Genomic DNA, 41,020 nt, shown 5'->3' with positions numbered 1-41,020 from the left:
CCGCGACGACGATCTTCGCGGAGGTGGTGGCGCGGGTGGAGGCGGCAGCGTTAGAGCTTGCGAAGTCCACTGAGGACCCTTTCGAGCAGCGTGACATCGGGCGTTCCGCCCGACTCGCCCGCGGCGGCGGGCTGGTGGATGGCGACGAGACCGGCCTCGGCCAGGTCGGCGACGAGGATGCGCGCCACACCGAGCGGCACGCCGGCCAGGGCGGAGATCTCCGCGATGGACTTGACCTCACGGCAGAGGTTCACGATCCGGGCGTGCTCGGGCAGCAGCCCACCCGTCCGGTCGGCCGAACCGACGGTCGAGATCAGGGCCTCGATGGCGAGCTGGTACCGCGGACGGGTGCGGCCACCGGTCATCGCGTACGGGCGGACCAGCGGCTGCTGCTCGTAGCCGTCGGACTGCCCGCCGTAGCCGCTGCCGTACCCGTTGCCGTACGGGCCGCCGGGTGTCGAGGGCGGGGTCATGGATCCTCCTTGTGCTGCAGCCTGGGGCAGCCGGTTCCAGCTGGGGCGATGCCAGCTGAGGCGGGATCAGCTGCCTGAGGGTAGCTGAGGGTGAGGCGCCGGGCTCGGTCGGGTCGGGCCCGGCGTCGGGTGGGGCGGGGTGGTACGGCCGCGCGGAGCCGGATCAGTGCAGGAGACTGCCCTGGAGTTCCGCGCGGAGTGCGGGGGTGAGGACGGCTCCTGCGCGGTCGACGAGCAGGGCCATCTCGTAGCCGACGAGGCCGATGTCGGAGTCGGGGGCGGCGAGGACGGCGAGGGCGGAGCCGTCGCTGACGGCCATGAGGAAGAGGAAGCCCCGTTCCATCTCGACGACGGTCTGGTTGACCTCGCCCCCCTCGAAGATCCGGCTGGCGCCGGAGGTGAGGGAGGTGAGGCCGGAGGCGACGGCGGCGAGCTGGTCGGCGCGGTCCCGGGGGAAGCCCTCGGACATGCACAGCAGGAGGCCGTCCGCGGAGACCACCACGGTGTGGGACACCCCGGGGGTGTTGTCCACGAAATTGGTGATCAGCCAGTTCAGGTTCTGTGCGGCCTGGCTCATCTGAATCAACTCAACGCTCCTGGTGATCTGCGCCGTTGCCGTCGCTCCGGCCACCGAAACTATCGAATCCGCCCTGCTGGGCACCATGCTGAACACCCGGCTGACCCGCGGCCTGCTCGGCCCCGGCCCGGCGGCCCTGCTGGATGCCGCGGCGCAGGTTGGTCAGGCGGCCGCGCACCTCCTCGGGGGCGCGGGAGACCTGGGGGCCGGTCATCGGCGAGGCCTCGGCGGTGCCGGAGACCAGGTTGGCCTGCGGCGTGCGCCGGGGGAGACCGGACAGCGTGACGCCGCTGGTCGAGGGCTCGCGCACCTGCTCCGCGCGGCGCCAGCGCTCGTCGTTGGCGGACGGACGCCAGGGAGCGTCGTCGGGGCCCGGCTGCTGGAACTCCTGCGGCGCGGCGGGCTGCTGGGCCTGCTGCTGCGGTGCCTGCTGCTGGGGTGCCTGCTGCTGGGCCTGCGGCGCCTGGGGCTGGGGCCGGCGCTGCTGCTGCGGGGCCTGCGGCGCCTGGTCCGGCTGGAACGCCGGGGAGGAGGTGCCGGGCCGGCGCGGCTGGTACGGGCGGGGCCGTGCCTGCTCCGGCTGCCAGGGCTGCTCGCCGGTGCCCTCGGAGGGCCCGGTCGGCAGCGCCATCGGCTCCTGGCGGCGGTACTGCTCAGGGTTGGGCTGCTGCGGGGCGGGCTGCTGGACCTGCTCCGGGCGCACCGGCTCCGGACGGCCCGGGTGCGGGACGTTCGGCAGCACCGGCTCCACCAGGCCGAGGCCCAGCGGGTCGCGCGGGTCGATCTGGCTGGCCTCGAAGCGCGGACGGGCGAACTGCTGGGTGCTCTCCACCGGCGCCGGCTCGGCCGGCGGCAGCGGCTGGGCCTGCTGCTGCGGCAGCTGGGGCTGACGGTCGCGCTGCGGCGCGTCCGGGCCGGGGCGCTGCGGTCGGCGCGGGCCCTGGGGACCCTGCGGGCCCTGCGGACCGGGACGGCCGGGGGCGCCGGGGCCCTGCTGGGCCGGGCCCTGGGCGCCGGGGCGGCGCTGCGGCAGACCCTCCTGCGGGCGCTCGCCCGGGCGGGCACCCTGCTGCGGCGCGCCGGGGCGGCCGTGCTGGGGCTGCTCGCCGGTGCGCGGGCCCTGACCGGGCTGCTGCGGGCCGGGGCGCTGGCCGGGCTGGCCGGGCTGGCCGTTCTGCTGCGGGCCGTTGGGCTGGGCACCGCGGCGGGGCAGGCCGTTCGGGCCGGCCTGCGGAGCCTGCTGCGGGGACTGCTGGGGCGGGCCCTGGCGGCCGGGACCGCGCTGCGGCGCCGGGCGTCCCTGCGGGGGACGGCCCTGGCCCTGGGGCTGGCCCTGACGGCCCGGACCCTGCTGGCCCTGCTGGCCCTGCGACGCGGGGGTCTCGCGCAGCGACTGGCCGACCTGCCGGGTCGGCAGCCCGCCGGGACGGCCGCCCGGAGCACCCGGAGCACCCGGACCGCCGGGAGCACCCGGAGCCGCCGGAGCGGCGGGGCCGCCCTGGCCGAGCTGCGGACGCCCGTTCTGCGGGGCGTTGCCGGCCGGGCCCTGCGCCAGCGCGGCCGGGCCGCCCTGGCCGGGGCTCATCTGGCGCTGCTGGCGCGGCGTCGGGGCGATCCCGCGCTGCTGCTTGGCCTGTGCGTCGCCGGGGCGGCCGGCGCCGCGGCGCTCGGCGGAGTTGGTGACGTCCACCGGGAGCATGACCAGCGCGGTGGTGCCGCCGGAGTCGCTCGGGCGCAGCTGGATGCGGATGCCGTGTCGCAGGGACAGGCGGCCGACCACGAAGAGGCCCATGCGGCGGGAGACGGAGACGTCGACCGTCGGCGGGTTGGCGAGGCGCTCGTTGATCTCGGCGAGGTCGTCGGGGCTCAGGCCGATGCCGGTGTCGTGGATCTCGACGAGCACGCGGCCGTCGGGCAGCGCGTGGCCGGTGACGCGGACGCGGGTCTGCGGGCTGGAGAACGAGGTGGCGTTCTCGAGCAGCTCGGCGAGGAGGTGGACGAGGTCGTTGACGACGCGGCCGGCGACCTCGGCGGAGGGCACCGAGGCGAGCTCGATGCGCTCGTACTGCTCCACCTCGGAGGCGGCGGCGCGGAGCACGTCGACCAGCGGGACGGGCCTGGTCCAGCGGCGGCCCGGGTCCTCACCGGCGAGGACGAGGAGGTTTTCGCCGTTGCGGCGCATGCGGGTGGCGAGGTGGTCCAGCTTGAAGAGGTTGGCCAGCTGGTCCGGGTCGGCCTCGCGGCTCTCGAGCTCGGAGATGAGCGACAGCTGGCGCTGGATGAGGCCCTGGCTGCGGCGTGAGAGGTTGGTGAACATCGCGTTGATGTTGCCTCGCAGGAGGGCCTGCTCGGCGGCGAGGCGGACGGCCTCGCTGTGCACCATGTCGAAGGCGTGGGCCACGTGGCCGATCTCGTCGGTGGAGTCGACGGCCACGGGTTCGACGGTGGTGTCGACGTCGTGGGGGTCGCTCTCGGAGAGCGTCTTGACGAGTTCGGGCAGTCGCCGCTCGGCGACGTCCTCGGCCGCGGCCTGCAGCCTGGTCAGCGAGCGCACCATCGAGCGGGCGATCAGACCGGCGCCACCGAGGGCGACGAGCAGCACCAGGGCGACGGCGGCGGCGATGATCAGCGCGTCGGTGTCGGCCTGGGCCTGGAGGTCCTGGGCCTTGCCGTCGAGGTTCTCCAGGAGCTTGGACTCGATCCGGCGCTCGGCGGTGATCTTGGCGCTGGCCTTCTCGTACCACTCCTTGAACGTCACCGGGTCGGTCTGGTGGATGCCGTTGACCTGGAGGATCGAGCGCGCGTAGCGGTCGGCGTCGGCGACGACGTTGTTGTAGCTCAGCTGCCCGCGCAGGTTGTCGAGGTCGTGCGCGGTGTAGATGTTGTTGAACCCGATGAGCGCGTTGTCGTAGGACGTGCGCAGGCGGATGCCGAAGGACTCGTCGCTCGCGCTGAGGTCGGGGCCCTTGGGGTTGGCGAGCGCGGCGCTGACGAGGGCGCGCTGCTGCGAGGTGACGTTCTTGGCGAGCGAGAACTGCTGGAGCGCACGGGTCGCGACGACCAGGTCCTTGTTGTTGGACGCGAGCGCGATGTCCTGGGTGAGGCCCAGCAGGTCTCGGATGATCACGTCGTACGCGGTGATCGTCGACTGGATGTTCTGGTTGTTCTGGTACGGCGTGTTGCGCGCCTCGGAGATGGAGTTCAGGTCCCTGCGGATCTGGAACAGCAGGGCCTTGCCACCGGAGAGCTCGAGGTTCTCGAACTTGTCGGAGGAGGCGGTGAAGGCGCGGTTGAGGTCGTCGGTGGCCTTGCGGGCCGTGACGATGTCGTCGTCCAGCGGGGCGCTGGGGTCGCGGGTGATCGGGCCGGCGCTGATGTCGCGCTCGGTCTGCAGGGCGTCCGCGAGGTTGGTCGCCTTCTTGGCCAGGTCGGAGAGGTTGGCCATCTGGGCGAGCTGCTGCGAGTTCTGCATCGAGCTCTGGATGCGCAGGCCACCGAGGACCAGCGAGACCAGGACGGGCAGCGCGAGCAGCGCGATCAGGCGGGTGCGGATGCGCCAGTTGCGCATCGCGAGCCGGTTGATACCGGTGGCGCGGCGCCTGGTCAGAGTGGTGCGGAGCTTGTCGCGAGTGCGCTCGCGGCCCTCGCCCTCCGGCTTGCCGGGCGCCTCGGGCACGGTCGGCCCGTCCGGGCCTCCGGGGGCCGCCGCCTGCTGAGGGGCAGCCACGGGCTCGTGCGACTCCGGGTTGCCCGCGGCGCCCCTACCCCTTTTGAAACGTCCCTGCACTGGCGTCGCAACCTCTGGACCGGGCGTCCCGCCGCGTCGCCACGGCCTGGACGGTGTCGAGTTTCCATCCGCGTCCCGGCCGGTCCGGGCGTGCGGGTCACCGGGGTGGACTTCTCCCTACCCACGGTCCGTGGCATTCCAGCACAGCCGGGGAATCCCAACAAGGGCCGCCGGAACTCGGCGGCCGGCACTACCGACCGCGTGCGACGTTTCACAGACTGTGCGGTAACCGGACCGGAATACCGCCTTTTTCGGACACTCGCCTGATACATGCCAAGCGGGCGGGAGATCGAAAAGATTCATAGACCTGTGGAGATGTCCGGAATGCGAAGTTCGCCGGGAATTTCCGTTGCGACGAAATGTCTGGAATCCGGCTTTTGCGGACGAATTTGTGAGCAAACTCACAGACTAATGTGTAGCTTTGGTCACGGTCTCTGTGGAATGAGATCTCGTACCCTGGCTGTCTCCGGCGCACGGCCTCGATCAGCCTGCCCAGAACCCCTCCGAACCATTCGGAACCTTTCGGAATCACTCAGGCCGGTGCCGAGATCCCCGCGATCCGTCCGGCCGCGACCACCGAGGTGCACTCGATGTCCCTGGCGAAGAAGGCCACCACGTCCACGCTGTCCAGCCGCCCCACGGCGAACCCGCGCCGGACGACCCTGGCCTCGGTCGAGGACTTCGCCTCGATCCCGGGCGCCCGCAAGCCCGAGGACGTCCTCACCTACGCGACGGAGCTGCCGGCCAACACCGCCAACCCGCGCCGCGTCCAGCTGATGGTCGCCCCGGTCGTGACCCCGCGCGACTGACGCTCGTACGGCCCGAGGGCGCCGCCGCCACGACAACCGGCGACGGCGCCCTCGCGCATGTCCGGACGTGGCCGCCGAACAGGGGCAAAGCGGTCGGCCCAGGCCCGGCGCGATAGCCTGGACGACGATTGACGGGGCCGCGCCCACCTCGGGCGGGGCGCCCACCAGCGCCCGGGAGCGCTCCGGGCGGCCGAACGAAGCTAGGGGTGTCCCAGCCGTGCGCATTGCCAGGTTCTCCGTTCGGGAAGGAAGCCCTGCCGCCGGCAGCGTCTCCTTCGGCGTGGTGGAGGGCGATCCCTCCCAGCCCGAGTCGCTGGTCGTCCACGCGCTGGCGGGCCACCCGTTCGGCCAGCCCCAGCCCACCGGCGAGAGCTACCGCTTCCAGGACGTCCGGCTGCTGAGCCCGATGCTCCCCAACAAGATCGTGGCGGTCGGCCGCAACTACGCGGCGCACGCGGCCGAGCTGGGCAACGACGTCCCCGACGTCCCGCTGACCTTCTTCAAGCCCTCCACCTCCGTGATCGGCCCGACCGAGAGCATCGCGTACCCGCCGTTCTCCTCGGACGTCCAGTTCGAGGGCGAACTCGCCGTGGTGATCGGCCGGATGTGCCGCGAGGTGCCGCTGGACCGGGTGCCCGAGGTGATCCTCGGCTACACCTGCGCCAACGACGTCACCGCGCGCGACGTCCAGAAGCGCGAGGGCCAGTGGGCCCGGGCCAAGGGCTTCGACACCGCCTGCCCGCTGGGCCCGTGGATCGAGACCGACGTGGACCCGGCCGACCTCGCCCTCACCACCACGGTCAACGGGGAGCTGCGCCAGAGCGGCCGCACCTCCCGGATGGTCCGCTCGGTCGCCGAGCTGATCGTCCACATCTCCGAGGCCATGACGCTGCTGCCCGGCGACGTCATCCTCACCGGCACGCCCGAAGGGGTGGGCCCGCTCAACGTCGGCGACGAGGTCGCCGTCTCCATCGAAGGCATCGGCACTCTCACCAACAAGGTGATCAAGCGTGGCTAACACTGACCCGGACGTCCGGGTTCGCTTCTGTCCCTCCCCGACCGGCAATCCCCACGTGGGGATGGTCCGCACGGCCCTGTTCAACTGGGCCTACGCCCGCCACACCGGCGGCAAGCTGGTCTTCCGGATCGAGGACACCGACTCCGCCCGCGACTCCGAGGAGTCGTACCACCAGCTGCTCGACGCCATGAGCTGGCTCGGCCTGGACTGGGACGAGGGCCCGGAGGTCGGCGGCCCGCACGCGCCGTACCGCCAGTCGCAGCGGATGGACATCTACGCCGACGTCGCCAGGCGCCTGCACGAGGCCGGCCACGCCTACCACTGCTACTGCAGCACCGAGGAGCTGGACGCCCGCCGCGAGGCCGCCCGCGCCGCCGGCAAGCCCTCCGGCTACGACGGCCACTGCCGGGACCTGAGCGAGGACCAGGTCGCGGTCTACAAGCTGGAGAAGCGCGAGCCGATCCTGCGCTTCCGGATGCCCGACAAGACCATCTCCTTCGACGACCTGGTCCGCGGCACGCTCACCTTCGAGCCGGAGAACGTGCCGGACTACGGCATCGTCCGCGCCAACGGCGCCCCGCTGTACACCCTGGTCAACCCGGTGGACGACGCCCTGATGGGCATCACCCACGTGCTGCGCGGCGAGGACCTGCTCTCCTCCACCCCGCGGCAGATCGCGCTGTACGAGGCCCTGGCCGGGATCGGCGTCGGCGCGGGCACCACCCCGCACTTCGGCCACCTGCCGTACGTGATGGGCGAGGGCAACAAGAAGCTCTCCAAGCGCGACCCGCAGGCGTCGCTCAACATGTACCGCGAGGCCGGCTTCATCCGCGAGGGCCTGCTCAACTACCTGTCCCTGCTGGGCTGGTCGCTCGCCGAGGACCGCGACCTGTTCGACATGGACGAGCTGGTCGCCGCCTTCGACATCGCCAAGGTGAACTCCAACCCGGCGCGCTTCGACCTGAAGAAGTGCGAGGCCATCAACGCCGAGCACGTCCGCCGGCTGGCCCCGGAGGACTTCGTCCGGCGCCTGGTGCCGTTCCTCCAGGCCCCCGGCCTGCTGCCGGCCGAGCCGAGCGCCGAGCAGCTCGACCTGCTCGCCAAGGTGGCGCCGCTCACCCAGGAGCGGATGGTCGTGCTGAGCGAGATCGTCAACATGGCCGGCTTCCTGTTCGTCGCGCCCGAGGACTTCGCCGTCGACCCCGACGACGCGGCCAAGGCCCTGACGGCCGACGCCCGCCCCGTCCTGGAGGCCAGCGTCAAGGCACTGGAGGAGCTCGGGGACTTCACCCCGGAGCCGATCCAGGCCGCGCTGCGCGAGGCGCTGGTGGAGGGCCTGGGCATCAAGCCCAAGTTCGCCTTCACGCCGCTGCGGGTGGCCGTCACCGGCCGCCGGGTCTCGCCGCCGCTGTTCGAGTCGATGGAGCTGCTGGGCCGCCCCGAGACGCTGCGCCGCCTGCGCTCCGCCCTGGACGCCCTGCCGGCGGCCTGAACCGCCTCCCGGAGCGCGTCCGGGCGCGTCCGAGCGCGCCCGAGTACGCCCGAGGGCCCGGCCAGGTGCCGGGCCCTCGGCGCACCCGGAGGCCATCTTCCGGCCTCCGGGCCGCTGCCTGGGGTTATCGATTTTGGAGCCAGGGCAGACGTCGGGTAATGTTCTTTCTGCGCCGCCCGGGAGGGAACGGACGAGGGAACGAAAGCCCCTCGGAAGGGACCGAACGAGAGGCGCAACGCTCGAGAAGGGCCCGCAGGGGTTCAACTCTGGTGGGGTATGGTGTAATTGGCAGCACGAGTGATTCTGGTTCATTTAGTCTAGGTTCGAGTCCTGGTACCCCAGCGCAGTACGGTCGGTGACGGCCGGACGGCAACAACTGAAGATCAAGCCCCCGTTGTGTAGCGGCCTAGCACGCTGCCCTCTCACGGCAGTAGCGCCGGTTCGAATCCGGTCGGGGGTACTGGTCCCGCAAGGGATCGCCTGGAAAGCCCCCGTTGTGTAGCGGCCTAGCACGCTGCCCTCTCACGGCAGTAGCGCCGGTTCGAATCCGGTCGGGGGTACTGGTTCCGCGAGGAACCGACAGGAAGCCCCCGTTGTGTAGCGGCCTAGCACGCTGCCCTCTCACGGCAGTAGCGCCGGTTCGAATCCGGTCGGGGGTACTCCAGAGCATGAAGCCGGTGGGCGGTTCCCATCGGCCCTTGCTTTGTGTTGGGGTATGGTGTAATTGGCAGCACGAGTGATTCTGGTTCATTTAGTCTAGGTTCGAGTCCTGGTACCCCAGCCAGAAATTGGAAAGGCCCCGGTTCGGGGCCTTTTTGCTTTTCCCGCACCCCCTGTACGTACTCTCCGCGCGGACGCGTGGAAGCACCGCGAAAGGCCCCGCTCGCATCCGAGCGGGGCCTTCTCCGTGGGGGAGGGGGTGGGTGGGGGAGAGTTCGCCGCTCAGCTGCGGCGCAGCGCCTCGGTGAGCCGGTTCGCGGCCTCGATGATGGCCTGGGCGTGCAGCCGGCCCGGGTGGCGGGTCAGGCGCTCGATCGGGCCGGAGACGGAGACGGCGGCCACCACGCGGTTGGAGGGGCCGCGCACGGGCGCGGAGACGGACGCGACGCCCGGCTCCCGCTCGCCGATCGACTGGGCCCAGCCGCGCCGCCGTACGCCGCTGAGCGCGGTGGCGGTGAACCGGGCGCCCTGGAGGCCGCGGTGGAGCCGCTCGGGCTCCTCCCAGGCCAGCAGGACCTGGGCGGCCGAGCCGGCCTTCATCGGCAGGGTGCTGCCGACCGGGACGGTGTCCCGCAGGCCGGAGAGCCGCTCGGCGGCGGCTACGCAGATCCGCATCTCGCCCTGCCGGCGGTAGAGCTGTGCGCTCTCGCCGGTGACGTCGCGCAGGTGGGTCAGGACCGGGCCCGCGGTGGCGAGCAGCCGGTCCTCGCCCGCCGCGGCGGAGAGTTCGGACAGGCGGGGGCCGAGGATGAAGCGCCCCTGCATGTCCCTGGTGACGAGACGGTGGTGTTCGAGTGCGACGGCGAGTCTGTGGGCGGTGGGGCGCGCCAGACCGGTGGCGGCGACCAGCCCCGCCAGCGTGGCGGGGCCCGACTCCAGTGCGCTGAGCACCAGAGCGGCCTTGTCGAGAACGCCGACGCCGCTAGAGTTGTCCATGCGCTAAGACTGCAGTCTCAGTCCGCGAGACGCAAGTTCAATCTTCCGGGAAAAGCGCCACTCTGGATGCAGCAGCCCGGGAGACATCCAGGATGGGACCTCTTCGGAGTGTCCGCATCGTGGACAGGGCCCGACGACACGAGAAGGCCGGCAACGCGGCCGGCTGGAGGGATTCCGATGGGACGGACACTCGCTGAGAAGGTCTGGGACGACCACGTCGTACGGCGGGCGGAGGGCGAGCCCGACCTCCTCTACATCGACCTGCACCTGCTCCACGAGGTCACCAGCCCGCAGGCGTTCGACGGGCTGCGCCTGGCCGGTCGCCCGGTGCGCCGCACCGACCTGACCATCGCCACCGAGGACCACAACACCCCCACCCTCGACATCGACAAGCCGATCGCCGACCCGGTGTCCAGGGTCCAGCTGGAGACCCTGCGCCGCAACGCCGCCGAGTTCGGCGTGCGCATCCACTCCCTCGGCGACGTCGAGCAGGGCGTGGTGCACGTGGTCGGCCCGCAGCTGGGCCTGACCCAGCCCGGTATGACCGTGGTCTGCGGCGACTCCCACACCTCCACCCACGGCGCCTTCGGCGCACTGGCGTTCGGCATCGGCACCAGCCAGGTCGAACACGTGCTGGCCACCCAGACCCTGCCGCTGGCGCCGTTCCGGACGATGGCGATCACCGTCGAGGGCGATCTGCCCGAGGGCGTCACCGCCAAGGACCTGATCCTCGCGGTCATCACGAAGATCGGCACCGGCGGCGGTCAGGGCTATGTCCTGGAGTACCGCGGTTCGGCGATCCGGAGCCTGTCCATGGAGGCCCGGATGACCGTCTGCAACATGTCCATCGAGGCGGGCGCCCGGGCCGGCATGATCGCCCCGGACGAGACCACCTTCGCCTACCTCGAGGGCCGTCCGCACGCCCCGCAGGGCGAGGAGTGGGACGCCGCCGTCGCGTACTGGAAGACCCTCGCCACCGACGAGGACGCCGTCTTCGACCACGAGATCTTCATCGACGCGAACGAGCTGACCCCGTTCGTCACCTGGGGCACCAACCCCGGCCAGGGCGCCCCGCTCGGCGCGGACGTCCCGAACCCGGAGGACTTCGCCGACCCGCAGGAGCGCCTGGCCGCCGAGAACGCCCTGGCGTACATGGGCCTGACGGCCGGCACCCCGCTGCGCGAGGTCGCCGTCGACGCCGTCTTCGTCGGATCGTGCACCAACGGCCGGATCGAGGACCTGCGGGCCGCCGCCGCCGTCATCGAGGGCCGCAAGGTCGCGGACGGCGTGCGGATGCTGGTCGTCCCCGGCTCGGTGCGGGTCGCCCTGCAGGCCGTCGAGGAGGGCCTCGACAAGGTGTTCACCGCCGCCGGGGCCGAATGGCGCCACGCCGGCTGCTCGATGTGCCTGGGCATGAACCCCGACCAGCTGGCCCCCGGCGAGCGCTGCGCCTCCACCTCGAACCGCAACTTCGAGGGCCGGCAGGGCAAGGGCGGCCGCACCCACCTGGTCTCCCCGCAGGTCGCCGCCGCGACCGCCGTCCTGGGCCGACTGGCCGCCCCGGTCGACCTGACCGCCGACATCGCCGTGGAGGCATGAGCCATGGAGAAGTTCACCACCCACACCGGCCGGGCCGTGCCGCTGCGCCGCAGCAACGTCGACACCGACCAGATCATCCCCGCCCACTGGCTCAAGAAGGTCACCCGATCCGGTTTCGAGGGCGGTCTGTTCGAAGCCTGGCGCAAGGACGAGTCGTTCATCCTGAACCGGCCCGAGCGCCAGGGCGCCACCGTCCTGGTCGCCGGACCGGAGTTCGGCACCGGCTCCTCCCGGGAACACGCCGTCTGGGCGCTGCAGAACTACGGCTTCCACGCGGTGATCTCCTCGCGCTTCGCGGACATCTTCCGGGGCAACTCCCTCAAGAACGGTCTGCTGACCGTCGTGCTGCCCCAGGAGACCGTGGAACGACTCTGGTCGCTCACCGAGAGTGACCCTTCGGCCGAGATCACCGTTGATCTGGAGAAGCGCGAAGTCCGGGCCGAAGGCGTCGTCGCGCCCTTCGAACTGGACGACAACGTGCGGTGGCGGCTGCTCAACGGCCTGGACGACATCAGCATCACCCTGCAGAACGAGGCCGACATCGCCACGTTCGAGACGCGCCGTCCGGCGTTCAAGCCCCGTACGCTGCCCGTCGCCTGAGTTCCCCTCAGAACAAGCATTCTGACGATCGACCGGATGGCCCGCGCTCCCCTTCGGGGGGGCCGGGCCATCCGGCGTTGCGGAGTACGAGTTAGCGCCGGTGCCTCCCCGGATTGCCCATTCGGCTTTGCGGAAGAGGGCCCCGCGCAAGTACAACTGCGGGTAGATGGCACAATCAGTACATGCACCGGCGCCATGAACCTCCGTACGCGGGCGGCGAACCCGCGTCCGAGGAGTCCAGGGGCCGGCGATCCGAACGGCGAATTGACGATCGGCCGGACGTCACCTCCGCGCAAGCCGAGGGGCCGGACGACCAGGAAGTCGCAGCGCTCCACGCGCTCGTGGCCGAGCGGTTGAAGCAAGCTCACGCCCGCGTGCATGCGCTGAACGTGTCAGCCGAAGCAAAGTCCGCTCTCACCCGTCAACTGCTGATCGTCACCGAGACCGCCAAGCGCGATCTTCCGGGGGCGGCACGGCGGTTGGGTCGCTTTGTACATGACCTCGACGAGGGGCACCCGCCGCTCGACTGAGGTCGCCGACGCGCAAATCCATTGCGACACTAGGGTGATTCGCGCGTTTGGTAATTGAAAGTCCGCAGATACATACCTAACGTGCGAAAAGAACGGATGGAATCATCCGGCGCCCGTTTCCGAAGGGGAAGACGTGAACAAGGCTCAGCTTGTCGAAGCGGTGGCCGAGCAGCTGGGTGGTCGCAAGGCTGCCGCAGAGGCCGTCGACGCAGTGCTCGACACCATGGTGCGTGCCGTCGTGGCGGGTGACCGGGTCTCGGTCACCGGGTTCGGCACCTTCGAGAAGGTGGAGCGCTCCGCGCGCTTCGCCCGCAACCCGCAGACCGGCGAGCGGGTCAAGGTCAAGAAGACCGCCGTCCCGCGCTTCCGCCCGGGCCAGGGCTTCAAGGACCTGGTCAGCGGCAGCAAGAAGCTGCCGAAGGAAGGCCCCTCGGTGAAGAAGGCCCCCAAGGGCTCCCTCACCCCGGGCAAGACCGGCGTCGCCGCCACGCCGGCCGCCAAGCGCGCCGCCACCAAGCGTTCCGCCGCTGCCGCCGCCCCGGCCGCGACCAAGAAGACCGCGGCGAAGAAGACGGCCACCACGGCCGCCGCCAAGAAGACCACGGCCACGGCGACCAAGAAGACCGCCGCCGCCGCGAAGAAGGCGACCACCACGGCCGCCGCCAAGAAGACCACGGCCACCGCCAAGAAGGCGACCGCCACGGCCAAGAAGACGGCTCCGGCGAAGAAGACCGCCACCCGCAAGACCACCGCGCGCAAGACCTCCGCCAAGTAAGTCCCGCGCGGCCGTCCTCGGACGGTCTTCGGCTCGAAGAGCCGCGGCGACCCCCTTCCGCGAATAGCGGAGACCGGGCGCCGCGGCTCTTTCGATTTCCGGGCGCTTAGTCAGGATTACGCGGCGTGTGGATGCCAGGGGCATGTGCCGGGTACGGGACCGCGGCGCCGAATGGGTGGGAACGCGAAAGGCGTCAGCGATCGGCCGGGTCGGGGAAGGTCTGGAGCGTCACGAAGACCACCCGGCGGGCCTCGCCCTCGCCCTCGGTACGGATGCGCACGCGCTGGCCCGGCCTCAGCAGCCGCAGGCCCCCGGCGTCGAAGGCGGCCGCGTCGAACGGCACCGGGGTCCCGTCGTCGAGCAGCACGGAGCCGGCCCGGGTGGCGGGGTCGAAGGTGAACGCGGTGGCCTGCATGCGAGCAGCATAGCGAGCCGGTTTCCCCGGTCCCCTGACGTCCGGTCCCCTTACACGCGGCCCCCGGCCAGCCGGGCGAAGAGCGGGCGGGTGTGGGGGCCCAGGCCGAGGGTGGCCGCCTCGCCCAGGTCCGTCCCGGTGTCGACGTCGCGGCGCACCGACTCCACGTCCGCCAAACGGAGTTCGACCGCGCCGCCGGCCGCGTGCCGGGCCCGTGAGCCGTCCCCGAAGGCGGGGGAGAGCGGGTGGCCGGGGGAGCAGGCGAGCAGGGTGGTGCCCAGGCCCGGGGAGTCGGGCAGGAAGGCCCGGCCCTGCGGCGGCACCGCGCCCAGCACCCGGGCGAGTTCGGCCGGGCGCAGCGCCGGGAGGTCCGCCGAGAGGACGGCCAGCGGCGCGTCGGGGGCGAGCGCCCTGGCGGCCGTGGCGCCGTGCGTCAGCGCGCTGTTGAGGCCGCCGCCCGGCTCGTCCGCGACGACCACCGCGCCGAGCCCGGCCAGCCGCTCACCGGCGCGCGCGTCGGTGGTCACCACCAGGACGCGGCCGACGCCCGGGGTCGCCAGCGCGGCGGAGACGGTGTCGAGGGCGAACGACAGGGCCAGGCCGGCCCGGTGCGGCCCGGCGTACGGGGCGAGTCTGCTCTTGGCCAGTGCCAGGGGCTTGAGCGGCAGCACCAGCGACCATCCGGCGGTGGGTGCGGCGGGCGCGACGGGCTCGCTGGGGCGTACGGTGTCCTGGGTCATCGGCGTCATTGTGACGCCGGTCCCGGAGCCCTCGCCAGGCCGTCCGAGCTGTGCGGACGTGCGTTTGATCACGCCCGCCACGCGGGTTGGCGCGGTCGCTCGACAGCCGGTGATCGTGCGGGCGACACTGTTCCGCACCCGTGACGTGGGCACCGGCCGCACCGGTGCCCGGTGTCGGCGCCGGGAGGCTATGACCGCGGTGCCCCCTGTGTGCCGCATGTGATGAGAAGGAGCCTGGGGTGGTCCGCCGCTCGTACGCCAAGTTCGGCAACGCCGACTACGGCATCTGGTACCGCTTCGCGGCCGTGCTGGTGAAGCCGGTGACGACCGCGCTGGTGAAGCCCGACTGGCGGGGCTGGGAGAACCTTCCGAAGGAAGGCGGCTTCATCGCCGCGGTGAACCACAATTCGATCATCGACCCGGTGATCTACGCGCACTGGCAGTACAACAGTGGCCGCCCGCCCCGGATTCTCGCGAAGTCCTCGCTGTTCTCGATTCCGTTCATCGGATTCATGCTGCGCAAGACCGGCCAGATTCCGGTGTTCCGCGAGTCCACCGACGCCGCGCAGGCTTTCCGGGCCGCGATCGAGGCCGTCGACAACGGGCAGTGCGTGCAGTTCTACCCGGAGGGCACCCTCACCCGGGACCCGGACCTGTGGCCGATGACCGGCAAGAGCGGCGTCGCCCGCGTCGCGCTGATGACCGGCGCCCCCGTCATCCCCGTCGCCCACTGGGGCGCGCACGAGATCATCCCGCCGTACGGCCACCCGGGCTTCGGCAAGGGCAGGTTCAACCTCTTCCCCCGGCACACGGTCGTCGTCGCGGCCGGGCCCCCGGTGGACCTCGCCAAGTACCAGGGCCAGGAGCTCACCGCCCAGGTGCTGAACGACGCCACCGAGGACATCATGGCCGCCATCACCGCCGTCCTGGCCGAGGTCCGCGGCGAGGAGCCGCCCGCCGAGCGCTTCGACATGCGCAAGGCCGCCCGCCGCCGGGCCGCCGCTGCGCTCGCCGAACGGCGCCGCGCCAAGGGCGAGGCCAGGGACGCGGCCAGGCGTGATGTCGAGGGCGAGGCCAAGGGCGACAAGGCCACCCGTACCGAAGAAGGGGAGGCCGGCCGATGACCCGCTGCGCCGTGATGGGGACCGGCTCCTGGGGCACCGCCTTCGCGATGGTGCTCGCCGACGCCGGCAGCGAGGTGACGCTGTGGGCCCGCCGCCAGGAACTGGCCGACGCCGTCAACACCACGCACGAGAACCCGGACTACCTGCCCGGCGTCCGGCTGCCCGACTCGGTGCGGGCCACCACCGACGCCGCCGAGGCGCTGGCGGGGGCCGACTTCGCCGTCCTGGTGGTGCCCTCGCAGACGCTGCGCGACAACCTGGCCGCCTGGGCGCCGCTGATCGAGCCCCAGACCGTGCTGGTGAGCCTGATGAAGGGCATCGAGCTCGGCACCGCCAAGCGGATGAGCGAGGTGATCGACGAGGTCACCAAGGTCGGCCCGGACCGGGTCGCGGTGGTCAGCGGGCCCAACCTGGCCAAGGAGATCGCCAACCGGCAGCCCGCCGCCAGCGTCGTCGCCTGCGCGGACGAGGCCGTCGCCAAGCGGCTCCAGGCGGCCTGCCACACGCCGTACTTCCGGCCGTACACCAACACCGACGTGGTCGGCTGCGAACTCGGCGGCGCCGTCAAGAACGTGATCGGCCTGGCGGTCGGCATGGCCGCCGGCATGGGGCTGGGCGACAACACCAAGGCGACGCTGATCACCCGGGGGCTCGCCGAGACCACCCGCCTCGGCGAGGTGCTGGGCGCCGACCCGCACACCTTCGCCGGGCTCGCCGGGATGGGCGACCTGGTGGCCACCTGCTCCTCGCCGCTGTCGCGCAACAACACCTTCGGCATGAACCTCGGCCGGGGCATGTCGCTGGCCGAGACCATCGCGGCCACCCGGCAGACCGCGGAGGGCGTCAAGTCCTGCGAGTCGGTGCTGGACCTGGCCCGGCGCAACGGCGTCGACATGCCGATCGTGGAGGCCGTGGTGGACGTGGTGCACAACGGGCGGCCCACCCAGGAGGCGCTGCGGGCGCTGATGTCGCGCTCGGCGAAGGCGGAGCGCCGCTGACTTTCGGCAAACCCGTCGCACGGTAGTCTCAAACCCGATATGAGCATCGAACAGACCTCCACGAACCCGTCCGCCCGCAAGCCGCGCGTCGCGCTGGTCTTCGGGGGGCGCAGCTCCGAGCACGGCGTCTCGGTGGTCACCGCCGGCAGCGTGCTCAAGGCGATCGACCGCGACAAGTACGAGGTGCTCCCGATCGGGATCACCCCCGAGGGCCGCTGGGCGCTGGTCAGCGACGAGCCGGCCCGGATGGCCATCACCGAGGGCCGGATGCCGGACGTCCAGGGCGTCGCCGAGGCCGTGGGCGGCCAGGTCGTGCTGCCCGCCGCCCCGGGCGACCGGGAAGTGGTCCTCAGCGAGCCGGGCAGCGCGCCCAAGGCGCTCGGCGAGGTCGACGTGGTGTTCCCGCTGCTGCACGGCCCCTGGGGCGAGGACGGCACCCTCCAGGGCCTGCTGGAGCTCTCCGGCGTCCCGTACGTCGGCAACGGCGTGCTGGCCAGCGCGGCCGGCATGGACAAGGAGTTCGCCAAGCGCATCCTGGCCTCGCACGGCCTGGGCGTCGGCCACTACACGATCGTGCGCCCGCGCGACTGGGAGACCGAGGCGGGCCGCGCGGACGTGCGCGAGCGGGCCGCCGCGCTGGGGCTGCCGCTGTTCGTCAAGCCCTGCCGGGCCGGCTCCAGCATCGGCATCACCAAGGTCAAGGACCTGGCCGACCTGGACGCGGCGATCGAGGAGGCCCGCCGCCACGACCCGAAGCTGATCATCGAGGCCGGGGTGTCCGGCCGCGAGATCGAGTGCGGCGTCCTGGAGTTCGAGGACGGCCCGCGGGCCAGCGTGCCGGCCGAGGTGCTGGTCGGTGAGGGCTTCGACTTCTACGACTTCGAGGCCAAGTACATCGACTCCTCCGAGGTGAGGATCCCGGCGGCGCTCACCGCCGAGGAGACCGCGGAGATCCAGCGGCAGGCCGTGGCCGCGTTCGAGGCGTTCGGCTGCGAGGGCCTGGCCCGGGTGGACTTCTTCCTGCTGGAGGACGGCTCCTGGATGATCAACGAGATCAACACGATGCCCGGCTTCACCCCGATCTCGGCGTACCCGAAGATGTGGGAGGCCAGCGGGGTCGCGTACCCGGAGCTGATCGACCGGCTGCTCGCGACGGCGCTGCGGCGCTCGACGGGCCTGCGGTAGCCGTACGGACGCGGAAGGGGCGGGCCGTCGGGCCCGCCCCTCCTCCGTTCGTCCGTGCGCCGGCCCCGTCAGCCGGGGAAGCCCTGTCAGCCGGGGATGTGGGCCTTGACCAGCGGGGTGAGCGCCGCGGCCGGGTCCAGCGGGCTGCTGTAGACGCCGGCCGGGGAGATCACCTCGACATAGGCGCGGCGCATGGTCGCCACCAGGCGGTAGCTTCCGTCGTCGCGCTTCTGCGACCACCAGGTGACGTCGTCCACGGTGGGCGAGAGGTCCTTGGCGTGCGGGCCGTTCAGCTCCTCCGGGCGCTCGATGCCGCAGCGCATCACCGTCCGGGGCGAGCTGCCCCAGACGGCGACGTACGGCGAGGCCGGCGAGCTCTCCTCGCGCGGGTGCCCGAGCAGCTCCTGCGGCAGCGCGGCGGCCAGCGCCTTGCAGTACCCGGCCTCCCTGGGCGTGGGGTTCGGCACCTCGATCCGCGAGGCGGCCGAGCTCCAACTGCCGATCAGCACCACGGTCGTGCAGGTCAGGGCGAGCGGCAGCGCCAGCCAGCGCACCGGTGCGGGCAGCGCCCGCAGCGCCTTGGGGATACGGAGGTCTCGGGCCACCCGCCGATCGTATCCGGGGCCGGGGGCCTGTCTTCACGCCCCTACAGGTGCACCACCGGACAGGTGAGGGTGCGGGTGATGCCCTCCACCTTCTGGACCTTGGCGACCACCATGCGGCCCAGGTCGTCCACGGTGTCGGCCTCGGCCTTGACGATCACGTCGTAGGGGCCGGTCACGTCCTCGGCGGCGATCACGCCGGGGATCTTGGCGATCGTCTCGGCCACGGAGGTGGCCTTTCCGACCTCGGTCTGGATCAGGATGTATGCCTGTACCACGGGTGCCTCCCGGCGGCCGGTTGCGGGAATCGACGCGGTGTTCGCCCGGCCTGTCGTCGGGGTGGGAACGGGCTCACCGGCAGTCCGATCACCACGCTACCCCGCGTCAGGCGTGGGAGGGGAGACCTCGGGGGTCCGTCTTCGCGGCGCACCCGGGGTCCGGGAAGGGCGTACGCTGCGCGCGGGGGAGCGCGACGGGGGCCGGCAGTGTGGACGAGAACGCGAGACGTGAACGCGAGAGGACGGCAGATGCAGGGGACCGTGGGCGAGCTGGGCGAGTTCGGGCTCATCAGGGAGCTGACCGCCCGGGTACCGCTCACCGACGTGGTCGACCTCGGCCCCGGTGACGACGCCGCGGTGGTGAAGGCCCCGGACGGCCGGGTGGTGGCCACCACCGACGTCCTGATCGAGAACCGGCACTTCCGCCGGGACTGGTCCACCGCCTACGACGTGGGCCGCAAGGCCGCCGCGCAGAACCTCGCCGACGTGGCCGCGATGGGTGCGGTGCCCACCGCGATCCTGCTCGGGCTGGTCGCCCCCGCCGACCTGCCGATCACCTGGGCCACCGAACTCATGGACGGGCTGCGCGACGAGTGCCAGGTCGCCGGGGCCACCGTGGTCGGCGGCGACGTGGTGCGCGGAGACACCGTCACGCTGGCCATCACGGCGCTCGGCGACCTCCAGGGGCGCGCGGCCGTGACGCGCTCCGGCGCGCAGGTCGGCGACGTGGTCGCGGTGTGCGGCTGGCTCGGCTGGTCCGCGGCCGGACTCACCGTGCTGCAGCGCGGGTTCCGCTCCCCGCGCGCCTTCGTCGAGGCGCACCGCCGGCCCGAGCCGCCGTACCACGCGGGCCCGGCCGGGGCCGAGCTGGGCGCGACCTCGATGATCGACGTGAGCGACGGGCTGGTCGCCGACCTCGGCCACGTGGCCCGGGCCAGCGCGGTGGACATCGACCTCAGGGTCGCCGACTTCGACGTCCCGGCGCAGATGGCCGACATCGGGCAGGCGGTCGGGGTGGACCCGCTGGTGTGGGTGCTCTCCGGCGGGGAGGACCACGCGATCGTGGCGACCTTCCCGCGCGGGGTCCAACTCCCCTCCCGCTGGCGGGTGGTGGGCGAGGTGACCGGCCGTCCGGCGGGCTCGCGCAGCGGCCGGGTGACGGTGGACGGCGCGCCCTGGGACCGGGTCGGCGGCTGGGACCACTTCGCGGAGTGACGCCCCGGACGGGTGAGGGGCGGGCTTCGGGGATCCGTTGTGCGTAGGCTTGGGCCGTCCGAGCCAGCCCGCCCCCCGGCGCGGGTGGTCCGAACCACTGCGAGCGGAGCACGCCACACATGCGCATCGGTGTCCTGACCAGCGGCGGCGACTGCCCCGGCCTCAACGCCGTCATCCGGTCGGTGGTGCACCGGGGCACGGACGTCCACGGCGACGAGATCGTGGGCATCGAGGACGGCTTCCTCGGCCTGATCGAAGGCCGCACCCGGCCCGTCTCGCACGACGACGTCACGGGCCTGCTCACCCTGGGCGGCACCATCCTCGGCTCGGCCCGGGTGCAGCGCGAGCGCATCGCCTGGGCGGTGGAGAACGCCAAGACCCTCGCCCGCGACCTCGGCATCGACGCGCTGATCGCCATCGGCGGCGAGGGCACGCTGACGGCCGCCAAGCAGTTCAGCGAGGCCGGGCTGCCGGTGGTCGGGGTGCCCAAGACTATCGACAACGACATCGACGCCACCGACGTCACCTTCGGCTTCGACACCGCGGTGCACGTCGCCACCGAGGCGATCGACCGGCTCAAGACCACCGCAGAGTCCCACCAGCGCGTCATGGTCGTGGAGTTGATGGGCCGTCACACCGGCTGGATCACCCTCACCGCGGGCATGGCCGGCGGCGCGCACGGCATCCTCATCCCGGAGAAGCCCTTCGACATCGAGGCGGTGGCCCGGATAATCGAGGACCGCTTCGCGCGCGGCAAGAAGTTCGCCATCATCGCCGTCGCCGAGGGCGCCTGCCCGGTGCCCGGCACCATGCGCTTCGACCACGGCGAGGTCGACCGGTTCGGGCACCGCACCTTCGGCGGGATCGGCAACCGCCTCGCCCACGAGCTGGAGGACCTGCTCGGCAAGGAGGCCAGGCCCGTCATCCTCGGGCACGTCCAGCGCGGCGGCACCCCCACCGCCCGGGACCGGGTGCTCGCCACCCGCTTCGGCTGGCACGCCGTGGAGGCCGTCCACCAGGGGGCCTTCGGGCACTTCACCGCGCTGCGCCGCAACGAGATCCGGCTGCTGCCGATCGGCGACGCGGTGACCAGGCTCAAGACCGTCCCCGAGGACCGCTGGGCGGAGTCCGAGGCCGTCCTCTGAGGCCGTCCTCCGGCCCCGTCCTCTGACCCCGCGGGCGCGGGTAGGTTGGGGCGCATGACTGCTGCTCCTCCCCGCGTGCTGACCGTCGCCGGCTCCGACTCCGGCGGCGGCGCCGGCATCCAGGCCGACCTCAAGGCGATGCTCGCCCTCGGCGTTCACGGCATGAGCGTGATCACCGCCGTCACCGCGCAGAACTCGCTCGGCGTCCAGGGCTACTGGGAACTGCCCGCCGAAGCCGTCCGGGCGCAGTTCCGCAGTGTGGTGGACGACATCGGCGTGCAGGCCGTGAAGACCGGCATGCTCGCCTCGATCGAACTCGTCGAGACCGTCTCGGAGCTGCTCACCGGGCTGGACGCCCCGGTCGTGGTCGACCCCGTCGGCGTCTCCAAGCACGGCGACGCGCTGCTGGCCGCCGAGGCGGTGGCCACCGTACGGGAGAGGCTGCTGCCGGTCGCCACCCTGGCCACCCCCAACCTGCACGAGGTGACGCAGCTCACCGGCCGCACCGTCGAGGACGAGTCGCAGATGCTGGACGCCGCCAAGGCGCTGCTGGACCTCGGGCCGCGCTGGGTGCTGGTCAAGGGCGGGCACCTGGAGGGCGAGGCCGCGGACCTGCTCTACGGCGGGCCGGGGGAGGAGCACTGGTACCGGGCGCCGCGTCACGACAACCGGCACACCCACGGGACGGGCTGCACCCTGGCCTCCTCGATCGCGGCGGGCCTGGCCAAGGGGGAGCCGCTGCCGCAGGCCGTCGCCTCGGCCAAGGAGTACATCACCGGCGCGATCGCCGCCGGGTTCGCGCTGGGCGGCGGGATCGGGCCCGTCGACCACGCCTGGCGCTGGCGCTGAGAGCTCCGCCGGAACCTCTGCCGGAACCTCTGCCGAAGCCTCCGCCGAAACCGCTGACGGGCGGACATCCCTGAGGATGCCCGCCCGTCAGCGGTCACGGTCGGTCGGCGTCGCCGGAAACAGCGAAGCCGGCTCATCCGAGGATGAACCGGCTCACTGGAGGACCGGCATGCCGGTCTGCGCGTCAGCGCGAGACCTTACCGGCCTTGATGCACGAGGTGCAGACGTTGAGCCGCTTCGGCGTCCGCCCAATCACAGCGCGCACCGTCTGGATGTTGGGGTTCCAACGACGGGGGGTACGGCGGTGAGAGTGGGAGATGCTGTTGCCGAAGCCCGGCCCCTTGCCGCAGACGTCGCAGTTGGCAGCCACAGGAGTCACTCCAAGACTTCAGATCAGTTACTTTCGAAAACCCCGCCCACCCACCGGAGCACTCACGTGAACCAGACCGGACAAGGGGGTGAGCCTGGACGGTTCCAGGCAACCGGAAGAGCATACAACGCTTGCTTCCGTCCCACGAAACTACCATGACCTGCCGGGTGATCGCCCCGGTCGTCGGCCGGGGCGGCCCTCCCCGGCCCCCGATAACCTGCCGGTACCACCCCTCGCCGCCGCCCTGACGGTGCCCGCGCCCCTCAGGCCGCCCGCGGCGTCCCACCCGGAGGAGACACTCGGTGCTGCACACGCTCGACGCCCCGGCCGTGCGCACGTGGTGCCAGCTCGCCCTGCGCGCGCTCGGCCAGGCACGCGAGGAGATCGACGCGCTCAACGTCTATCCCGTCCCGGACGGCGACACCGGCACCAACCTCTACCTGACCGTCGAGTCCGCCGCCGCCGAGGTGGAGAGCCGCTTCGCCGACCCCGCCGCCGACCCGGCCCCCGGACTCGCCGACGCCGCGCGGGCGATGGCCCGCGGCGCGCTGGTCGGCGCCCGCGGCAACTCCGGGGTGATCCTCGCCCAGTGGCTGCGCGGCACCGCCGAGACGCTCGCCGAGGGCGGCGGCGCCGAGCAGCTGCGCGCCGCGCTGCAGCGGGCCTCCGACTCCGCCTACCAGGCCGTCGCGGAGCCCGTCGAGGGCACCCTGCTGACCGTGGCCCGGGTCGCCGCCCGCGAGGCCGTACGGGCCGGGGACGGGCTCGCGCAGGTCGCCGACACCGCGTACCGGGCCGCGAGGGACGCGCTGCGGCACACCCCCGAGCAGCTGGCCGTCCTCGCCGAGAACGGGGTCGTGGACGCCGGCGGGCGCGGCCTGGTCGCCGTCCTCGGCGCGCTCGCCGACGCCGTCGCCGGGCAGCAGCCGATGGGGCCCGTCGCCCTGCGCGGGGACGTACGGGCCGTGGAGAGCTGCGAGGGCCACGTACGGCCGCCCGGCCCCGGCCACCCCGCCTTCGAGGTCATCTACCTGCTGGACGCCCCCGACGCCGCCCTGCCCGCGCTGCGCGAGCGGCTCGGCGCGCTGGGCGACTCCCTGGTCATCGGCGGCGGCGACGGCCTCTGGAACGTCCACGTGCACGTGGACGACGCGGGCGCCGCCGTGGAGGCCGGCGTCGGGGCCGGGCGGCCGCACCAGATCCGGATCACCCACTTCGCGGAGGCCGCAGCCCGGGCCGGGGCCGCCGACGCCGAGCGCGGGGAGCGCGAGGAGCGGGCCCGCGCGGTGCTCTCCGTGGTCTCCGGCGAGGGGCTGGCGGAGCTGTGCGAACAGGCCGGGGCCGTCGTCCTGCACGCCGACCCGGACCGGGCCCCGGCCAGCGCCGAGCTCGCCGACGCCGTACGCCGCTCGGCCGCCCGGGAGGTCGTGCTGCTGCTCAACGACCCCGAACTGCGCGCCGCCGCCGGTGCCGCCGCCGACCAGCTACGGGAGGAGGGCGTGCGCATCGCCGTCCTGCCCACCCGCTCGCCGGTGCAGGGGCTCGCCGCGCTCGCCGTGCACGAGGGCGGGCGGCGCTTCGACGAGGACGTGGTCGCCATGACCTCCGCCGCCGGCGCCACCCGCTACGCCGAACTCGCCGTCGCCGAGGGGGAGTCCTGGACGATGGCCGGGGTCTGCCAGGCCGGGGACGTGCTCGGGCTGATCGACGGGGACGTCGCGGTGATCGGCGCCGGACTGCCCGAGGTCGGCGAGAGCGTCCTGGACCGGATGCTCGGCGCGGGCGGCGAACTCGTCACCCTGATCCTCGGCGAGGGCGCCGACGCGACCCTCGCCGACCGCCTGGTCGCCCACGTGCGCCAGCAGCGGCCCGAGGTCGACGCGGTGGTCTTCCACGGCGGTCAGGAGTCGGCGCCGCTGCTCATCGGGGTGGAGTGAGCGGTTCTCTGTCGGTGCGGTGGTGTAAACAGGGGCGTTGATGGGCGCTCTCGATGAACCACTGACCAAGCTCGTCGGCGACCGCACCGCGAAGGTGCTCGCCGACAGCCTCAAGCTGCGCACGGTCGGGGACCTGGTGCACCACTACCCGCGCCGCTACGTCGAGCGCGGGCAGCTCACCAGCCTGGACGAGCTGGAGATCGACGAGCACGTCACCGTGCTGGCCCGGATCGAGAAGGTCACCCTGATCCCCTTCCGGGGCCGCAAGGGCGACCGGCTGGAGGTCGTCGTCACCGACGGCCGCAGCCGGCTCTCGCTGGTGTTCTTCAACCAGGGCTGGCGGCAGAAGGACCTCAGGGCCGGTGCCCAGGGCCTGTTCGCGGGCAAGGTCGGCGTCTTCAACCGCAGTCGGCAGCTGGTCTCGCCCGACTACCAGCTCCTCGACGAGGAGGCCGGCTCGGAGGCCGCCGAGCAGTTCGCCGGCCGCCTCATCCCGGTGTACGGCGCCAGCGCCCAGATGCCCAGCTGGAAGATCTCGCTCTGCGTCGACATGGCGCTGGAGTCGCTGGAGAAGACCGGCTGGGAGGGCGTCGGCGAACCCCTGCCCGCCGAGCTGCGCGAGCGCCACGAGCTGATCCCGCTGCCCGAGGCGCTGGAGCTGATCCACCGCCCCCGCAGCCAGGCCGACCGCGAGCGCGCCCAGAGCCGCCTGCGCTGGGACGAGGCCTTCGTCCTCCAGGTCGCCCTCGCCCAGCGCCGGGCCGCCGACTCCGCCCTGCCCGCCAAGCCGCGCCGGGCCCGCGAGGGCGGCCTGCTGGACGCCTTCGACGCCCGGCTGCCGTTCACCCTCACCGAGGGCCAGCGGAAGGTCTCCGAAGAGATCGCCGCCGACCTCGCCACCGAACACCCCATGCACCGCCTCCTCCAGGGCGAGGTCGGATCGGGCAAGACGCTGGTCGCGCTGCGGGCCATGCTCGCCGTGGTGGACGCGGGCGGGCAGGCCGTGCTGCTCGCACCCACCGAGGTGCTGGCGCAGCAGCACCACCGCTCGATCGTGGAGATGATGGGCGACCTCGCCGAGGGCGGGATGCTCGGGGGCTCCGACCTCGGCACCCGGGTGGTGCTCCTCACCGGCTCGATGGGCGTTCCCGCCCGCCGCCAGGCGATGCTGGACATGGCCTGCGGGGACGCCGGGATCGCGATCGGCACCCACGCCCTGATCGAGGACAAGGTCCAGTTCCAGGACCTCGGCCTGGTCGTGGTCGACGAGCAGCACCGCTTCGGCGTCGAGCAGCGGGACGCGCTGCGCGCCAAGGGCGAGCAGCCGCCGCACCTGCTGGTGATGACGGCCACCCCGATCCCGCGCACCGTCGCGATGACGGTCTTCGGGGACTTGGAGACCTCCGTCCTCGACCAGCTGCCCGCCGGGCGCTCGCCGATCTCCACCCACGTCGTCCCGGCGGTGGAGAAGCCCAACTTCCTCACCCGGGCCTGGGAGCGGGTGCGCGAGGAGGTCGGCAAGGGCCACCAGGCGTACGTGGTCTGCCCCCGGATCGGGGACGAGGAGCCGGAGGCCGCCGGAGCGTCGTCGAGCGCGTCGAAGAAGAAGCGCAAGGCCCCCGAGGACGCCTTCGAGGAGGTCGCCGACGCGGGCGCGGCCTCCGACGAACGCCGGCCCCCGCTGTCGGTGGTGGAGACGGCCGGAATGCTCGTCAAGGGCCCGCTGAGCGGCCTGCGGGTGGAGATCCTGCACGGCCGGCTCGCCCCCGAGGCCAAGGACGAGGTGATGCGCCGCTTCTCCGCCGGGGAGGTGGACGTGCTGGTCGCCACCACCGTCATCGAGGTCGGCGTCAACGTCCCCAACTCCACCGCGATGGTCATCATGGACGCCGACCGCTTCGGCGTCTCCCAACTCCACCAGCTGCGCGGCCGGGTGGGCCGGGGCAGCGCGCCGGGCCTGTGCCTGCTGGTCAGCGACATGCCCGCCGCCAGCGCCGCCCGGGCCCGGCTGGACGCGGTGGCCGGGACGCTGGACGGCTTCGAGCTGTCCCGCATCGACCTCGAACAGCGCCGCGAGGGGGACGTGCTGGGCCAGGCGCAGTCCGGGGTGAAGTCCTCCCTCAAGGTGCTCTCCGTCCTGGAGGACGAGGAGGTCATCCTGACCGCCCGTACGGAGGCCACCCGGCTCGTCGCCGAGGACCCGGAACTCGGCGCCCACCCGGACCTGCGCACCGCGCTGGCCGCCCTGCTCGACGAGGACCGCGCGGCCTACATGGAGAAGGGCTGACGGCCCTTCCGGGCAGGCCCGATCGCCAGGCCCGATTGTCAGACCCCCGGGAGAGAATGAAGGTGTTCAGGGCGCACCTGCAAGGTGCGTACCGGGCACGACACTTGGGGGTCCTGCCATGGCATTCCGTCATCTCAACGAGCTCCCGCTGGGCGACAAGGTCTTCCGGATCGAACTGGCCAGCGACGACGACCGCGAGGTCACCCTCACCCTGACCGGCTGGCGCGAGGGCGAGGCCTCGTCCCCGCTCGCCTCGGGCCGGCTTCGCCTGCCGGTCGAGGACGTCGCCTCGCTGCGCATCGCGCTCAACCGCGCGCTGCGGGCGCTGGCGATCGTCGCCGACGTCTCCGAGCCCATCCCCGACCGCGACGTGCTGCGCGAGCTGTACCCCGGCCACGGCGCCCCCTGGGTGCCGCAGCACGAGGAGGAGCTGGTCCGGCGCTTCCACGACGGCGAGACCATCGCCCGGATCGCCGCCCGCTTCGGCCGCACGCCCGACTCCGTCCGCACCAAGCTGCGCGAGCTCGGCCACGACCCGCGCCGCCCCGAGTTCTGCCCGCCCGACGGCTGCCTGTCCTGGTCCCGCTACGCCTCGCCGGCCCTGCTCGGCGCCTCGATCCCCAACCAGCCGGCGGGCTCCGAGGCCAGCTGACGACCTGAACGCGCCCGTGGCCCGGTGGGGGTTCCCCGCCGGGCCACGGGCGTTCGGTACGGGTGCCCGCCCGCTCGCCCGCTCGCCTCCGGGGCGCTCCTGACCCGGCGCCGACGGTCGGCGCTCCCTCGCTCCTCCGTCGCTCCCTCGCTTCTCCCTTTCGGCACCGGCGCGCCCCTTCGGCTCGGGGCGGGATAGCGTGGTCGGGCAGCGACGAAAGGACCCTTCCCCACCATGACCCGCGTGATCGCCGGGGCGGCCGGTGGCCGCCGGCTGGCCGTACCGCCCGGCCGGGGCACCCGGCCGACCTCCGACAAGGCCCGCGAGGCGATGTTCTCCACCCTGGAGGCGCTGCGCGGCACCCTGCACGGGGCCCGGATGCTGGACCTGTTCGGCGGATCGGGCGCGGTCGGCCTGGAGGCGCTCTCGCGCGGCGCGGAGCACGTGCTGCTGGTCGAGGCCGACGCCCAGGCGGCCCGGGTGATCCGGGAGAACGTCCGGGAGATCGGCCTGCCGGGCGCGCTGGTGAAGGCCGCCAAGGCGGAGAAGGTGATCGCCGGGCCCGCCCCGGAGGCGCCGTACGACCTGGTGTTCCTCGACCCGCCGTACGCGGTGACGGACGCGGAGCTGCGCGAGATGTTGACCACACTGTCGGCCGGGGGCTGGCTCGCGGAGGAGGTACTCGTCACCGTGGAGCGCAGCACCCGGGGCGGCGAGTTCGGCTGGCCCGAGGGTTTCGAGGGGCTGCGCTCCCGCCGCTACGGCGAGGGCACGCTCTGGTACGGTCGCGCCGCCGCCGCGACCGGCGATCACGACTAGCGGTCCGCGGCCCGCAGTAGCCGTCACCCCACGAGGGAGCACACACGCCATGCGCCGAGCCGTCTGCCCCGGTTCGTTCGACCCGATCCACAACGGCCACCTCGACATCATCGAGCGCGCCTCGAAGCTGTACGACGTGGTGCATGTCGCGGTCCTGGTGAACCGGAGCAAGCAGGGCATGTTCACCATCGACGAGCGGATCGAGCTGATCGAGGAGGTCACCGCGCAGTTCGGCAACGTGGTGGTCGAGTCGCACCAGGGCCTGCTGGTGGACTTCTGCCGCGAGCGGGACATCCCGGCGATCGTCAAGGGCCTGCGCGCGGTCAGCGACTTCGACTACGAGCTGCAGATGGCGCACATGAACAACGGCCTGACCGGCGTGGAGACGCTGTTCCTGCCGACCTCGCCGACGTACAGCTTCCTCTCCTCGACGCTGGCCAAGGAGGTCGCCTCCTACGGCGGGGACGTCTCGCACCTGCTGCCGGAGCTGGTCCACCGCCGTCTGGTGGACCGGATCGCGCAGCGCCGGGCCGAGCAGTAGCCCGCGGTCCGCAGCCCGCAGTACGCACCGACCGTCCCGGTCCTGCCGGTTCGTCACGGTTTGTCCCGCGCCCACCGGGTGGGCCGGGTCCGGGAGGTGTGACCTCGCCGCGCGGTGGCCGTACAGTCTGTATTCCTGCCCTGCGGTGAGGTCCACCGCGCCGGGCCTGCCTCCGCCGGAGTCGGCGGCACACGGAAAGACGAAGACCCGTGGACGTGCAGAACAAGGTCGACGAGATCGTGGCGGCGATCGAGAACGCGCGCTCGATGCCCATGTCGGCCTCCTGCGTGGTGAACCGGGCCGAGCTGATCGGCCTGCTCAACGACCTCAGGGCGGCCCTGCCCGCCGAACTCGCCCAGGCGCAGTCGGTGATGGCCGACCACGAGCAGGTGGTGGCCGGCGCCCAGGCCGAGGCGGACCGGATCATCCAGGGCGCGCACACCGAGCGCGGCTCGCTGATCTCGGACACCGAGGTGGTGCGGCGGGCCCAGGCCGAGTCCGACCGGATCCTCGCCGAGGCCCGTTCCGAGGTGGAGACCAAGCGCGCCGAGGCCGACGACTACGTCGACAGCAAGCTGGCCAACTTCGAGGTCGTGCTCACCAAGACCCTCGGCGCGGTCGGCCGCGGCCGGACGAAGCTGCGCGGCGACTCCAGCGTCTTCGAGACCGAGTACGAGGGCGAGACGGACGGCGAGGAGTTCCAGCCGCAGCGGATGAGCCCGAGCCCCGAGGTCGACGAGTACGTCGACGTGAAGCTCGCCACCCTGGAGAACGTGCTCAGCGCGACCCTGGAGGCGGTCGGCAAGGGCCGCGACAAGCTGCTCGGCAAGAAGCCGATCGACGAGCTGGGCGCCTACCTGGCCGCCGCCGACGAGGCGCAGCAGGCCAAGGAGCGGGCCGAGGCGGTGGCCGCCGGTTTCGCCGAGGACGCGGACGGCGCCGACATCGCCTGGTACCGCGAGGACGTGCCGCAGCAGCAGACCTGGCCGGAGCAGACCCCGGCCGCGGCCGGCTGGCAGAACCCGGGCACCGACCAGTACGCGGCCACCGCGCAGCAGGGCCAGTACGCCGAGGTGTACGGCGGCGGCTACGACCCGGCGGCCCAGGGTGACCCGTACCACACCCAGTGGGGCCAGCAGCAGGGGTACCCGCAGCAGCAGGAGTACCAGGGGCAGCAGCACGACGGCTACGCCTATCCCCAGCAGCACGGCCAGCAGCACTCCCAGCAACAGCCCGTCCAGCAGCAGGGCGGCTACGGCGCCCAGCCCTACGACGGCTACGCCTACCCCCAGCAGCCCGCCCAGCCGCCGGCCCTGCCCCCGGCGCTGCCGCACCAGCAGCAGCAGGGGCTGGACGAGACCAGCTTCTTCGACACCAGCATGATCGACATGACCCGGCTCCGGGAGCTGGGCGGCCGCTGAGCGGCCCGCACGAGGCCCCCCGCCAGGGCCGGAGTTGGGCCTGGCGGGAGACTCGGGTAGTCTGACCACTCCGGCATCCCCATGTCCGGCTGTCGGCTTGCCCTCGCGGCGCCGAGCCGAACGGGGAGGCTCTCGATCGAATCCCATGGAAGTCAGGACACCTTGAACCGCCTCGACCACCGCAACCCCCTCGTGTTCGACACGCACGAGCTGGGACGGCGTCCGGGTGCCATGCGCAAGGTGAGCCGGACCCTGGAGGCCCCCGAGGGCCTGGGGATCATCGACGTGATCGCGGTTCCCGAGAAGAGCCCGATCGAGCTGGAGCTGCGCCTGGAGTCCGTGGTCGAGGGCGTGCTGGTCACCGGCACCGCCGAGGCCCAGGTCGAGGGCGAGTGCGTCCGGTGCCTGGAGCCCGTCGAGTTCGACATCGACGTCGACTTCCAGGAGCTGTACTACTACCCGGAGTCCGAGGAGCGACTGGCCCGGACCCCCGGTGCCGAGGACCTCGACGAGGACTCGGAAGAAGAGACTTACCGCTTGGAGGGCGATTTCTTCGACCTCCAGCCGGTGCTGCGTGACGCGGTGGTGCTCGCACTGCCGTTGCAGCCGGTGTGCCAGGACGACTGCCTGGGCCTGTGCTCCGAGTGCGGAGCGCGCCTGAGCGACGACCCGACGCACCACCACGATGCCGCCGACCCCCGGTGGGCGGCTCTGCAGGGACTCTCCGCCGCCCCCGGCGACGAGGGTGACGGGATCAAGAACAGCGACACCCGTGAGGGTCTCGCCGAGAACCAGGAGAAGTAGCCGTGGCTGTTCCGAAGCGGAAGATGTCGCGCAGCAACACGCGCCACCGTCGGTCCAACTGGAAGGCCGTCGTTCCGGCCCTCGTGGCGTGCGACCGCTGCCACGAGCCGAAGCTGGGCCACATCGCGTGCCCGAGCTGCGGCACGTACAACCGTCGCCAGGTCCTCTCGGTCTGATCGGCGGGGTGCACGGATCGATGTCGGACGGTAACTCCACCCGCAAGGCACCCGCTGCCCCGAAGGGTATTTCGGGCAACGGAAAGGCCGGCGGGCCGGCTTCGACCGAATACGACGTCCTGGAAGGGCGCCTCGGGTACACGCTCGAGCGCGCCCTTCTGGTGCGTGCCCTGACCCACCGCTCGTACGCGTACGAGAACGGCGGGCTGCCCACCAACGAGCGCCTGGAGTTCCTCGGCGACTCGGTGCTCGGCCTGGTGGTGACCGACACCCTCTACCGCGTCCACCCGGACGTCCCGGAGGGCACGCTCGCCAAGCTGCGCGCCGCGGTGGTCAACTCCCGCGCGCTCGCGGACGTCGGCCGGGGCCTGGACCTCGGCGTGTTCATCCGGCTCGGCAAGGGCGAGGAGGGCACCGGCGGCCGCGACAAGTCGTCGATCCTCGCGGACACCGTCGAGGCCGTGATCGGGGCCGTCTACCTCGACCAGGGGCTGGAGGCGGCCACCGAGTTCGTCCACCGGCTGTTCGACCCGCTGATCGAGGAGTCCTCGCGGCTGGGCGCCGGCCTGGACTGGAAGACCAGCCTGCAGGAGCTCACCGCCTCGGTGGGCATCGGCGTGCCCGAGTACGTGGTCATGGAGTCCGGTCCGGACCACGAGAAGACCTTCACCGCGGCGGCCCGGGTGGCCGGCGAGGACTTCGGCAGCGGCGTCGGCCGCTCGAAGAAGGAGGCCGAGCAGAAGGCCGCCGAGAGCGCCTGGCGGGCGATCAAGGAGAAGTACGCCGACCGGCTGCCCGCCGGGGCCTGATCCCGGACGAAGTACCCTGGCCTCCTGCTGATCCTTCTTCCGCAGGAGGCTTTTCCACGTGCCCGAACTCCCCGAGGTCGAGGTCGTCCGCCGCGGTCTGGCGAACTGGGTCGCCGGGCGCACCGTCGCCGACGTCCAGGTGCTCCACCCGCGCGCCGTGCGCCGACAGCCCGCCGGCGCCGAGGACTTCGCCGCCCGGCTGACCGGCACCACCCTCGGCAGCGCCCAGCGGCGCGGCAAGTACCTCTGGGTGCCGCTCGACGGCGCCGGGATGCCGAAGGCAGGGTGGGGGTCCCCCCGGCCGGAGGCTGGGGGAGGCTTCTCGCTGATCGGCCACCTCGGCATGAGCGGCCAACTCCTCGTCCAGGACGCCTCCGTGCCCGACGAGACGCACCTGCGCGTACGGCTGCGCTTCGAGGACGGCGGGCGGGAGCTGCGCTTCGTCGACCAGCGGACCTTCGGGGGCCTCGCGGTCGAGGAGGCCGAGGACGGGGACCCGGAGGGCACGCCCGTCTCCATCGCGCACATCGCCCGCGACCCCCTCGACCCGCGCTTCGACGACGACGCCTTCGCGGTCGCGCTGCGGGCCAAGCGCACCACGGTCAAGCGGGCCCTGCTCGACCAGACGCTGATCAGCGGCGTCGGCAACATCTACGCCGACGAGGCCCTGTGGCGCGCCAAGCTGCACTACGACCGCCCGACGGCCACCCTCACCCGCCCGCAGGCCGCGCTGCTGCTCGGCCACGCCCGCGAGGTGATGACGGCGGCCCTGGCGGTGGGCGGCACCAGCTTCGACAGCCTGTACGTCAACGTGAACGGCGAGAGCGGCTACTTCTCCCGCGACCTGGACGCCTACGGCCGCGAGCACGAGCCCTGCCGCCGCTGCGGCACCCCCATCAGGCGGGCGGCCTGGATGAACCGCTCCAGCTACTTCTGCCCGCGCTGCCAGAGGGTGCCGCGCAACAGGGCCTAATGCTTGGCGAGTTCGGGCTGTTCGGCGGCGGTGTCGCCGGGGGTGCCGTGGGTGTCCTGGCCGAAGTAGGCGACGCCGACGGCGGAGACCACCGCGAGCAGGAAGCCGGCCACGCCGAGCCAGCCGAGGCCCGCCTTGGAGGAGTCCCCGAGCCAGAGCACGCCGACGGCGCCGGGCAGCACCGTCTCGCCGACGACCAGCGCGGCCGTGGCGCCGTTGACCGAGCCGATCTGCAGCGCCACGGTGTGCACGTACATGCCGCCGAGGCCGCCGACCAGGACGGCGTACAGCGCCGGGTCGGAGAGCAGCGGGCCGAGCTCGAAGGGCTCGACGCCGTTGAGGATGCGCACGCCGACGCCCAGGGCGCCGAAGCCGAGGCCGGAGAGCAGACCGGCGACGATCGCGCCCTTGGAGCCCATCCACCGCACCAGCACGCCGCCGCCGGCCAGCAGCACGGTGGTGACGATCAGCAGCCACCAGTGGAAGGACATCTCCGCGTGGTGCCCGCCCTCGGGGCCGGCGGAGACGGCCAGCAGCACCAGCGCCGAGCAGAGCACGCCGATGGAGGCCCACTCCAGCTGCTTGAGGCGGATGCCCAGCAGCTTGATGCTCAGCACCGCCGTGATCACCAGGTTGGCGCTGATGATGGTCTGCGACAGGAACAGCGGCAGCATGCGCGCGGCCATCGCGCCGAGCCCGAAGCCGATCAGGTCGAGCACCGTGCCGACGATGAACTCCCAGGTCACCGCAGCCTTCGCGGTGGAGGAGAGGCTGGGGCCGCCGTGCTCGGTCGTCGAGGTGGTGGCGCCCTTCGCGGCCTCCTCCCGCGCGGAACGGCGGGAACCGACGGCCTGGAGGACCGAGCCGGTGCCGTAGCAGGCGGATGCCGCCACGGCGGTGACGAGGCCGATGATCACCGGGTGCTCCGATCGGAAGAAGAGTCAAGAACAGGTAATGGGACGAGATGTCCGGAACCACTATGCCCGCTCGCGCGGTACGGTCGGGACGCTCCCCGAACCACCCCCGGATCTCGCCGGGCCCGCCGGGACGTACGTCCGGGCACTTCCCGTGGTTCCTGCGCCCCTCCTGTCTCAGGGGCGACTGGGGGAGATGTCATCCCCGGGAAGGGGACCCGACCCGGCGAACGGCGGGGAATCCTGTCACATCCAGTATGCGAAGGGTATGGCGTGCTTTTCCGCTGGTCGCGGTAGCGTCGGGTTCATGAGAACCCTTGCACGACGTTCCCGGGGCGCCGGGCCACTTGCCCTGGTGGCGGCGCTGCTCGGGCTGCTGCTCGCCCTGGCACCGGCGGCCTCCGCCGCGGGCGGGCTGAGCGACGCCGCGGCCACCCTGAAGAAGGGGCAGGTCTACGTCGCCCCGACGATGCAGGACCGCTTCAGCCAGGCGCAGGCGGACGCCCTGACCAAGAAGATCGAGAAGGCCGACAAGCCGATCTTCATCGCGGTCGTCCCCGACTCGGCCAACAAGGCCACCATCCTCACCGACCTGCGCACCCTGGTGGGCATCGACGGCGTCTACGGCGTCTGGCGCGGTAGCGACGGGTTCCTGGCCAAGGCCGACAAGGGCGCGATGAGTGCCGGCTCCGCGGAGCGGCTCGCCGGGGCCGTCTCCCGCGCCGACAAGGGCGACATCAACGCCACCCTGAACGACTTCGTCGACCAGGCCGTCCCGCAGACCAAGGGCCACGGGGTCGGCGACAGCGGCTCCTCCTCCATCGCCTGGGTGATCATCCCGCTCGTGCTGGTCGCCCTGGCCGGCGCCGGTGTCTTCTTCCTCTTCCGCCGCGCCAAGAAGCGCAAGGAGGAGCAGGCCCGCGCCGAGCTGGAGCAGCTGCGCCGCGTCGTCGACGAGGACATCACCGCCTTCGGCACCGAGCTGGAGCGGCTCGACTTCAACCCGCGGGCGAGCGACGCCGACGACGCCCAGCGCGCCGACTACAGCAGCGCCCTGGACTCGTACGAGAAGTCCAAGCGGCTGATGGACGAGGCCAAGAAGCCCGAGGACGTCAAGCAGGTCACCGAGGCGATCGAGGACGGCCGGTTCCAGCTGGCGACCCTGGCGGCCCGGCGCGACAAGCGCCCGCTGCCCGAGCGGCGCCCCCCGTGCTTCATGGACCCGCGCCACGGCCCGTCCGTCAAGGACGTCGACTGGGCCCCGGCCGGCGGCTCCCCCCGTCCCGTCCCGGTCTGCCAGGCCGACGCGGACCGCGTGGCGGCGGGCCTCGACCCGGCGGTGCGCACCGTCGACACCGAGCACGGCCCGCAGCCGTACTGGAACGCCGGCCCGGCCTACGCGCCGTACGCGGGCGGGTACTACAGCGGTTTCGGCGGCGGCGGTCTGCTGCCCGGCCTGCTGGTCGGCACCATGCTCGGCTCGATGATGAGCACCCCGGCCTACGCGGCGCCGATGTACGAGGGCGGCCACGGCGGCTACCAGGACCAGCACGAGGGCGGCGACTACACCGGCGCGGACTTCAACGCCTCGGACTTCAGCGGCGGCGACTTCACCGGCGGCAGTGACGACTTCGGTGGCGGCGGCGGGGACTGGTAGACCGCTGACGCCGGGGTGACTCCCGTACGGCCCCGCCGGTTCCGACCGGCGGGGCCGTTCCGCGTCCGGGTCCGGGAAGGTACGGGCGGGTTTGAGAAGGAAACCCGGTGTGGCACGCTGGGCGGCGTGACCCCCGACACCCCCCGCACCCCCGTCGCCGGCCCCGGGCGGCCCTGCTCGATGGCCGCCGCTCTCCACGTGGTCGGCGAGAAGTGGGCACTGCTGGCCGTCCGCGAGCTGTTCTTCGGCAACCACCGCTTCGACCGGATCGTCCGCAACACCGGCGCCCCCCGCGACCGGCTGACCGCGCGGCTGCGGGCCCTGGAGGAGGCGGGCGTGGTGGAGCGCCGCCGCTACAGCGAGCGGCCGCCGCGCTACGAGTACCACCTCACCGAGGCGGGCCGGGACCTCGCCCCGGTCGCGCATGCGCTGCGCACCTGGGGCGAGCGCTGGGTGATGCCCGAGCCGCCGGTGACCTTCGCGCACGAGCCCGAGGGCGGGGAGCCGCACCCCTACGAGCCGGTCTTCGTCTGCGGCACGTGCGGGCAGCCGGCCCGGCGCGGCGAACTGCACACCGAGGTGCACGTCCCCGGCTGGTCGGTCGAGGGGCCCGTGGAGTCCTGACCCGTTAGGGTCGGGGCCATGCACGGTCGCGACGCCCACGATGACGAACCGGTCCGGGTGACCGCCTGGGTCCGGGGGAAGGTCCAGCAGGTCGGCTTCCGCTGGTGGACCAGGGCGCGGGCGCTGGAGATCGGCCTCACCGGCTACGCGAGCAACCTCGGAGACGGCCGGGTGCAGGTGGTCGCCGAGGGCCTGGCCGCCGACTGCGAGCAGCTGTTGTCCCTGCTCCGCGGCCCCGGGACCCCCGGGAACGTCAGCGGGGTGACGGAGATCTGGACGGCCGTCGGCCCCGGCTACCCGGGCTTCGAGATCCGCTGACCGGGGCCCGCCCTCGAGCCCCGCTGGATCGGATGGCAACCAGCGGTGTCATACGGTTGCCATCCGGGCAGACTCGTGGTTGACTCCGCATCGACGATGATCCACGAGCACGAGGTGGACCGGCCCGAGACCCCCCAGGCGTGACGACACCGCCAGGCAGGTGACAGGGGCGCGGTAGCGTGCGGTGATCGTGTTGACCCGTTCCGTCTTTGGTGAGACGCTGGAAGCCCGCGCACACGACCGCGTCATCCCGGCCGGTGCATGCCCTCGTGGGCCCAGCTCACGGTGGTTGTGCCGGAGTGCCCAGTCGGCACTGCCGATGTCGCTCGCGCGTGCGTCCCCCTTCCCCCTAGACCTGTACCGTTCCGGTTCGGTCACTCAGCGTGGAGGACCATTCATCATGGCAAAGGCGCTTCTCGGGTACGTCGGCGGCCCCGACCCGCGAATGCTCTCCGAGATGCGACGGCTTCAGCAGCGCGTCCTGGACCTGGAGGCGGAACTCCTCCGGATGCAGACTGAGAACGACGCGCTGACCGCTGTCGCCACCGAGCACTCGCTGCTCAACGGCATCGAACTGGACCAGCGGGAGCCGGCTCTGACCTGAGCCGTCCCACCCGGTCATCGTCGATCGACGCCGCTGTGCACCGAGCCGCCCCGCAAGGGACGCAGCTTCTTGCAAGGGACGCCTCGTGGCGTCCCTTCGTCGTGTCCGGGCCGGGCGCACGGCCGTGGACCTGCGGCGGGGTTAGGGTCGTGGCCTGTCTGGAGCGATGAGGAGACCGGCCGCGTGCACCTGAAGAGCCTGACCCTGCGCGGTTTCAAGTCCTTCGCCTCCGCGACCACCCTGCGCTTCGAGCCCGGCATCACCTGTGTGGTCGGCCCCAACGGCTCCGGCAAGTCCAACGTCGTGGACGCCCTGTCCTGGGTGATGGGCGAGCAGGGGGCCAAGTCGCTGCGCGGCGGCAAGATGGAGGACGTCATCTTCGCCGGGACGAGCGGGCGCGCCCCGCTCGGCCGCGCCGAGGTCAGCCTCACCGTCGACAACACCGACGGCGCCCTGCCGATCGACTACGCCGAGGTGACCATCACCCGGACGATGTTCCGCAACGGCGGCAGCGAGTACGCGCTCAACGGCGAGACCTGCCGCCTGCTGGACATCCAGGAGCTGCTCTCCGACTCCGGCATCGGCCGCGAGATGCACGTCATCGTCGGCCAGGGGCAGCTGGACTCCGTCCTGCACGCCGACCCGATGGGCCGGCGCGCCTTCATCGAGGAGGCGGCCGGCGTCCTCAAGCACCGCAAGCGCAAGGAGAAGGCGCTGCGGAAGATGGACGCGATGCAGGTCAACCTCAACCGCGTCCAGGACCTGGTGGCCGAACTGCGCCGCCAGCTCGGCCCGCTCGGCCGGCAGGCCAGGATCGCCCGCAGGGCCGCCGGCATCCAGGCGGACCTGCGCGACGCCAGACTCCGGCTGCTCGCCGACGACCTGCTCACCCTGCGCCGGGCCGTCGAGGCCGAGATCGCCGACGAGCTGGCGCTGCGGCTGCGGCGCACCACCGTCGAGCAGGAGCTGGCCCGGGCGGTGCAGCGCGAATCGGTGCTGGAGGCGCAGGTCCAGCGGCTCGGGCCGAGCCTGGAGAGCGCCCGCCAGACCTGGTACCGGCTCTCCGCGCTGGCCGAACGCACCCGCGGCACCGTCGGACTGGCCGAGGCCAGGGCCCGGCACGCCGCCGCGGGGGAGCAGACCGAGGAACGCCGCGGGCGGGACCCGGAGGAGCTGGAGCGCGAGGCCGAGCGCGTCCGCGAGGAGGAGGCCGCGCTCGCCGAGGCGCTGGAGGAGGCGCAGTACGCGCTGGCCGAGGCCGTCGAGCACAAGAGCGGGCTGGAGCGCGAACTGGCCGCCGAGGAGCGTCGGATGCGCGACGCCGCCCGGGCCATCGCCGACCGCCGGGAGGGGCTGGCCCGCCTCCAGGGGCAGGCGTCGGCCGCCCGCTCCAAGGCGTCCGCCGCCGAGGCCGAGATCGGCCGGCTCACCGAGGCCAGGGACGAGGCGCTGCTGCGTGCCGAGGCCGCCCGGGCCGAGTACGAGGAACTGCGTGAGCAGGTCGACGGCCCGGACGGGGACGAGGAGCGGGCGGAGGCCGAGCACCGGGAGGCGCGCGAGCGTCTCGCCGCCCTGGAACGGGAGCTGACGGCCGCCCGGGAGACGGCCGGCGCCGCCGAGCGGGAGCGGGCCGCCCTGACCGCGCGGCACGAGGCGCTCTCGCTCGGGCTGCGCCGCAAGGACGGCACCGGGGCGCTGCTGGCGGCGGGGGAGAGGCAGGCGGGGGAGAAGCACGCCGGGGAGAAGCTGACCGGGCTGCTCGGGCCCGCCGCCGCGCTGCTGCGGATCGAGCCCGGGTACGAGGTGCCGCTCGCGGCGGCGCTCGGCGCGGCGGCGGACGCGGTGGCCGTCGCCTCCTTGGCGCAGGCCGCCGAGGCGCTGCGGCTGCTGCGCGCCGAGGACGCCGGGCGGGCCGCGCTGCTGATCGCGGGCGCCGCCGAGGTGCCGTACGCCACCGGCGAGCTGCCCGGCGAGCTGCCCGACGGGGTGCGCTTGGCGGCCGAACTGGTCGACGGCCCGGCCGAGTTGATCCCCGCCGTACGGGCGCTGCTGGCCGGGGTGGCCGTGGTCGCCACCCTGGACGAGGCGCTGGCGCTGGCCGTCGATCACCCCGCCCTGACAGCCGTCACCGCCGAGGGGGACCGCCTCGGCGCAGGCTTCGCCCACGGCGGCTCCGACGGTGCGCCCAGCCTGCTGGAGACCCAGGCGGCGGTGGACGAGGCCGCCCGGGCGATCGAGGAGATCACCGCGCGCTGTGCCGAGGCGGCCGAGCGGCTGGCCGAACTCACCGGGCTCCGGCGGGAGTCGGCCGCCGAACTGGAGGGGCTCACCGAGCGGCGCCGGCAGGTGGAGAAGGAGCGGGCCGCCGTCGCCGGAGCGCTCGGGCGCCTCGGCGGGCAGGCCCGCGCGGCCGGGGGCGAGGCCGAGCGGCTGACCGCGTCCGCCGCCCGGGCCGAGGGCGGACTGGCCGAACTGATGCTCGCAGCCGAGGAGTTGGCCGAGCGGCTCGCCGTGGCCGAGGAGAGCGCCGAGGAGGGCGAGGACGAGCCGGACGGCGCCGAGCAGCAGCGCCTCGCAGAGGCGGCGAGCGCCGCCCGGCAGGCCGAGCTGGAGGCCAGGCTCACCGTCCGCACCCATGAGGAGCGGGTGCGGGCTCTGACCGGCCGGGCCGACCAGCTGGACCGCGCCGCCCGCACCGAGCGCGAGGCGCGCGCCCGGGCCGCCGAGCGCCGCCGCCGCGCCCGGCACGACGCCGCCGTGGCGAACGCCGTCGCGGCGGCCGCCCGGCAGCTGCTGGCCTGCCTGGAGGTCTCGCTCGCCCGTGCGGACGCCGGGCGCGCGGCCGTCGAACAGGCGCGCGCCGAGCGCGAGCGCGAACTGCGGGAGCACCGCGAGCACGGGCGGGGCCTCAAGGAGGAGCTGGACAAGCTGGTCGACGCCGGGCACCGGGACGAGGTGCTGCGGGCCGAGAAGCGGATGCGGATCGAGCAGCTGGAGGCCCGGGCCCTGGAGGAGTTCGGCATCGACGGGGGCGAGCTGCTGGCCTCCTACGGGCCGGACCGGCCCGTGCCGCCGTCCCCCGCGGCGTCAGCCGCTGATGTCACGGCGGGGGAGGGGGAGGGGGAGGAGCCGGGGGAGCCGTACCCGTACGTCCGGGCCGAGCAGGAGAAGCGGCTCAGGGCCGCTGAGAAGGCGTACCAGCAGCTCGGCAAGGTCAACCCGCTGGCGCTGGAGGAGTTCGCCGCCCTGGAGGAGCGCCACCAGTTCCTCGGCGAGCAGCTGGACGACCTCAAGCGCGGCCGGCGCGACCTGATGGAGATCGTCCGGGACGTGGACCAGCGGGTCGAGGAGCTGTTCACCTCGGCGTACCACGACACCGCCGCCCAGTTCGAGGGCGTCTTCTCCCGGCTCTTCCCCGGTGGGGAGGGGCGGCTGGTGCTCACCGACCCGGAGAACATGCTCACCACCGGCGTCGAGGTGGAGGCCCGCCCGCCGGGCAAGAAGGTCAAGCGGCTGTCGCTGCTCTCCGGCGGCGAGCGCTCGCTGACGGCCGTGGCCATGCTGGTGGCGATCTTCAAGGCGCGGCCCAGCCCGTTCTACGTGATGGACGAGGTGGAGGCGGCGCTGGACGAGACCAACCTGCGGCGGCTGATCGGGATCATGGAGGAGCTGCGGGAGAGCTCCCAGCTGATCGTGATCACGCACCAGAAGCTGACGATGGAGTCCGCCGACGCGCTGTACGGCGTGACGATGAAGGGCGACGGGATCTCGCAGGTGATCAGCCAGCGACTGCGGGAGCACGAGCGCCCGAAGGCGGCCGTCCAGGCGGCCGTCCGGACAGCCGTCTAGAGCGGCGGCGGTTCATCCCGGCGTTCGTCGCGGATACTGGAGCGGTTATGGAATACGTGATCCTTGCCGTAGTCATCGCCGTGATCGCCGTTGGTGCGGTCGCCGGCCTCGTCGTTTCCGGCAGACGACGCCAGCAACTGCCCCCGAAGTCGCAGGCGCCGGTCATCACGGCGCCCAAGACCACCCCGCAGGAGCCGCAGGTCGGCGAGGAGGCCGCGCCTCCCCGCGAGGAGCCGCGCCGCACCGTCGAGGAGGTGCAGCTCCCGGCCGAGACCACTGAGGCCGCCGAGACCGTCGAGGCCGTCGAGGCCGAGGAGGCCGAGGCCGCCCCGGCGATCGAGGTCCCCGAGCCCACCGCGGGCCGACTCGTCCGGCTGCGCTCCCGGCTCTCCCGCTCG

At 72.8% G+C, this 41,020-nt stretch carries 39 protein-coding genes and 5 tRNA genes (1 of these 44 running past the window's edge); 34 read left to right on the top strand and 10 right to left on the bottom strand.

Annotated features, from left to right (window positions below):
- Window positions 1-50: 50 nt before the first annotated feature.
- From ACIBCA_RS34890 to ACIBCA_RS34880, 3 genes are all read right to left on the bottom strand, one after another.
- Window positions 51-473, bottom strand: a complete 423-nt coding sequence (locus tag ACIBCA_RS34890) for a DUF742 domain-containing protein (RefSeq protein ID WP_396287122.1) — start codon at window positions 471-473, stop codon at window positions 51-53.
- Between the two features lie 163 nt (window positions 474-636).
- Window positions 637-1,050 carry a roadblock/LC7 domain-containing protein gene (locus tag ACIBCA_RS34885; protein WP_030248297.1) on the bottom strand — a complete coding sequence of 138 codons (414 nt, stop codon included), beginning with the start codon at window positions 1,048-1,050 and terminating at the stop codon, window positions 637-639.
- Between the two features lie 10 nt (window positions 1,051-1,060).
- Window positions 1,061-4,777 (bottom strand): nitrate- and nitrite sensing domain-containing protein, encoded by a 3,717-nt coding sequence (locus ACIBCA_RS34880; RefSeq protein ID WP_396287121.1) that lies wholly within the window; start codon window positions 4,775-4,777, stop codon window positions 1,061-1,063.
- 650 nt (window positions 4,778-5,427) lie between these two features.
- Between ACIBCA_RS34880 and ACIBCA_RS34875 the strand changes: the two genes are divergently transcribed.
- The 8 genes from ACIBCA_RS34875 to ACIBCA_RS34840 all read left to right on the top strand — a co-directional run bounded on the left by ACIBCA_RS34875 (window position 5,428) and on the right by ACIBCA_RS34840 (window position 8,940).
- A complete protein-coding gene (locus ACIBCA_RS34875) occupies window positions 5,428-5,646 on the top strand; it encodes a hypothetical protein (protein ID WP_396287120.1) in 219 nt (72 codons plus the stop codon).
- Window positions 5,647-5,863: 217 nt separating this feature from the next.
- Window positions 5,864-6,664, top strand: a complete 801-nt coding sequence (locus tag ACIBCA_RS34870) for a fumarylacetoacetate hydrolase family protein (protein WP_396287119.1) — start codon at window positions 5,864-5,866, stop codon at window positions 6,662-6,664.
- Window positions 6,657-8,156: a glutamate--tRNA ligase gene (gene gltX, locus ACIBCA_RS34865; RefSeq protein ID WP_396287118.1), complete on the top strand. Its 1,500-nt coding sequence runs from the start codon at window positions 6,657-6,659 to the stop codon at window positions 8,154-8,156. Before ACIBCA_RS34870 ends, gltX begins: the two co-directional genes overlap by 8 nt.
- Window positions 8,157-8,426: 270 nt before the next feature.
- Window positions 8,427-8,498: transfer RNA gene (locus ACIBCA_RS34860), tRNA-Gln, on the top strand.
- Window positions 8,499-8,543: 45 nt separating this feature from the next.
- Window positions 8,544-8,616, top strand: a tRNA-Glu gene (locus ACIBCA_RS34855).
- Between the two features lie 27 nt (window positions 8,617-8,643).
- Window positions 8,644-8,716 (top strand) — tRNA-Glu (locus tag ACIBCA_RS34850).
- Between the two features lie 26 nt (window positions 8,717-8,742).
- Window positions 8,743-8,815: transfer RNA gene (locus ACIBCA_RS34845), tRNA-Glu, on the top strand.
- Between the two features lie 50 nt (window positions 8,816-8,865).
- Window positions 8,866-8,940 (top strand) — tRNA-Gln (locus ACIBCA_RS34840).
- A gap of 158 nt (window positions 8,941-9,098) precedes the next feature.
- Here ACIBCA_RS34840 and ACIBCA_RS34835 read toward each other — a convergent pair.
- Window positions 9,099-9,812 (bottom strand): IclR family transcriptional regulator, encoded by a 714-nt coding sequence (locus ACIBCA_RS34835; protein ID WP_030306825.1) that lies wholly within the window; start codon window positions 9,810-9,812, stop codon window positions 9,099-9,101.
- 177 nt (window positions 9,813-9,989) lie between these two features.
- On the opposite strand from ACIBCA_RS34835, the gene leuC reads away from it, so the two are divergent.
- From leuC to ACIBCA_RS34815, 4 genes are all read left to right on the top strand, one after another.
- On the top strand, window positions 9,990-11,411 hold the full coding sequence (gene leuC / locus ACIBCA_RS34830; RefSeq protein WP_396287117.1) for a 3-isopropylmalate dehydratase large subunit: 1,422 nt from the start codon (window positions 9,990-9,992) through the stop codon (window positions 11,409-11,411).
- A 3-nt stretch (window positions 11,412-11,414) separates the two neighbouring features.
- Complete coding sequence (gene leuD / locus ACIBCA_RS34825; RefSeq protein ID WP_396287116.1) at window positions 11,415-12,011, top strand: 3-isopropylmalate dehydratase small subunit; 597 nt, start codon at window positions 11,415-11,417, stop codon at window positions 12,009-12,011.
- 182 nt (window positions 12,012-12,193) lie between these two features.
- On the top strand, window positions 12,194-12,541 hold the full coding sequence (locus ACIBCA_RS34820) for a hypothetical protein (RefSeq protein WP_396287115.1): 348 nt from the start codon (window positions 12,194-12,196) through the stop codon (window positions 12,539-12,541).
- A gap of 133 nt (window positions 12,542-12,674) precedes the next feature.
- Window positions 12,675-13,316, top strand: coding sequence for an HU family DNA-binding protein (locus ACIBCA_RS34815; RefSeq protein WP_396287114.1), 642 nt, complete (start codon window positions 12,675-12,677; stop codon window positions 13,314-13,316).
- Between the two features lie 193 nt (window positions 13,317-13,509).
- Here the strand turns inward: ACIBCA_RS34815 and ACIBCA_RS34810 are convergent, their stop codons facing one another.
- Together ACIBCA_RS34810 and cofC are read right to left on the bottom strand one after the other, a co-directional pair.
- Window positions 13,510-13,731: a hypothetical protein gene (locus ACIBCA_RS34810; protein ID WP_396287113.1), complete on the bottom strand. Its 222-nt coding sequence runs from the start codon at window positions 13,729-13,731 to the stop codon at window positions 13,510-13,512.
- Between the two features lie 50 nt (window positions 13,732-13,781).
- The gene (gene cofC / locus ACIBCA_RS34805; RefSeq protein ID WP_396287112.1) at window positions 13,782-14,471 is read right to left on the bottom strand and encodes a 2-phospho-L-lactate guanylyltransferase; all 690 of its coding nucleotides are present in this window, start codon (window positions 14,469-14,471) and stop codon (window positions 13,782-13,784) included.
- Between the two features lie 239 nt (window positions 14,472-14,710).
- Between cofC and ACIBCA_RS34800 the strand changes: the two genes are divergently transcribed.
- The 3 genes from ACIBCA_RS34800 to ACIBCA_RS34790 are packed head-to-tail and all read left to right on the top strand — an operon-like array spanning window position 14,711 to window position 17,778.
- The gene (locus ACIBCA_RS34800; RefSeq protein WP_396287111.1) at window positions 14,711-15,595 is read left to right on the top strand and encodes a lysophospholipid acyltransferase family protein; all 885 of its coding nucleotides are present in this window, start codon (window positions 14,711-14,713) and stop codon (window positions 15,593-15,595) included.
- Window positions 15,592-16,593, top strand: coding sequence for an NAD(P)H-dependent glycerol-3-phosphate dehydrogenase (locus ACIBCA_RS34795; RefSeq protein WP_396287110.1), 1,002 nt, complete (start codon window positions 15,592-15,594; stop codon window positions 16,591-16,593). The genes ACIBCA_RS34800 and ACIBCA_RS34795 overlap by 4 nt, the downstream gene beginning before the upstream one ends.
- A gap of 39 nt (window positions 16,594-16,632) precedes the next feature.
- Window positions 16,633-17,778, top strand: coding sequence for a D-alanine--D-alanine ligase family protein (locus ACIBCA_RS34790; RefSeq protein ID WP_396287109.1), 1,146 nt, complete (start codon window positions 16,633-16,635; stop codon window positions 17,776-17,778).
- Window positions 17,779-17,864: 86 nt separating this feature from the next.
- On the opposite strand, the gene ACIBCA_RS34785 is transcribed toward ACIBCA_RS34790, so the two are convergent.
- Window positions 17,865-18,383 carry a DUF3515 domain-containing protein gene (locus tag ACIBCA_RS34785; protein ID WP_396287108.1) on the bottom strand — a complete coding sequence of 173 codons (519 nt, stop codon included), beginning with the start codon at window positions 18,381-18,383 and terminating at the stop codon, window positions 17,865-17,867.
- A 41-nt stretch (window positions 18,384-18,424) separates the two neighbouring features.
- The gene (locus ACIBCA_RS34780; protein WP_396287107.1) at window positions 18,425-18,658 is read right to left on the bottom strand and encodes an Lrp/AsnC family transcriptional regulator; all 234 of its coding nucleotides are present in this window, start codon (window positions 18,656-18,658) and stop codon (window positions 18,425-18,427) included.
- A 249-nt stretch (window positions 18,659-18,907) separates the two neighbouring features.
- Here ACIBCA_RS34780 and ACIBCA_RS34775 point away from each other — a divergent pair, with 249 nt between their 5' ends.
- The 3 genes from ACIBCA_RS34775 to thiD all read left to right on the top strand — a co-directional run bounded on the left by ACIBCA_RS34775 (window position 18,908) and on the right by thiD (window position 21,867).
- The gene (locus tag ACIBCA_RS34775) at window positions 18,908-19,873 is read left to right on the top strand and encodes a thiamine-phosphate kinase (protein WP_396287106.1); all 966 of its coding nucleotides are present in this window, start codon (window positions 18,908-18,910) and stop codon (window positions 19,871-19,873) included.
- A gap of 119 nt (window positions 19,874-19,992) precedes the next feature.
- Window positions 19,993-21,018: an ATP-dependent 6-phosphofructokinase gene (locus ACIBCA_RS34770; RefSeq protein ID WP_396287105.1), complete on the top strand. Its 1,026-nt coding sequence runs from the start codon at window positions 19,993-19,995 to the stop codon at window positions 21,016-21,018.
- Between the two features lie 54 nt (window positions 21,019-21,072).
- On the top strand, window positions 21,073-21,867 hold the full coding sequence (gene thiD, locus ACIBCA_RS34765) for a bifunctional hydroxymethylpyrimidine kinase/phosphomethylpyrimidine kinase (RefSeq protein ID WP_396287104.1): 795 nt from the start codon (window positions 21,073-21,075) through the stop codon (window positions 21,865-21,867).
- 184 nt (window positions 21,868-22,051) lie between these two features.
- On the opposite strand, the gene rpmB is transcribed toward thiD, so the two are convergent.
- Window positions 22,052-22,237, bottom strand: coding sequence for a 50S ribosomal protein L28 (rpmB, locus tag ACIBCA_RS34760; RefSeq protein ID WP_014138233.1), 186 nt, complete (start codon window positions 22,235-22,237; stop codon window positions 22,052-22,054).
- A gap of 302 nt (window positions 22,238-22,539) precedes the next feature.
- Between rpmB and ACIBCA_RS34755 the strand changes: the two genes are divergently transcribed.
- The 10 genes from ACIBCA_RS34755 (at window position 22,540) to mutM (ending at window position 32,656) form a co-directional block, all read left to right on the top strand.
- A complete protein-coding gene (locus tag ACIBCA_RS34755; RefSeq protein ID WP_396287103.1) occupies window positions 22,540-24,174 on the top strand; it encodes a DAK2 domain-containing protein in 1,635 nt (544 codons plus the stop codon).
- A gap of 40 nt (window positions 24,175-24,214) precedes the next feature.
- Complete coding sequence (gene recG / locus ACIBCA_RS34750; RefSeq protein ID WP_396287102.1) at window positions 24,215-26,461, top strand: ATP-dependent DNA helicase RecG; 2,247 nt, start codon at window positions 24,215-24,217, stop codon at window positions 26,459-26,461.
- Window positions 26,462-26,579: 118 nt separating this feature from the next.
- A complete protein-coding gene (locus tag ACIBCA_RS34745) occupies window positions 26,580-27,113 on the top strand; it encodes a hypothetical protein (RefSeq protein WP_396287101.1) in 534 nt (177 codons plus the stop codon).
- A 234-nt stretch (window positions 27,114-27,347) separates the two neighbouring features.
- A complete protein-coding gene (gene rsmD, locus ACIBCA_RS34740) occupies window positions 27,348-27,932 on the top strand; it encodes a 16S rRNA (guanine(966)-N(2))-methyltransferase RsmD (RefSeq protein WP_396287100.1) in 585 nt (194 codons plus the stop codon).
- Window positions 27,933-27,981: 49 nt separating this feature from the next.
- The gene (gene coaD / locus ACIBCA_RS34735) at window positions 27,982-28,473 is read left to right on the top strand and encodes a pantetheine-phosphate adenylyltransferase (RefSeq protein WP_396287099.1); all 492 of its coding nucleotides are present in this window, start codon (window positions 27,982-27,984) and stop codon (window positions 28,471-28,473) included.
- 209 nt (window positions 28,474-28,682) lie between these two features.
- On the top strand, window positions 28,683-29,894 hold the full coding sequence (locus tag ACIBCA_RS34730) for a cell division initiation protein (RefSeq protein ID WP_396287098.1): 1,212 nt from the start codon (window positions 28,683-28,685) through the stop codon (window positions 29,892-29,894).
- Between the two features lie 162 nt (window positions 29,895-30,056).
- Window positions 30,057-30,698: a YceD family protein gene (locus tag ACIBCA_RS34725; RefSeq protein WP_396287097.1), complete on the top strand. Its 642-nt coding sequence runs from the start codon at window positions 30,057-30,059 to the stop codon at window positions 30,696-30,698.
- 2 nt (window positions 30,699-30,700) lie between these two features.
- Window positions 30,701-30,874 (top strand): 50S ribosomal protein L32, encoded by a 174-nt coding sequence (gene rpmF / locus ACIBCA_RS34720; protein WP_030056747.1) that lies wholly within the window; start codon window positions 30,701-30,703, stop codon window positions 30,872-30,874.
- Between the two features lie 20 nt (window positions 30,875-30,894).
- Complete coding sequence (gene rnc / locus ACIBCA_RS34715; protein WP_396287096.1) at window positions 30,895-31,683, top strand: ribonuclease III; 789 nt, start codon at window positions 30,895-30,897, stop codon at window positions 31,681-31,683.
- Between the two features lie 58 nt (window positions 31,684-31,741).
- The gene (mutM, locus tag ACIBCA_RS34710; protein ID WP_396287095.1) at window positions 31,742-32,656 is read left to right on the top strand and encodes a bifunctional DNA-formamidopyrimidine glycosylase/DNA-(apurinic or apyrimidinic site) lyase; all 915 of its coding nucleotides are present in this window, start codon (window positions 31,742-31,744) and stop codon (window positions 32,654-32,656) included.
- Here the strand turns inward: mutM and ACIBCA_RS34705 are convergent.
- Window positions 32,653-33,573, bottom strand: a complete 921-nt coding sequence (locus ACIBCA_RS34705; RefSeq protein WP_396287094.1) for a hypothetical protein — start codon at window positions 33,571-33,573, stop codon at window positions 32,653-32,655. The genes mutM and ACIBCA_RS34705 overlap by 4 nt on opposite strands.
- A 304-nt stretch (window positions 33,574-33,877) precedes the next feature.
- Between ACIBCA_RS34705 and ACIBCA_RS34700 the strand changes: the two genes are divergently transcribed.
- The 6 genes from ACIBCA_RS34700 to ftsY all read left to right on the top strand — a co-directional run.
- On the top strand, window positions 33,878-35,227 hold the full coding sequence (locus ACIBCA_RS34700; protein ID WP_396287093.1) for a hypothetical protein: 1,350 nt from the start codon (window positions 33,878-33,880) through the stop codon (window positions 35,225-35,227).
- Between the two features lie 126 nt (window positions 35,228-35,353).
- Complete coding sequence (locus ACIBCA_RS34695) at window positions 35,354-35,851, top strand: winged helix-turn-helix transcriptional regulator (protein WP_396287092.1); 498 nt, start codon at window positions 35,354-35,356, stop codon at window positions 35,849-35,851.
- Between the two features lie 18 nt (window positions 35,852-35,869).
- Window positions 35,870-36,169, top strand: a complete 300-nt coding sequence (locus ACIBCA_RS34690; RefSeq protein ID WP_396287091.1) for an acylphosphatase — start codon at window positions 35,870-35,872, stop codon at window positions 36,167-36,169.
- Between the two features lie 400 nt (window positions 36,170-36,569).
- Window positions 36,570-36,773, top strand: a complete 204-nt coding sequence (locus tag ACIBCA_RS34685) for a hypothetical protein (protein ID WP_396287090.1) — start codon at window positions 36,570-36,572, stop codon at window positions 36,771-36,773.
- 183 nt (window positions 36,774-36,956) lie between these two features.
- Window positions 36,957-40,622 carry a chromosome segregation protein SMC gene (gene smc / locus ACIBCA_RS34680; RefSeq protein WP_396287089.1) on the top strand — a complete coding sequence of 1,222 codons (3,666 nt, stop codon included), beginning with the start codon at window positions 36,957-36,959 and terminating at the stop codon, window positions 40,620-40,622.
- A gap of 47 nt (window positions 40,623-40,669) precedes the next feature.
- On the top strand, window positions 40,670-41,020 hold the beginning of the coding sequence (ftsY, locus tag ACIBCA_RS34675) for a signal recognition particle-docking protein FtsY (protein WP_396287088.1). The gene runs 873 nt beyond the window's last position; 351 of the gene's 1,224 nt are visible here — the first part of the coding sequence; it begins with the start codon at window positions 40,670-40,672; its stop codon lies beyond the right edge, outside the window.

It is taken from the genome of Kitasatospora sp. NPDC051170 (assembly GCF_044455705.1).
In the GTDB taxonomy this organism is placed as follows: domain Bacteria; phylum Actinomycetota; class Actinomycetes; order Streptomycetales; family Streptomycetaceae; genus Kitasatospora.
This window is presented reverse-complemented; position numbering and strand designations above follow the sequence as displayed.

Bases quoted from the DNA above. Each gene is read 5' to 3' on its own strand.
- ACIBCA_RS34890 (WP_396287122.1), bottom strand. From the start codon at position 473: ATGACCCCGCCCTCGACACCCGGCGGCCCGTACGGCAACGGGTACGGC.
- ACIBCA_RS34885 (WP_030248297.1), bottom strand. From the start codon at position 1,050: ATGAGCCAGGCCGCACAGAACCTGAACTGGCTGATCACCAATTTCGTG.
- ACIBCA_RS34875 (WP_396287120.1), top strand. From the start codon at position 5,428: ATGTCCCTGGCGAAGAAGGCCACCACGTCCACGCTGTCCAGCCGCCCC.
- ACIBCA_RS34835 (WP_030306825.1), bottom strand. From the start codon at position 9,812: ATGGACAACTCTAGCGGCGTCGGCGTTCTCGACAAGGCCGCTCTGGTG.
- leuC (WP_396287117.1), top strand. From the start codon at position 9,990: ATGGGACGGACACTCGCTGAGAAGGTCTGGGACGACCACGTCGTACGG.
- leuD (WP_396287116.1), top strand. From the start codon at position 11,415: ATGGAGAAGTTCACCACCCACACCGGCCGGGCCGTGCCGCTGCGCCGC.
- ACIBCA_RS34820 (WP_396287115.1), top strand. From the start codon at position 12,194: ATGCACCGGCGCCATGAACCTCCGTACGCGGGCGGCGAACCCGCGTCC.
- ACIBCA_RS34810 (WP_396287113.1), bottom strand. From the start codon at position 13,731: ATGCAGGCCACCGCGTTCACCTTCGACCCCGCCACCCGGGCCGGCTCC.
- cofC (WP_396287112.1), bottom strand. From the start codon at position 14,471: ATGACCCAGGACACCGTACGCCCCAGCGAGCCCGTCGCGCCCGCCGCA.
- ACIBCA_RS34795 (WP_396287110.1), top strand. From the start codon at position 15,592: ATGACCCGCTGCGCCGTGATGGGGACCGGCTCCTGGGGCACCGCCTTC.
- ACIBCA_RS34790 (WP_396287109.1), top strand. From the start codon at position 16,633: ATGAGCATCGAACAGACCTCCACGAACCCGTCCGCCCGCAAGCCGCGC.
- ACIBCA_RS34775 (WP_396287106.1), top strand. From the start codon at position 18,908: ATGCAGGGGACCGTGGGCGAGCTGGGCGAGTTCGGGCTCATCAGGGAG.
- ACIBCA_RS34770 (WP_396287105.1), top strand. From the start codon at position 19,993: ATGCGCATCGGTGTCCTGACCAGCGGCGGCGACTGCCCCGGCCTCAAC.
- thiD (WP_396287104.1), top strand. From the start codon at position 21,073: ATGACTGCTGCTCCTCCCCGCGTGCTGACCGTCGCCGGCTCCGACTCC.
- recG (WP_396287102.1), top strand. From the start codon at position 24,215: ATGGGCGCTCTCGATGAACCACTGACCAAGCTCGTCGGCGACCGCACC.
- ACIBCA_RS34745 (WP_396287101.1), top strand. From the start codon at position 26,580: ATGGCATTCCGTCATCTCAACGAGCTCCCGCTGGGCGACAAGGTCTTC.
- rsmD (WP_396287100.1), top strand. From the start codon at position 27,348: ATGACCCGCGTGATCGCCGGGGCGGCCGGTGGCCGCCGGCTGGCCGTA.
- coaD (WP_396287099.1), top strand. From the start codon at position 27,982: ATGCGCCGAGCCGTCTGCCCCGGTTCGTTCGACCCGATCCACAACGGC.
- rnc (WP_396287096.1), top strand. From the start codon at position 30,895: ATGTCGGACGGTAACTCCACCCGCAAGGCACCCGCTGCCCCGAAGGGT.
- ACIBCA_RS34700 (WP_396287093.1), top strand. From the start codon at position 33,878: ATGAGAACCCTTGCACGACGTTCCCGGGGCGCCGGGCCACTTGCCCTG.
- ACIBCA_RS34690 (WP_396287091.1), top strand. From the start codon at position 35,870: ATGCACGGTCGCGACGCCCACGATGACGAACCGGTCCGGGTGACCGCC.
- ACIBCA_RS34685 (WP_396287090.1), top strand. From the start codon at position 36,570: ATGGCAAAGGCGCTTCTCGGGTACGTCGGCGGCCCCGACCCGCGAATG.